The organism is Bordetella hinzii LMG 13501, assembly GCF_001548475.1.
GTDB classification, from domain to species: Bacteria; Pseudomonadota; Gammaproteobacteria; order Burkholderiales; family Burkholderiaceae_B; genus Bordetella; species Bordetella hinzii.
This window is the reverse complement of the sequence record NZ_LRUJ01000025.1, coordinates 1-56,122: the sequence shown is the minus strand read 5'-3', so window position 1 is coordinate 56,122 and position 56,122 is coordinate 1. Positions and strand designations below refer to the sequence as shown.

The window sequence follows — 56,122 nt, the reverse complement described above, 5'->3', positions numbered from 1 at the left end:
TGTGCTTGTGCTGCTGGAGTTGCGCATCTGCCTGGAGACCGAGGCCGCGGGCCTGGCGGCCCAGCGCCGCACGCCGGAGCAGCTGGCCGCCATGCGCCGCACGCTCGACGCTTTCCAGGCCCGCCTGCGCGCCGAGGGCGACACGGTCACGCCCGACTTCGAGTTCCACCTCCTGGTCGCCCAGGCGACCGGCAACCGGTATTTCGCCGAGCTGATGTCGCATCTGGGTTCGGCCGTCATTCCCCGCACCCGCATCAACGCGGCGCGCATGGCCGGCGATGACAACGAGCCCTATCTGGTGCGCGTCAATCTGGAGCACGAAACCATCTTCGAGGCCATCCGCCGCCAGGATGCCGAGGCCGCGCGCGCGGCCATGCGCACGCACCTGAGCAATAGCCGGGAGCGCCTGCGCCGCATGGAAGGGCCCCGCTGACCCTCTTCAAATCCGGCGGGCGCCGCCCGCCGACTTCATCCGGACCAGATTTCGGCCGGCTTGTCTACGGAGCGTGATTTTGCGCAGATTGACTTTACGATTCGTGATCGCGGTGTTGCTGTTGCTCACGGCAAGCCGGCTGGGCCTGGCCTGCTGGCAATGGGACCGGGTGCAGGCGGCCGGCGGCCTCTGGCCGGTCGTGTTCGGCGGCTGGCGCATCGATCTGGTGATGGTGGGCATGGTGATCGCCATCCCGGCGGTCTTGTCCTATTGGTTCGGCCATCGGCCGCTGGCCGCCCGGATCACCGCCTGGTGGTTCCGCCTCTGGTGGATGCTGCTGGTGCTGCTGGAGGTGTCCACGCCGCAGTTCATCGCCGAATACGATACCCGCCCGAACCGCCTGTATTTTGAATACCTGGTCCATCCGCGCGAGGTGGCCGGCATGCTCTGGGAGGGTTACAAGGGCGTGCTGCTGGCCGCCTTGCTCGTGCTGCTGCTGGCGGCCTGGGCGGCATGGCGCCTCTTCCCCACCGGTAAGACCGATCCGCGCATGCCCTGGTGGAAACGGCCCATTGCTTGTGTTGTCACGCTGGCCGTCGTCGTGCTGGCCATACGCGGCACGCTGGAACACCGGCCCATCAATCCCTCGGTCGTTGCCTTCAGCGGCGACGCCATGGTCAACACCCTGCCGCTGAACTCGCTCTACAACGTGCTGGACGCGGCCTACCGGCTGCAGGATGAGCGCTCATCGGCCGCGCTCTATCCCAAGATGCCGGTCGAGCGCATGAACGACGTGGTGCGCCGGGCCGCCGGCATCGAAGGCCCGCCCCTGGATGCCAAATACCCCAGCGTGCACGTCCAGAAGGCCTCGGTGCGGCGCGACAAGCCGCTGAACCTGGTCATCATCCTGCAGGAGAGCCTGGGCGCGCAGTATGTCGGCAGCCTCGGCGGCGCCAATCTGACGCCCGAGCTGGACAAGCTGGGCAAGGAAGGCTGGATGTTCCACCGCGCGTACGCCACCGGCACCCGCTCGGTGCGCGGCATCGAGGCGGTGACGGCGGGCTACCTGCCCACCGTGGCCGAAGCCGTGGTGAAGCTGCCGCGCTCGCAGACCAATTTCTTCACGCTGGCATCCCTGCTCCGCGCGCATGGCTATCAGTCGCGTTTCGTCTACGGCGGCGAGTCGCACTTCGACAATATGCGCGGTTTCTTCCTGGGCAATGGCTTCGACCAGATCGTCGATCGCAAGGACTTCGTCAACCCGGCGTTCGTCGGCTCCTGGGGCGCTTCGGACGAGGATATGTTCGCCCAGGTGGACCGCCTGCTGCGCCAGGACGGCGACAAGCCGGTGTTCACCCTGGCGTTCTCGGTGAGCAATCATTCTCCCTGGGAGTACCCGGCCGGACGCATCCAGCCGCAGGGCGAGCCGGCCTCGGTCGAGAATACCGTGCGCTATGCGGACTGGGCCATCGGGCAGTTCTTCGAAAAGGCGCGCAAGGCGCCCTACTGGGATAACACGGTGTTCCTGGTCATCGCCGACCATGATTCGCGCGTCTTCGGCGCCAACCTCGTGCCCGTTCGGCACTTCCAGATCCCGGCGCTGATCCTGGGCGGCAGCATCTTGCCGCGCCAGGACGAGCGCCTGGTCAGCCAGATCGACATGGCGCCGACCCTGCTCTCGCTCATGGGCGTGGACAACGTCAACCCCATGCTGGGCAGCGACCTGACGCAGCGCGATCCCAATCGCGCCATCATGCAGTATGGCGACAACTACGGTTATCTGCGCGGCGATTCGCTGGTGGTCATCGAGCCGCGCAAGGCGCCGGCGTCTTTCCGCTATGTGCGGCTGCCGCGCGACCAGCAGGACAGGTTCGAGCCCGTGGCCGACGACGCCGCGCTGACCGAAGAGGCGCTGGCCTATGCCTTGTGGCCGAGCTGGGCCTATCGGGAGGAGCGCTACAAGACCCCGCCGCAAGCGCCGGCGCGGTGAAAAAACAGGGCCTACGCAAGGCCCTGTTTTTTTGCGTCGCGCCTACAGGCGCGCCGGCGCCACGGTGCCCACGCACTGGCCGAAGCCGATGCGCGGATAGCCGGGCTTGATGCATTCGGCCCGGATGATGATCTGGTCGCCGTCCTCCAGGAAGGCGCGCGTCTCGCCCCAGGGCAGTTCGACGGGCGTCTTGCCGCCCTGGCTCAGTTCCAGCAGCGAACCGGCCTCGCTGGCGCTGGGACCGGACAGCGTGCCGGTGCCCAGCATGTCGCCGGCTTGCAGATTGCAGCCGTTGACGGTGTGGTGGGCGATGAGCTGGGCCACGTTCCAGTAGGCGTCGCGGAAGTTGCTGCGCGACAGGCGGGCGGGCTGCGCTTGCCGCGCGCGCGAGGCCTCGGTGGTGATCAGCACTTCCATCTGCACATCGAAAGCGCCCTCGGCCCGGTTGGTTTCCGACGTCAGGTAGGGCAGCGGCTGCGGATCGCCTTCGGGACGCTTCCATTGGGTGCGGAAGGGTTCCAGCGCTTCGAGCGTGACGATCCAGGGCGAGATGGTGGAGGCGAAGTTCTTGGCCAGGAAAGGCCCCAGGGGCTGGTATTCCCAGGCCTGGATGTCGCGCGCCGACCAGTCGTTCAAGATGCCCAGGCCGAAGACATGCTGTTCGGCCGACGCCAGGGCGATGCGGTCGCCCTGGGCGTTGCCCTGGCCGACGAAAATGCTCAATTCGAGTTCATAGTCCAGGCGCTTGCAGGGCCCGAACTGCGGCGCTTCGCCTTCCGCGGCGGGGCGTTGCTGGCCTACCGGGCGGGCAAAGCGCTGCTCGACGCCGATGGAGGAGGCGCGGCCGTGATAGCCGATGGGAACCCACTTGTAGTTGGGCAGCAGCGGGTTGTCCGGACGGAACTGCTTGCCCACGGCGGTCGCGTGGTGCAGGGAGATATAGAAATCGGTGTAGTCGCCGATGCGCGCCGGCGTGGTGAACTCCGCCTCGGCCTGGGGCAGCAGCAGGGGCTCGATCAGGGCGCGCTGCGCGGCGCCCTCGCGCAATGCGCGCGACAGGGCCAGGCGCAGGGCGCTCCAGGCCTTGGGGCCCAGGGCCATCAGCGCGTTCAGATGCGTGTCGGCGCAGGCCTCCAGGGCCAGCGCGGCATCGCCGTCGAAGGGGCGGGCGGCGCGCAGCGCGCCCAGGTCCACGATGGCCTGGCCGATGGCCACGCCGGGGCGGAAGGCCTCTTGCGAGCCGCGGCGGCGGAAAGACGCGAAGGGCAGGTTCTGGATCGGGAAGTCGGTCTGGCCGTCGTTGGCGCTGGCGACCCAGCTCTTCAAGGCCGGATCATGGGTTTCGTTCAGGGTCATTTCGCTTGGATCTCGGTTGCCGGCCACCGGCGGCGGCCGGGTATTGTTCTTCTGACGAGGCGCGTTAAGCGCGCTCGGGGTTGAAATGCTTCTTCAGCCCCTGCCAGCACTGATAGTAATCGCCCTGCAGCTGCGGGGATTTCAGGGCTTGTTCGGTGGGGCGGATGATGCGGCGCGTCTCGAACATGAAGGCCATGGTGTCGCGGATGTAATGCGGCTTGCTGGTGTCGGCCACGCTGGCTTTCTCGAAGGTGTCGGCATCCGGGCCGTGGCCGCTCATGCAATTGTGCAGGCTGGCGCCGCCCGGCGCGAAGCCTTCCGCCTTGGCGTCGTAGACGCCCTGGATCAGGCCCATGAACTCGCTGGCGATGTTGCGGTGGAACCAGGGCGGACGGAAGGTGTTTTCCATCGCCAGGATGCGCGGCGGGAAGATGGCGAAATCCATATTGGCCGTGCCCGGCGTGTCCGAAGGCGAGGTCAGCACCGTGAAGATGGACGGGTCCGGATGGTCATAGCTGATGGAGCCGACGGTATTGAAGCGGCGCAGATCGTATTTGTAGGGCGCGTGCGTGCCGTGCCAGGCCACGACGTCCAGCGGTGAATGGGCCAGCGGCGCGCGCCAGAAGCCGCCGCTGAATTTGCCGATCAGCTCGAAATCCCCCTCCACGTCTTCATACCAGGCCACGGGCGTGAGGAAGTCGCGCGCATTGGCCAGGCCGTTGGAGCCGATGGGGCCGAGTTCGGGCAGGCGCAGGGCCGTGCCGAAGTTCTCCAGCACATAGCCGCGCGCCTGGCCATCGGGTAGCTCGACGCGGAAGCGCACGCCGCGCGGCAGCACGGCGATTTCCAGCGGCTCCAGGTCGATCAGGCCCATTTCGGTGGCCAGGCGCAGCCGGCCTTGCTGCGGCACCAGCAGCATTTCGGCATCGGCGTTATAGAAGAAGCGCCCCTGCATGCTCTGGTTGGCGGCATACAGATGGATCCCGACGCCGCTGTGCTCGTCCGGGCTGCCATTGCCGCCCCAGGTCTGCATGCCATCGATGAAGTCGGTGGGTTCGGCGGGCAAGGGCAGCGGGCTCCAGCGCAGCTGGTTGGGCGTGACGGGGCCATGGCCGAAGTCGGACAGCCAGCGGCGCGCTCCGCCGTAGGGCTCGAACGGGCGGTGCACCACGCCCGGACGGATGCGGTAGAGCCAGGAACGGCGGTTCTCGCCGCGCGGGGCGGTGAAGGCCGTGCCCGATAGCTGCTCGGCGTAAAGGCCGTAGGGACATTGCTGGGGCGAGTTGCGGCCGGCGGGCAGGGCGCCGGGCAGCGCCTCCGTGGCGCAGGCGTTGCCAAAGCCGGACTGGTATTTCAGGGACATGGTTTGTCTCCGGTGGGCCGCGCATGGGCCCGATCGTTATGGATGCCGGGCAAGACGCCGGCAGCTGAGTCGATTTTGCGCAAAATTGCCTAGCGTGGAAATGGGAATGTATAAATACAAACTATAAATTTCATGAATAATGCGGCCGATATGCACGAATTGCGCAAACTGGATCTCAATCTGCTGGTGGTTTTTCAGCACCTGCTCGAGGAACGCAACATCTCGGCTGTCGCGCGCCGGCTGGATCTGTCGCAGCCGGCGGTGAGCAATGCGCTGCGCCGGCTGCGCGAGGCCTTCGGCGACGAGCTCTTTGTGCGCACGGCCCAGGGCATGCTGCCCACGCCGCTGGCCGAAGGCATGGGCGGGCCGGTGGGCGAGGCGCTGTCGCTGCTGTCCCACCTGACGGACGCGGCCCAGCCGTTCGAGCCGGCCACCACCCAGCGGCGGCTGCGCATCGCCATGTCGGATGTGGGCGAGATCCATTTCATGCCCAGCCTGATGGAGTTGTGCGCCCGGCATGCGCCCGGCGCGCGCATCGATTCGCTGCGCCTGGCCGGCGCCGATCTGCAGCGCGAGCTCGATGCCGGGCGCGTGGACCTGGCGCTGGGCGCATTCGAGGGTCTCGGCGGCGGCATCGTGCAGCGCATGCTGTTCCGCCAGGGCTACGCGACCCTGTTCCGCGCCGGCCATCCGCGCGCTCATGCGGGGATGACACTGCGCGCCTTCCGTGCCGAGCGGCATCTGGTCGTCTCGCGGGCGGCGCCCGACGGACAGGTCAACCAGGCGCTGGAGCGCGCCGGCATCGTGCTGGCCGACCAGTTCAGCGTGCCGCATTTCGCGGCCGTGCCTTATATCGTCAGCACCACCGATCTGCTGGCCACCGTGCCGCAGAAGCTGGCCGCCAGCGCCGCGCCCCACTTCGGCCTGCAGGTGCTCACCCCGCCGGTGAAGGTCCCATTCCTACAGACCAATCTGTATTGGCACCGCCGCTTCCAGCGCGACGGCGCCAACCAGTGGCTGCGCGCGCTCATCATCGAAACCTTCGCGGACCGCGCCTGAGCCGGCCGCGCCTGAGCTGGCCGCGCCTAGGCAGGCCGCGCCTAGGCAGGCCGCGCCACCGAAGCGCGGGCCACGGCCAGCGCCTCGGTGAGCACCGCCATGTCGCCGATATGGTTGGACAACACCAGGATAAGGGCCGCGTTCATCTCGCGGCTTTGCTCGTCGCTCAGGTCCTGGTGCGCGTCGATCAAGGCCTGGTAGAAGGCGTCCGGCGCGCCGAGATTGGGAGTCAGGTTCAAGGGCATGGCGTTTCCTTCAGGGCAGGCCGGCGGCGCGGGCGAGCGCGGCGCGCAGGGCGGTGGCATCGGTATCGCGGCGGCGCGCGGCGATGTGCTGGTCCGGGCGGATCAGATAGCAGCTGCCAGGCCGGGCGTCGTAGCGGGCGGCCAGCAGTCCAGCCGTATCGCTCACGCAGCGCGTGCCGGCGGGGGCGGACCAGGACGCGCCCGCCGGGCGCACCAGCACGATGCGCGGCGCCAACGGGCTGTCGGCCACGGCGCGCAGGTCGGCCAGCACCTGGGCATCGGGCGCCTGTTCGCCGCCGAACCAGGCCAGGGTGAAGGCCCCGTCGAGCACCTGCAGCCACCATTGGCGGCCTTCCTCGTCGGCCACGGGCGCATCGGCCGCCACACTGCCGGGCAGCATGGCGCCGGCGAAGGCATGCGCATCGGGCGTGTTCAGCGGCGAGTCCGCATAGCGCGCCGGCAGCGAGAGCCGGCCGCTATTGACCAGGCCGCGCGCGAACGCATGGTCGCGCGCCAGGTTGAGCACGGCATTGCGGAAGTTCCGGCTGATCTCGCTCTTGGGCGTGATGAAATCGGTCGAGCGCGAAGAGTTGAGGATGTTCTCGTCGGCGGCGTATTCGCGCTCGCTCGCATAACTGTCGATGAGACTGTCGGGCGCATGGCCGTCGAGCACCAACTGCAGCTTCCAGGCCAGGTTTTCGGCATCCTGCACGCCGCTGTTGGCGCCGCGCGCGCCGAAAGGCGAGACGCGGTGCGCGGCGTCGCCGGCGAACAGGACGCGGCCATGGCGGAATGTGTCCATGCGCTCGCAGGCAAAGGTGTAGACGCTGACCCATTCCAGCTCGAAAGGCGTGTCCGGCCCGAGCAGGGCGCGGATGCGCGGCAGCACGTTGGCGGGCTTGACCGCTTCGGCCGGGTCGGCGTTCCAGCCCAGCTGGAAATCGATGCGCCAGACATTGTCGGGCTGCATATGCAGCAGGACCGACTGGTTGGGATGGAAAGGCGGGTCGAACCAGAACCAGCGCTCGGCGGGGAAGGGCGCGCTCATCTTCACGTCGGCGATGAGAAAGCGGTCCTTGAAGATGCGGCCATGCGCTTCCTGGCCCAGCAGCTTGCGCACCGGCGAGCGGGCGCCGTCGCAGGCGATGAGCCATTCGGCCTGCAGCGAGTAGGGGCCGTCGGGCGTATCGATGTCCACCGTCACGCCCGCCTCGCGCGGCGCGACGCCCGTCACCTTGTTCTTCCAGCGCAGTTCGATATTGGGCTCGGCACGGGCGGCCTCGAGCAGATAACCTTCGGCGTAGTACTGCTGCAAATTGATGAAGGCGGGGCGCCGGTGGCCGCTTTCGGGCAGCAGGTCGAAGCGCCAGACCTCGCCCTCGCGGAAGAACACCTTGCCTACGTTCCAGGACACGCCTTTGTCCACCATGCGCTGGCCCACGCCCAGGCGGTCCCAGATCTCCAGGGTGCGCTTGGAAAAACAGATGGCGCGCGAACCGGTGGACAGCCGGCAATCATCGTCCAGCACGACCACGCGCGTGCCGCGCCGGGCCAGGTCCAGGGCCGTGGACAGGCCCACGGGCCCCGCGCCGACAATCACCGCGCGATGCGCGGCCGAGGCGCCGGGCTGCTGGTCGGCGCACGCTTGATAGGCGAACTCCAGCGCCTGGTAATCAATGTCTCCCACGACGGTCTCCTGCGTGGCTTTTTTATTTTGTATTGAGCATGGCGCGGCCCGGCCCGCGCTATCGGCGAGCCGGCGCCGGCGGATCCTGCGCGGCGGTCAGCCTTCGAGCTGCTGCCACATTTCGAGATCGCGCTTGTCAGTCCAGATGCGCGGATCGACGATGCCCTGGGCCTCGTCATAGGCGCGCGACACATCGAAGGGCATGCAGTGATCGAAGATCACCCAGTCGCTGTAGCGCGGCTTCATGAAGTCATAGACTTCGCGGTAGATGGTCTTGAGGTCCTTGCCCTCGGCCACGCCGCGGTTGACCGCGCCATACAGGTCGGTCAGGAAGGCGCGCGTGCCGGCCAGGCCACGGCGCACTTCCTCGGCATTCTTGAGCGCCGGGCCACGGCCGGGCACCATCTTCTCGGCGCCAAAGCCGGCCAGCGTGTCCAGCGTCGTGGGCCAGTCGCGGAAATAGGCATCGCCGCAATACGGCGTGGATTGATACTCCACCAGGTCGCCGGCAAACAGGATCTTCTGCCCGGGCAGCCAGGCGATGGTGTCACCCTTGGTGTGGCCGCGGCCGACCTGCAGCAGCTTGACCTCCAGATTGCCGAGGTCGACCGTCATCTCGCCCTTGAAGGTCATGGTCGGCCACACCAGGCCCGGCGGAATCGATTCGGCATTGCGGAACAGGCGCGGAAAGCGCCCGATTTCGCTGGCCTTGTCCTGCTCGCCGCGCTCGGCGATCAGGTCCCAGGTGTCGCGGCTGGCCAGGATCTCCTGTGCCTGGTAGGCCGAGGCGCCGAAGACCCGCACCGCGTGGTAGTGCGACAGCAGGATGTATTTGATCGGCTTGTCCGTGACCTCGCGGATACGGCGGATCACGTCCTGGGCCATGACCGGCGTGGCCTGCGTGTCGACCACCATCACCGCGTCTTCACCGATGATCACGCCCGTGTTCGGATCGCCTTCGGCCGTGTAGGCATAGGCGTTGTCGGACAGCTTCTCGAAGGACACCACCTTGTCCTGAAGATCGGCATGCGATGCGAATTGCTTGCTCATCTTGTCTCCTTACCTTGATAGGGGGCGCGCGCTCTGCGGGCGGGCGCGTCTGAGGGAGACTATAGCCAGGCGTTAGTTTTTGTGCAATACGTTTGTTATAGACAAATACCTGGGCTCAGCGTTTCTGGCAATGGGGACAGAAGTAAGTGGCCCGCTGCCCCTGGACGATGCGCCGGACCGGCGTGCCGCAGACCCGGCACGGCTGGCCGGCGCGTTCGTAGACGGCGGCATGAATGGTGAAATAAGCCCCCGGTTCGCCGGTGGCGCCGACGTAGTCGCGCAAGGTGCTGCCGCCCGAGGCCAGCGCGTCGGCCAGGGTGGCGCGCACGGCGTCGGCCAGCCGGTCGCAGCGCGGGCGCGAGACCTTGCCGGCCGGCAGGCGCGGGTCGATGCCGGCGCGGAACAGGCTTTCCGAGGCGTAGATATTGCCCACGCCGACCACGGCGTGGCCGGCCAGCAAGGCCTGCTTGACGGCCACGCGCTTGCCGCGGAAGTGGTCGTGCAGCCATTTGCCGTCAAAGCGCGGATCGAAGGGTTCGATGCCCAGGCCGACCAGCAGCGGATGCGCCTCGACCGGGCCGGTCGTGGCCGGATGCCAGAGCACGGCGCCGAAGCGGCGCGGATCGTGCAGCCGGAGGATGGCGTGGTCGAAGACCCAATCGACGTGGTCGTGCTTGCGCGGCGCCTCATCCATGGCGACGCGGCGCAAGGAGCCCGACATGCCCAGGTGGACGATCTGCACGCCGTGTTCGAAGCGCAGCAGCAGGTACTTGCCGCGGCGGTCCGTGGCCAGGACCGGGCGGTCGGCCAACAGGGCGGGAAGGTCGGCGGGAATGGGCCAGCGCATGCGGGGTTCCCGGACCACGAGGCGGCGCAGGGCCTGGCCCGTGATGACGGCGTCGATTCCTCGGCGCGTGGTTTCGACTTCAGGCAGTTCCGGCATGAGCCAGTGTAAGATGGACAATTACGTGTACAAAGATTGTGCCATCAACCGGACGGGCCGCGTGAAGTTGTCGCTCAAACACATTAATTTCGGATTGGCCTCGTTGGCATTGGCGCTGGCGAGTGTGCAGGCGGTCACCGCCCAGGCCGCCGAGCCGCGTCCTTCGAGGGACGCCACCGGCCCCCGGCTGATCGAGGCGCCGCGGCAACCGGAAACCCAGGTCATCCGCCTGCATCCGGGCCGCCTGCCTGATGTCACGCTGACCGGCGACATCTTCTACCGTATCGTTGCCGCCGAGATCGCCGCCCAGCGCGGGCTGTATGGTCCGGCGGCCACGACGCTGCTCAACCTGGCCCGCGAGACGGGCGATCCCCGCCTGGCCCGCCGCGCGCTGGAGTTCCAGCTGGCCGGCGGCAACCTGCCTGGCGCGCTGGACGCCTCGCGCGTCTGGGCCCGGCTGTCGCCGGGCGACATCGAAGCCAATTCCACCGAGCTGGCCCTGGCCGCGGCCAACGGACAGACCAAGGGCCTGGCCCAGGCGCTGCGCCAGCGCATCGACGCCACGCCCGACAAGGTGGCCGGCATCACCCAGGCCATGGGCGTGCTCAGCCGCCTGAACGACCGCCGCCTGGCCTTGCGCATCCTCGATGAAGCGCTTTCCGACAATGTGCGCAAGCTGCCCGCCGCCCACCTGGCCCTGGCCGACGTGGCGCAGGCCGCGGGCGACTTCCCGCGCGCCGACAGCGAGGCGCGCGCCGCGCTGGCCGCCGACCCTCGTTCCGAGGCAGCCGCCCAGCGCGTGCTCGAATATGGCTCCAAGGTCGATCCGGCGCGCGCCGAAGAGGCCGCGCGCGCCTTCATCGCGCGCAATCCCAATGCCCGCAAGCTGCGCCTGATGCTGGCCGGCCAGATGGCCGAGCGTGGCGACTACGACGGCGCCCAGGCCGAGTTGTCGGCCATGTCGCGCCGCTCGCCCGAGGACTTCGACCTGCTCTTCATGCAGGCGCAGCTGGCCTACAAGGCCAACCACCTGAACCAGGCCCGTTCGCTGCTGATGCAGTACCTCGACGTCCAGGACCAGCGCAAGCAGGCCACCGCGCCCGGCGCCTCGGATGCCGGCGCCGCGGCGGCCGACGCCCATGTGCTGCTCTCGCGCATCGCCGAGGACCAGGGGCGCTATGACGAAGCCATCGCCGAGCTGGGCCGGGTCGACGATCCGTCCATGCGCTATGCCGCCCATATGCGCCAGGCCACGCTGCGCGCCCGCCAGGGCCGCATCGACGACGCCCTGGCGCTGGTCGATGCGGCCGGTCCGCAGGATGACGAAGAGCGCACCCTGGGCGTGCTGACCAAGGCGCAGATCCTGCGCGATGCCGACCGCCTGGACCAGGCCATCGCCTTGCTGGCCAAGGCCGACCAGGCGCTGCCCGACACGGTCGAGATCAAGTACGAGCTGGCCATGCTGTATGAACGCAAGGGCCAGATCGACCTGCTGGAAAAACTGCTGCGCCAGGTGATCGCGCTCGACCCCGAGCACGCCCATGCCTATAACGCGCTGGGCTATACGCTGGCCGACCGCAACCAGCGGCTGCCCGAGGCCCTGGACCTGATCACCCAGGCCCTGGAGCTCTCCCCGGACGATCCCTTCATCCTGGACAGCATGGGCTGGGTCAAATTCCGCATGGGTGACCTGCCGGCCGCGGCCGAATATCTCAAGCGTTCCTATGCCAAGCGGCCGGAACCGGATATCGCCGCCCACCTGGCCGAGGTGCTGTATGCCCAGGGCCAGCGCCAGCAGGCCGAGGAGATGCTGCGCGGCGCCTATCGCAAGGATCCCAAGAACCGCACCGTGGCCGACACCATGAAGCGCCTGGGGGTGCAGCCGTGAGCACGCGCCGTGACTGGCTGGCGCGCGGCGCCCGCCTCGGGCTGGTCCTGTCGCTGAGCGTCATCGCCGCCTGTAGCAGCCTGCCCAAGTCGCAGGGCGTGGCCGGCGACACCTTTGCCCGCGCCGGCCGTTTCGCCATCACCGCCACCGAGGTCGACGGCCGCCAGCAGGCGGTGCAGGGCGGCTTCAGCTGGCAGGACAACGGCCGCGACTATGTGCTGGACCTGACCAGCCCCCTGGGGTCGACAGAAGCCCGGGTGCAGGGCGGGCCGGGCTCGGCCCTGCTGACGCGGGCCAACGGCACCCGCCTGCAGGCGGCGGACCCCGACACCCTGGCCGAAGACGCGCTGGGCAGTCCGGTGCCCGTCTCGGGCTTGCGCGACTGGCTGCGCGGCCGCCTGGCCAGCCAGCCCGAGGCGCGATCGGTGCAGCGCGACGACGCCGGCCGTCTCACGCGCTTCGAGCAGGGCGGTTGGTCCGCCCAGCTTTCGCGCTACGACAACGCCGGCCCCCAGCTGCTCATGCTCGAGCGCCAGGAGCCGGGCCGCCGCATCGTGGTGCGCCTGGTCGTCAATCCCGGCTGAGCCTGCGCACCGTGACGCTCTACGACGTACCGGCGCCCGCCAAGCTCAATCTCTTCCTGCATATCGTGGGCCGCCGCGCCGACGGCTACCACCTGCTGCAAAGCGTGTTCCGCTTCATCGACCTGTGCGACACGCTCTCCTTCGAGGCGCGCGCCGATGGTGTCATCGAGCGCGCCTACGAGCTGCCGGGCGTGGCGCCCGGGCAAGACCTCGTGGTCCGCGCCGCCCGCGCCTTGCAGGCGGCCACCGGCACGAAGCAAGGCGCGCGCATCGGCCTGGACAAGCGTATTCCGCAGGGCGGCGGGCTGGGAGGCGGGTCCAGCGACGCCGCCACCACGCTGATCGCCCTGAACCGCCTGTGGGGCTGCGGGCTGTCGCGCCGCGAGCTCATGGCCCTGGGCCTGCCGCTGGGCGCCGATGTGCCGGTGTTCATCTTCGGCCAATCGGCCTTCGCCGAGGGCGTGGGCGAGGATCTGCAGGCCGTGGCGCTGCCGCCGGCCGCCTACCTGGTGCTGCAGCCCGAGGCCAGCGTGCCGACCGCGGAGATTTTTTCCGCCCCCGATTTGACACGCGACTCAAAACACGTCAGAATTACGGACTTTCTTGCTTTGCCTAATTTCGGTTTCGGCCGGAATGACATGGAAGCGGTGGTTTTCCGGTTGTATCCTCAGATCGAGGCCTGCGTCCGGGAGCTTGCAGGGCTCGGTATCCGGGTTCGCATGTCGGGGTCTGGCGCATGTCTATTCGCCGAGTACCCTACACTGTCCGCCGCCAGTCAAGCTGAAGGCGTTTTGGCAAAGTTCGAAAATACCGCTACAATGCGCGGCGCTGACAAAACAGTCAGCGAAACGCAGCCCGAATTTCAGCTGGGTTTTCGCTTGATCAAGGCATGCGCCGGGTTGAACGAGCATCCGCTGCGAAGTTGGATTGCAAGCTAGTTGGGGAGTCGCCAAGCTGGTTAAGGCACCGGATTTTGATTCCGGCATGCGAAGGTTCGAATCCTTCCTCCCCAGCCAAACCAATATATAAAAAAGCTGTTGAACTCCGCCTTCAGACTGGCTCAGGTTCAGCAGCTTTTTTGTTTTGCGGGTATCCCGCGGCCTGCCGCGTCCCGCTCAGTGTTAAACGACCATCATCTGCATCATGGCAAACGACAGCTTCATGATTTTCACGGGCACGGCGAATACCCGCCTGGCCGTGGACGTAGTCAACCATCTGGACATGTCCCTCGGCAAAATGACCGTGGGCCGCTTCTCGGATGGCGAGGTGATGGTCGAGATCAATGAAAACGTCCGCGGCAAGGATGTCTTCGTGCTCCAGCCGACCTGCGCGCCGACCAACGACAACCTGATGGAAATCATGGTGATGGTCGATGCCCTGCGCCGCGCCTCGGCCGGCCGCATCACCGCCGCCATCCCGTATTTCGGCTACGCCCGCCAGGACCGCCGTCCGCGTTCGGCCCGCGTCGCCATCTCGGCCAAGGTCGTGGCCAACATGCTGCAAGTCGCCGGCGTCGACCGCGTCCTCACCATGGACCTGCACGCCGACCAGATCCAGGGCTTTTTCGACATCCCCGTGGACAACATCTACGCGGGTCCGATCCTGCTGGGCGACCTGTGGCGCCGCAATCTGTCCAACCTGGTCGTCGTGTCCCCGGACATCGGCGGCGTGGTCCGTGCCCGCGCGCTGGCCAAGCAGCTCGAAGCCGACCTGGCCATCATCGACAAGCGCCGCCCGCGCGCCAACGTCTCCGAGGTGATGAACATCATCGGCGAGGTGGATGGCCGCACCTGTATCATCATGGACGACATGGTCGATACCGCCGGCACGCTGTGCAAGGCCGCCCAGGCCCTGAAGGACCGCGGCGCCGGCGCCGTGTACGCCTATTGCACCCACCCCGTGCTGTCCGGCGGCGCCGTCGAGCGGATTTCCACGTCCTCGCTGGACGAACTGGTCGTCACGGACACGATTCCGCTGTCCGAAGAGGCCCAGGCCTGCGGCAAGATCCGCCAGCTGTCCTGCGCCGCGCTGCTGGGCGAGACCATCCTGCGTATTTCCAACGCCGAATCGGTCAGCTCGCTGTTCGCGGACTGAGCCGCACCCCAGAATTTGCCCGTCGCTGGTCGCGGCGATGGGCGGATGCCGCGCCAGGCATGTCGCCTGGCGTGTTTTAACAGGCGAGTCCGCTCGCCAGATTGTTTGGAGTTTTTCCATGAAATTCAATGCCACTGCGCGTAGCGTCCAGGGTTCGAGTGCGAGCCGCCGCCTGCGCCGCGCGGGCCGCGTTCCCGCCATTGTCTATGGCGGTACGGCTGCCCCGCTGAACATCGAGCTGGACCACAACGAAATCTTCCATGCCCTGCGCAAGGAACAATTCCACGCCTCCATCCTGACGATGGCCCTGGAAGGCGGCAAGAGCGAGCAGGTCCTGCTGCGCTCGGTCCAATGGCACGCCTACAAGCCGCAAGTCCTGCACGTCGACTTCCAGCGCGTGGACGCCAACCAGGCCCTGCACACCAAGGTGCCCCTGCACTTCGTCAACGCCGAGACCTCGCCGGCTGTCAAGCTGAGCGGCGCCATCATTTCCCACGTCGTCACCGAAGTGGAAGTGACCTGCCTGCCGCAAGCCCTGCCGCAATTCATCGAAGTCAACCTGGGTGATCTGCTGGGCGGCGCTTCGGTGCACCAGAAGGACATCGTCCTGCCCAAGGGCGTGACCTTCACCCACCCCAACGATGAGCTGGTGATCGCCACCGCCGTCGTCAAGGGCGGCGCCGCCGAAGCCGAAGAAGCTCCGGCCGCCTGATAGGCCGGGCGGGCCCGCGCCCGCCACAGCCCCGAACCCTGCGCCTGCGATTTGCATGCGCAGGGTTTTTTATGTTCTAAACACGCCATCATGTCCGAACCGATCCGCCTGATCGTCGGGCTGGGCAATCCCGGCCCCGACTACGAAACCACCCGGCACAACGCCGGCTTCTGGCTAGCCGACCACCTGGCCGATGACTTGCGCGCGTCCTTCACGCTCGAAAAGGCCTTCATGGGCCAGGTCGCCAAAGCGCGCTTCGAAGGCGACAACGTGCTGCTGCTCAAGCCCATCACCTATATGAACCGCTCCGGCCAGGCCGTGGGCGCGCTGGCGCGCTTCTACAAGCTGGCGCCCGAACAGGTGCTGGTCCTGCATGACGAACTCGACCTGCTGCCCGGCCAGGTCAAGATGAAGCAAGGCGGCGGCCATGCCGGCCACAACGGCCTGAAAGACATCCAGGCCGCGCTGGGCACGCCCAATTTCTGGCGCCTGCGCATCGGCATCGGCCATCCGCGCACGCTCAACCTGGCCCAGCAGGTGGCCGACTTCGTGCTGCACCCGCCGCGCCGCGACGAACAGGCGGAGATCGAGAAAGTCATCGACCGCTGCCGTGCCGTCGTGCCGGCCCTGCTGCGCGGCGACTTCGCGCTGGCCACCCGCCAGCTGCACGCTGCCTGATGACGCGCCCGACCTTGCGCCAGGAGGTCGCCGACTGGTGGCGCTTTCTGCGCCGTCCCACGCTGGCCGGCCGCCTGGGCCCGCGCCAGGGCGGCGCCATGGCGGATTGGCGGCTCAACATCCGCCCCGGCCGCCTGCTGGCCTGGGCCGGCCTGCTGTGGCTGATCAACCTCGTCGTACTGGGCCCCATCGCCGTGGGCGCGGCCACCCTGGGCGGCGCCCAGCACCGCATGGACCCGGACAACATCCCCTGGCTCACCGCCGTCATCTGGGCGCCCCTGGTCGAAGAACTGCTGTTTCGCTATGGCTTGCGCCGGCCCGTGCAGGCGCTGTGGGTCGTGCCGGCCATCCTGCCGGCCGTGCTGTGGGGACCCAAATTCTGGACCGGCTGCATCACGGCGGCCGTCATCCTGCTGGCCATCCATGGCACGCGGCGGATGGCCGGCTTCAAGCGCGCGCCCCGGCGGTTCTACCACCGCCACTTCGGGCTGGTTTTCCACCTGGCCGCGCTGACCTTCGCCGCCGTGCACCTGAGCAACTTCTCCTTCAACCGCATGCCCTGGTGGATGTTGCCGCTCCTGGTGCTGCCGCAATGGCTGACCGGGCTGGTGCTGGGCTGGATGCGCGTGCGGCGCGGCATCGCCGCCTCCATCGCCCTGCACGCCCTGTTCAACGCCGGCCCCATGGTGATGATCTGGCTCCTGCTCAAGCTGGTGCCGGACATGACGCTCTGAACGGCCGGCCCGGGCCGACTCCCGGCCAACCGGGTAAAATCACGGTTTTCGCGGATCGATCACGGGGTGCCCGCCAGGCAGGCGCGGCGTCCCGGATGAACCAACACAGGCGCAGGCGCAATCGGCCGCGCACCCGGCGGCGCCGGGACATCATCACTCAAGGATTTCCATGGCTCTGCAATGCGGCATCGTCGGCCTGCCCAACGTCGGCAAATCGACCCTCTTCAACGCGCTGACCCGCGCCGGTATCGCGGCCGAGAACTACCCCTTCTGCACCATCGAACCCAACGTGGGCGTGGTGGAAGTCCCCGACCCCCGCCTGGGCAAGCTGGCCGAGATCGTCAAGCCCGAGCGCGTGCTGCCGGCCACGGTCGAATTCGTCGACATCGCCGGCCTGGTGGCTGGCGCCAGCCAAGGCGAGGGCCTGGGCAACCAATTCCTCTCGCACATCCGCGAGACCGACGCCATCGTCAACGTCGTGCGCTGCTTCGAGGATCCCAACGTGATCCACGTCGCCGGCAAGGTCGACCCCATCGCCGACATCGAAGTCATCGAAACCGAACTGGCCCTGGCCGACCTGCAGACCGCCGAAAAGGCCCTGCACCGCCACTCCAAGACCGCGCGCTCCGGCGACAAAGAAGCCCAGCGCCTGGTCAGCGTGCTGGAAAAATGCATCGCCCACCTGAACCAGGCCAAGCCCGTGCGCGGCTTGGGCCTGTCCGATGAAGAATTCGCGCTCATCAAGCCGCTGTGCTTCATCACCGCCAAGCCCGCCATGTACGTCGGCAACGTCAGCGACGACGGCTTCACCGACAACCCCCTGCTGGACCGCCTCACCGAATTCGCCGCCCAGCGCAACGCGCCCGTCGTGGCCATCTGCGCGGCCATCGAATCCGAGATCGTCGACCTGGCCGACGACGACCGCCAGGCCTTCCTCGCCGACATGGGCATGGAAGAGCCCGGCCTGAACCGCCTCATTCGCGCCGCCTTCAAGCTGCTGGGCCTGCAGACCTATTTCACCGCCGGCGTGAAGGAAGTGCGCGCCTGGACCATCCCCATCGGCGCCACCGCCCCGCAGGCCGCCGGCGTCATCCACACCGACTTCGAACGCGGCTTCATCCGCGCCCAGACCATCTCCTACGACGACTACATCGCCTGCAAGGGCGAGCAGGGCGCCAAGGAAGCCGGCAAGATGCGCGCCGAAGGCAAGGAATATGTCGTGCAGGACGGCGACGTGATGAACTTCTTGTTCAACGTCTGACGGTTGTTGCTGGACCTCGGCGGCGTTCGCAGGCGCGGCGCGGGCGGTCAATCGGGCTGTACTGTCAGATTGGCCGCGGCATTCCCACATGGGTGTTTGCCGAGGCCAGGCTTCCGACGCCCGCGGCGGGCGCTTTGCGAAGAAACCTCAGTTCGCAAAGCACGGATTAGGCGGGGCGTGCCCCCGGGGCTTTCCTCAAGTAAGCCATGCCGAGGCGCGTGCAGCCCGCGAGAAAGCGCGTGCCTTGGTCAAGCAAGGTATCCCCTGCGCTGAGCGGCGACAGGTCAAGCAGCGCAACCTGGAAGTGCTAGAGGAACGCAAGCGCGCAAAGGAAAGCTCGTTCGCCAAAGTAGCGCAGACGTACCTGGCCAAGATGAAGCCAGTCTTCGCGCTCAGTTCCCACCGCACGAAAGAATCCCGCACCAGGAAGCATCTGTCGCCCAAGTTCGATGGGATGCCGATGGGCGACATTGGCGTCAAGCATATCTGCCCGTTGCTGGAGGAGTGCAAGGCCCACGGCGCGGGGGCGGCCATCCATGTCACGTGGCGATCTTTCGGCCATCTTCGAGTTCGCGGTGGTGCGTGGTCTGGTCGAGCCCAATCCGATTCCCAGCCTGCGTGGGCTACTGCGCGTACCGTTCAGCGAGAGCAAATCCAGAAGTTCTATCAGGAGTTGCGTGGCTACCGCGGCTATCCGGAAACCTCTTTGTGTCTGCGGCTGATTGCGCTGACCGCCTGCCGTCCAGGGGAAGCGGCGGATGCCGAGTGGGAGGAGTTCGACTTTGAGGATGCACTGTGGCGTCGGCCTGCGACGAAGATGAAAGCGCGGCGCGACCATGTCAGCCCGTTGTCGACGCAGGCCATTTGCGGCCTTTTCCTTTTCTGGATAGGGCCGTTGTCCGTGGAGTGCCCTTCCCTTGTCATTTGCCCTTGCCGCGTGCGGAGCGTTGGAAAATGGGGTAATCGCTTGAGAGTATTGGGGTAATTTTTGTTGAATTGCTCCATTTCCTCGCGGGGCGCGGCAGGTTTTCCTGGTTCGCCAAACAGTGCTTATCAGGGACCGATAGTGCTTATCAGGGACTGATATTATTGTAAGTTAACGTGTCTTTGGGCTTGTGATCATGAAACGCTGCATTGTCGGTGTTCGACAACCGGATAGTTCGCCTCCTCCGCAAGGAGGTGGGGTTCCCAGCATCTGGTTTCCATCCTTGGCATCACTGGCAGCGGTGCTGTCGGACGACAACCGCCACCTGCTGCGCCTGATCCATGACAAGCAACCCAAGTCCCTGACCGAACTTGCCGAACTCAGCGGCCGCAAGGTGCCGAACCTGTCACGCACTCTGAGAATGATGGCCAATTACGGCCTGGTATCGCTGCGACGCAATGTTCGGGATGTTCAGCCGACAGCGCTGGCGACGGAGTTTCTGGTGGTGCTGGATTGATGGCTACGAATAAGAGAGGGAATGCAATGGCACGGATGTGGATGGTGCGAGGCGAAGGCGGAAGCTTGTATGACGCCTTCCGAGAACGCGGCGTAGCCGCTGTGGGCTGGAATCAATTGGCAGCCCATGCCAAACCCGGCGTCGGACGCAAGCAGCTAATCGCCCTGTACCAGTCTGTCGAGCCACAGGCAAAGCAAGGCACAGTGGTATCGGGTGCATCGCAGGTCTGGCGTTTCGTTAACGACATCCAGGATGGCGACTGGGTCATCACCTATTCGCCAGCCAATCGCCTGTATTCGATCGGCAAGATCACAGGACCAGCCGAGCATCACCCAGAGTGGGCCGAGCGAGGCATGCCACTGACGCGCAAGGTGCAGTGGCAAACGCAGGAACTACTGCGCGACAGCTTGGGCACCAGCACAAAGAACAGCCTGGGTTCGACCCTGACTCTGTTCGAGGTGCCGTCCAGCGCGGCAGCTGAAGTGCTGGCGGCGCTGAAGGGTAAACCGGCACCGGCCGTGGAAGATGAAACAGAGGACGTCATCGCTGACCCACTGGCCGACATCGAGTCCCAGGCGCTGGAGCGCATCAAGGATCGGGTCAACGAACTCGACTGGGACGACATGCAGCAGTTGGTCGCCGGCATTCTGCGCGCCATGGGCTACAAGACCCAAGTATCGCCACCCGGCTCGGATCGGGGCAAAGACATCGTGGCTTCGCCGGACGGATTTGGCTTCGAACACCCGCGCATCGTCGTGGAGGTCAAGCACCGCAAGGGCCAAATGGGCAGTCAGGAAATCCGTAGCTTCCTCGGCGGTCGCCACAAGGATGATCGTGGGCTGTATGTCAGCACCGGCGGCTTCACCAAGGATGCCCAGTATGAAGCAGACCGCGCCTCCATCCCCCTGGCGATGTGGACGCTGGACCATGTGGTGCGCGCCCTGATCGAGCACTACGACACCACCGACGCCGAAACCAAACGCATCGTTCCCTTAAAACGTCTGTATTGGCCTGCCTGAGTTAAACAATCATTAAATAGACTCGTATGCATCTCATTGAGCAACAATTCTTCAACGCCCTGGAAAAAAAGCTCTGGACCGCCGCCGACAAGCTGCGCTCCAATCTCGACGCTGCCGTGTACAAGCACGTCGTGCTCGGGCTGATCTTCCTCAAGTACGTCTCCGATGCCTTCGAAGAACGGCAGCGCGAACTGCGCGAGCAGTTCACCAACCCGGATCATGACTACTACTTGGATCCGGACGAATACGGCGGCGCAGGCACCCAGGAGTACGAAGAAAACATTGCCGCCGAGCTGGAAGTCCGCGACTACTACACCGAGAAGAACGTGTTCTGGGTGCCGATGGAAGCGCGCTGGAAAACCCTGCGCGATTGTGCGCAACTGCCGCCCAAGGCCGCGCTGCCGTGGAACAAGCCGGGCAAGGACGAGCCGGAGGAAATGCGTTCGGTCGGCTGGCTGATCGACAACGCCATGGAAGCCGTCGAGCGCGAGAACGCCCGCCTGAAGAACGTACTGAACAAGGACTTTTCCCGCGTGCAACTCGACTCTAGCAAGCTGGCCGGGCTGATCAGCCACTTCTCGGATACCGACTTCAGCGCCAAGGAGTACAAGGGCCAGCCGCTGGACCTGAAATCCAAGGACATCCTTGGCCACGTCTACGAATACTTCCTCGGCCAGTTCGCCCTGGCAGAAGGCAAGAAGGGCGGCCAGTACTACACGCCCAAGAGCATCGTCACCCTGATCGTGGAAATGCTCCAGCCGTTCAAGGGGCGCGTCTACGACCCGGCCATGGGCTCCGGCGGCTTCTTCGTGCAAAGCGAGGAGTTCATCGAACAGCACGGCGGCAAGGCAGCCAACGGCAGGAGCGGGCAGATCAGCGTCTATGGGCAGGAGAGCAACCCTACCACCTGGCGGCTGGCCGCGATGAACATGGCCATTCGTGGCATCGACTTCAACTTCGGTACAGGCCCGGCGGACACGCTGCTCAACGATCTGCACCCGGACCTGCGTGCCGATTTTGTCATGGCCAACCCGCCCTTCAACATGAAGGAATGGTGGAACGAAAAGCTGGCCGCCGATCCGCGCTGGATTGCCGGCACGCCGCCGCAAGGCAACGCCAACTTCGCGTGGTTGCAGCACATGCTCTGGCACCTGACGCCCACCGGCAGCATGGCGCTACTGCTGGCCAACGGTTCGATGAGTTCCAACACCAACAGCGAGGGCGAAATTCGCAAACGGTTGATCGAGGACGACTACGTGGAGTGCATGGTGGCGCTGCCCGGCCAGTTGTTCACCAACACCCAGATTCCGGCCTGCATCTGGTTCCTGACCCGCGACAAGCAGAACGGCTTCGCGCTGGACAAGAAGAAGCGCGACCGGCGCGGTGAATTCCTGTTCATCGATGCCCGCCAGTTGGGCTATATGAAAGACCGTGTACTGCGCGACTTTACCCCGAAAGACATCCAGAAAATTGCCGATACCTTCCATGCTTGGCAGCAGGGCGAAGGGTACGAGGATGTGGCTGGCTTCTGCTATTCCGCCAAGTTGGAAGAGATCCGCAAGCATGAGCATGTGCTGGCGCCGGGGCGCTACGTGGGCGCCGTAGAGCAGGAAGATGACGACGAGCCCTTTGCCGACAAGATGCAGCGACTGACGTCGCAACTTGCGGAGCAGCTTGCGGAGAATGCGAAGCTGGAAGCGGAGATCAAGAAGAATTTGGCGGGGTTGGGTTATGGCTTTTAACGACCCTGTGGTACGTCTCGGGGATTACGTGGAAGCGTGTCTCGGGAAGATGCTAGACGCCCAGAAGAATCGGGGGGCTTTCCAGCCCTATCTTGGGAATAGCAACGTGCGATGGGGAGCGTTTGATCTTCAAGACCTCGCTGTAATGCGCTTTGAACAGCAAGAAGAAGAGCGGTACGGACTCCGTGACGGAGATTTGGTAGTTTGCGAGGGAGGAGAGCCAGGGCGGTGTGCGATCTGGCAGGGTGAAGTGCCCAACATGAAGATTCAAAAGGCGCTGCACAGAATCAGGGTGAAGAGCGGCCTCGACAACTACTTTCTTTACTACTGGTTCTTGCATGCTGGCAAGACCGGAGCGCTTGAACCGTATTTCACCGGGACGACCATCAAGCATTTGACCGGGAAGGCGTTAGCCGAATTGAAGATTCCGCTACCACCGATTGAGAGGCAACGTGGTTTGGCAAAGGTGTTGAGATCCCTCGACGATAAGATCGACCTCAACCGCCGTATCAACCAAACTCTCGAAGCCATGGCGCAAGCCATCTTCAAATCCTGGTTTGTCGATTTCGACCCGGTCAAGGCCAAGATCGCCGCCATCGAACAGGGCGAAGACCCGCTGCGCGCCGCCATGCGCGCCATCAGCGGCAAAACCGACGCCGAACTCGACCAGATGCCCCGCGAACACCACGACCAACTCGCCACCACCGCCGCGCTGTTTCCCGATGCCATGGAAGAGTCGGAGTTGGGGGAGATTCCGAAGGGGTGGAAGGTGGTTCCTGCCAGTGAATTAATTGAATTCAACCCCAAAGAGCCGCTGCGTAAAGGTACTGTTGCACCTTATCTGGATATGGCGTCATTGCCGACATCTGGTAGCTGGGCAGAGCCACCGACGCCCAGAGAATTTGGCAGCGGCATGCGCTTTCGCAACGGCGACGCCTTGTTGGCACGCATCACACCATGCCTGGAGAACGGTAAATCGGCTTTCGTACAGAATTTGCCCGATGAAACGGTGGGATGGGGTTCAACGGAGTTCATTGTCATGCGGTCGAAAAAACCAGTGCCGCAGGAGTACGCCTATTTGCTGGTGCGGCATGCGCCATTTCGTGAACACGCCATACGCAGCATGACGGGTACATCTGGTCGCCAGCGTGCGCAAGTCGAAGCCGTTGAGAAATTCAAAATTACCGCGCCGTCGGAAAATTCAACTTGGCCTGCGTTTTCGGGTTTTGTTGAGCCAATTTTCAGAGTGATTAACGCGCATGCTGAATCGTCGCAGACGCTCGCCGAACTCCGCGACACCCTCCTTCCCAAACTCCTCTCTGGTGAATTGCATGTATCGAATACTGAGAAGTTCCTTGCAGGGATGGAGATATGAGTAACGTTCCCAACAAGAGCTGCGGCGAAGGGCTCAAGACGGCGCGGCTACTGATGGTGATGAGCAGCATCTCTCCGCTGTTCATGCTTTGGGCCATTCGCGATGAAGAATATTGACAAGAGTTCGCTCAAGAAGCTTTGCAAGAATACCGGTGTTGATATTTCAGAATCAAAAGGGAAAGTTATCATTGCCGACGGCCATGAAATGGCATTTTTGCAAGTCCTTGATCGTCGTCGATATCAGTTAGAACTTGTGAAAGACAAGCCGGAAAAATTTGTAGCGGGTAGCAGAAAAGCGATCAAGTGATTTACTGCCTTGGGAAAATGGTATGAGCGTTACTGAACAACAACTCGAAGACGCCGCCATCGGCTGGTTTGGCGAGCTGGGCTGGCGCTACGCCAACGGGCCGGAGATTGCGCCCGATGGTGCGCAGCCTGCGCGCACGGATTACCGGCAAGTGGTGTTGCGCGAGCAGTTGCTGGCGGCGCTGGCCCGCATCAATCCGCATATTCCGGCTGCCGCGCTGGAGCAAGCCGCGCATGAACTGATGACAGTGAGCGAGCCACTGCTGATCGCCCGCAACCGCCGCGTGCATCGGTTGCTGCTGTCCGGCATTCAGGTCGAATTCTCCATCGGCGACGAAAAGCGCACCGACCTGGTCAGCCTGATCGACTTCGCCAATCCTCGCGACAACGACTTCCTTCTGGTCAGCCAGTTCACCGTGACCGGCACCAAGCAGCCGCGCCGTCCCGATCTGGTGGCCTTCGTCAACGGCCTGCCGCTGGCGGTGATCGAGCTGAAGAACCCGGCCAACGAGCAGACTGACATCTGGGATGCCTTCAACCAGATCCAGACCTACAAGGATGAGATTAGCGACCTGTTCAACAGCAATGTCGCAGTAGTGGTCAGCGACGGCTTCACGGCGCGGCTGGGTTCACTCACGGCCAACCAGGAACGCATGCAGCCCTGGCGGGCGATTGCCAACGAGGATGATCGGCCGCTGCTGGAATTCGAGCTGGAAACGCTGGTGCGCGGTTTCTTCGAGCCTGCGCTGTTTCTCGACTATGTGCGCCACTTCGTGCTGTTCGAGCAGGACGCCGACCATATCATCAAGAAGATCGCGGGCTACCATCAGTTCCATGCCGTGCGCGAGGCGGTGAAGGCCACGGTGATCGCCGCCAGCAGTTCGAACAAAGGTTTGCTGGAAGTGCAGGAGCCACGTGCCACGTATGGCAAGGAAGTCCAGCCCGGCAGCCGCAAGGCGGGCGTGGTTTGGCATACGCAAGGCTCGGGCAAGAGCATCACCATGGCCTGCTACGCGGGCAAGTTATTGCAGCAGCCGGAGATGAAGAACCCTACACTGGTGGTGGTGACTGACCGTAATGATCTGGATGGGCAGTTGTACGGCACCTTTTGCGCCGCCGAAGACCTGCTCCGGCAAACGCCAGTGCAGGCCGGTAGCCGCGAAGAATTGCGCGAGATGCTGGCCTCACGCGAGGCGGGCGGTATCATCTTCACCACGGTGCAGAAGTTCGCCCTGCTGGACGATGAGGAGCAGCACCCGCTGCTGTCGGATCGCAGCAATATCGTGGTGATTTCCGACGAGGCGCACCGCAGCCAATACGGCATGAAGGGGCGGCTGGATACCAAGACCGGCAAGTACGTGTTCGGCTATGCCAAGCACATGCGCGACGCACTGGCCAACGCCACCTTCATCGGCTTCACCGGAACGCCCATCGCCTTGGAAGACAAGGACACACGGGCGGTGTTTGGCGACTACGTCAGCATCTACGACATTCAGGACGCGGTGGACGATGGCGCCACGGTGCCGATCTTCTATGAAAGCCGTCTGGCCAAGCTGGATGTGAACCAGGCCGAGATCGACGCGCTCAATGCCCAGGTGGATGAAGTCATCGAGGACGAGGAAGACATCACCGCCCGGGAAAAGACCAAGAGTGATTGGGCGGCACTGACCAAGCTGGTGGGCGCACAGCCGCGCCTGGAGCAGGTGGCAGCAGATCTGGTGCAGCACTTCGAGACACGCAACGCCACGCTGGAAGGCAAGGCGATGATCGTGTGCATGAGCCGCGACATCTGCGCCGAGCTGTACAACGCCATCGTTGCCTTGCGCCCGGATTGGCACGACGCCGAAGCGGAAAAGGGTGCAATCAAGGTGATCATGACTGGCTCGGCAGCGGACAAGCCCTTGCTGCAGCCGCACCTGTACAGCCAGCAGGTGAAAAAGCGCCTGGAAAAGCGCTTCAAGGATCCGGCGGACCCATTGAGGCTGGTGATCGTGCGCGACATGTGGCTTACCGGCTTCGACGCGCCCTGCTGCCACACCATGTACGTGGACAAGCCCATGAAGGGCCACAACCTGATGCAGGCCATCGCCCGCGTCAATCGGGTGTTCCGCAACAAGCCTGGCGGATTGGTGGTGGATTACATCGGCATTGCCAACGAGTTGAAGGCGGCGCTCAAAACCTACACCGAATCCAAGGGCAAGGGCGACCCGGCGCACAACGCAGCCGAGGCCCTGGCCGTGCTGCTGGAGAAGCTCGACATCGTGCGTGGGCTTATGCACGGCTTCGATTACAGCGGGTTCGAGACCGATGCGATGAAGCTGCTGGTGCCGGTCGCCAACCATATCCTGGGGCTGAAGGACGGCAAGCAGCGCTTTCTGGATGCCATGCTGGCGGTGAGCAAGGCGTTTTCCCTGTGCAGCACGCTGGACGAGGCCGCCGCCCTGCGCACGGAGATTGCCTTCTTCGCTGCCGTCAAGGCCGCCATCGTCAAGTTCACCACGGTGGATCGCAAGCGTTCCGACGCGGACAAGAACAGTGCGCTCAAGCAGATTCTGGACAACGCCATCGTGGCGGACGGGGTGGCGGACATCTTCGCCCTGGCGGGCTTGGACAAGCCCAACATCGGCCTGCTATCGGACGAGTTCCTGGAAGACGTGCGACAGATGCGGAGCCGCAATCTGGCGGTGGAACTGCTGGAAAAGCTGTTGCGCGACGAGATCAGGGCCCGCGTCCGCAACAACGTAGTGCAGGAGAAGAAGTACGGCGACCGCCTGCTAGAAACCCTGCGCAGGTACCACAATCGGGCGGTGGAGACGGCTCAGGTCATCGAGGAACTGATCCAGATGGCCAAGGACTTCCAGGCAGCGCTGGAGCGTGAAGCAGCGCTGGGGCTGAATCCGGACGAGATCGCCTTCTACGATGCGCTGGCCAACAACGAAAGCGCCGTGCGGGAGCTGGGTGACGACATTCTCAAGAAAATTGCCGTCGAAATCACCGAGAAGCTGCGCAACAGCACCACGGTAGATTGGCAAGTACGCGAGAGCGTACGCGCCAAGCTGCGGATTCTGGTACGGCGTACGCTAAAGAAGTGGAAGTACCCACCGGTGGGTGAGGATGCCGCCATCGAACTGGTGCTGAAGCAAGCGGAATCACTGTCGAACGCTTGGTCGAAGTGATAAGGCGGACAGAGGCGAAACGATGACCCAACCAGACTTGAGTCAACGGCTGGACAGCCTGGTCGCTACTTGGGAAAACGAGGTGGTGGAATTCAAGCAGGCTGGCGATAACTACAACACCGACGATATCGGCAAGTACTTCTCTGCGCTAGCAAACTAAGCCAACCTGCACGGACGCGATGGCGACTGGCTGGTGCTCGGCCCAGCGCCTGGTGGTGGCTGAATAATGGATGCAACGAGATCGCCGATAGCGGCGATTTTTTGCGTCTGTCGATGGTGAACAAAAAAACCCGTCGCGTGGTCGGCACGGACTACCGCCTGCAATCCGAACGCTTGCATTCGCTGAAGATGCAGGTTGCGGAAAATGCAGAACCTCGCATCACCTTCCGTGAAATCCATGAACTGGAACACACCGATGGCCGCGTGTTGATGTTTGAGATCTCTGCTGCGCCACAGGGTATCCCGATTGCCTGAAAGGGAGACTACTATGCTCGCGCGGGCGAAAGCCTGGTTTCGCTGGGGCTGGATAGCAGCCTGCTGACCAGGCTGCGCCGTCGTGGGGTGATCGTGAACACCGGTTCCGATACTGCCCTTGCTCGCGGCTGACAGAGAAAATTGCGGAGAGAAATTAGAGGGCTGCAGAGAGGTTTTTATTTAATATCATATAGATCAATGGGTCATCTCTATTTAAAAGTCCGGGAGCCGAATCTTTGCAGAGAGGCATGAGAGGCCCGGGAATGTTTCCCCGCGAAACCTAGGCTCACGGGCCTTTGCCGACCGATCAACGTTTAAACGTGTGATCAACGTCTGACGATTTTTGCTGGATCTCGGCGGCGTTCGCAGGCGCGGCTCGGACGGTCAATCGGGCTGTACTGTCAGATTGGCCGCGGCATTCCCACATGGGTGTTTGCCGAGGCCAGGCCGGATGATTCATGGCGGCGGATGAAGCCGCCGCTGTCTTGCCGCGTGCCCTGGCTGGCAAAGGCCGGTTATATATGACAGTAAAATGACGGTCGATGGGCGAGCTTGGAAGCATTTCCTGGGGAGGCAGCCCGAGGCTCGCATTGGGAAATCGCGGTATTGACCGGAAATTTTGGCGGTATGAAAAGGAAGGTAAGGTGGGCCTCAGCGGTGCTGGGCTGTGTCACCGTCGCGGGACTGGGCGGTGCCGCGGCTTCTCATGTCAATCAGCCCGCGGATGCGCGATCGAGCGATCATTTGCTTTGCCTGAGCCCGGATAAGCTGGCGGGTGTCCGGGCGGACCCCAGGAAAGCGATCCCGGCACTCTACGAGAGCTGTGCCTCGGAAGTAGACCAGAAGCTGGGCCCTCTGGACTTGACCGCGGAAGAAGAAAGGATAGCGTTCCTTTCCGTCCTTGCGCATTCTCTGGCGCCGTATGGCGCGAGCCGTTCACTGAAGCTCGAGGATCTGCTGGCGGACACTTCGATGGATTGCGACAACTACGCAATCTTGACGGGCTACTTCAATGATCTGTTCGCCGGCAGGACGAGCAAGCTGAAGTTCGCGGGCTTTGATGGCGGCGCGGTGGGCAATCATGCGCAGCTATTCGTCAACACGGAAAAAGGGCTTTTGCTCGACCCGACGATCGGCCTGGTCGCGCGCATCGGCTTCGATGACTTGCTGCAAGGCAAACCTTTGGATCGTAGCCAGATCGTCATCTTCCGGCAGCATGAGCAGCCGGACTTGGATTTCTTTGTCAAAAAAGTATATGACGCGATTCTGCTTGGGAAATACAAGCCGCGCGACATTCTCTACTACTTTGACTCTATCCAGGAGTATATGAAGTTCAGCGAGCGTATCGGCCCGCTATGGGGCAAGGAAGTGGACGAGTTGTTGCTCCACTTCCCGACGCCCGCGGCGGGCGCTTTGCGAAGAAACCTGAGTTCGCAAAGCACGGATTAGGCGGGGCGTGCCCGCGGGTCTTCGCGCCGCGCCACGAGGGTCCGCCAGCACGGATCGTGCATAGCTGGATTTCGCAAATCGGTATTGTTGCCGGGCAAGGCCTGTCGTCCAATGGTTCGTCCACGCTTCGTGGGCAGTCCATATAACGGAGACAGAGCGGTGCACGCCGAGCATTCACCCTGGAAGTACCTGATCCTATGGTTGCGCTTTTACTATGCCATCCACTTCCTGAAGTCGGGGATCAATTACGCGGTCTTTGATGTGATCCCGGACTTCAGCAAGGCGGGGGCGGTGGGGCCCTACCTGAATGCGATGAATGATGTCGGGTTCTATCCCTTCATCAAGTACCTGGAGATCGTGCTGGGCACGATGCTGCTGTTCAATATCCTGACGCCCCTGGTGTTGGCGGTCATGGCCGGGATTGCTTTCCAGATCGCCTATCTGAATCTCTTCGTGTCCCCCCATCCCAGGCAGTTGTTCACGGGCACGCAGGAGGTGTTGCTCTGTGGTTTGCTGATCCTGGCCTATGGCAAGAGCTATGCCGGGATGTTGAGGCTGAAGGCCATGCCGGCGTTTTTGTGGCAGAAGCCGGTTTCGTCGGAGTCACGCATATGAAGACCCCGCTCGGCGTCAAGCCGTTTGTCATTGTCATCGCGGTGGCGTTGGCCTGGACCCTTATCGTGATTGGATTTTCGACTTCGATGGGCGAGCGGCCCTTGCGCTTGTACGACTGGGGGCCGCCGGCCGGCGCTTGTCTGCTGACCTTGGCATTCATGATCCGGGACGCGCTGCGCCAGCGTTGATGCGCGGGTCAGGAGCCGTTTTCGGGCGCCGCCGGGTCCATGGCGGGCAGCCATAGCAGCAGGGCGACGGAGAGGAGATGGATGGCGCTGGCCACCACGGCCAGCGCGCCCAGCCCCAGGGTGATGAAGGGGGCGGCGATGACGGTGCCCAGGGTGCTCATCAAGAAGATGAAGAAGATGATCAGGGCCGAGCCCCGGGCGTTGTTGTCGCCGGCGGCGACGATGCCGCGGTAAAAGCCGATGGGCCCGCGCAGGCCCAGGCCGATGGCCATGGGGGTGAAGAGCCAGGGCAGCATGCCGGCGTCCCGGCCGCCGGCCAGGCCATAGGCGGCGAGCGCCAGGCCGCTGGCGGCCGACAGCAGGGTGCCGGCCAGGATGATGGCTTCGGCGCCATGGCGTTCGGCCGCGCGGGCGCTGAGGTTGGCGGCGATGATGAAGCCGGCGACGTTGATGACCTGCATGACGATGAAGTCGGCGAGGCGGCCGCCCATGCTTTCGATGATGACGATGGGCGCGCCGAACACAAAGGTGATGAGGCCGCCCAGGGTCATGGCGTGGCTGAGGGCATAGCGCATGAAGACGGGGCTGGCCAGCAAGGCGCGGTAGTTGCCCCGGGCGCGGACGGCGCGCGGCTGGGGCGGCAGGCCGATCAGGGCCAGGAGCGCGAGCGCGGCCAGGGCGAGCGCGGCCAGTAATTCAAATGAGGATTGCCAGCCGTAGCGGGCCAGGAGGGCCGCGCCCGCGATGGGGGCCAGCGCGGGCACCAGGGATTCGGTGCTGCCCAGAAAGCCGATGGCCCGCACCGCGCCCCGGTCGCTGAAGAGCTGGCGGATGATGCCCGGACCCAGCACGGGGGCGGCGGCCGCCGCCGCGCCTTGGACCAGGCGCAGGGCGATCAGCGTGCCAATGCCGGGCGCATGGGCGCAAGCGAGGGAGGCCAGCGCGAAGGCGGCCAGCGAGATGAGCAGCAGCGGCTTGCGATCGATATGGTCGGCCAGGCGGCCGAAGAGCAGCAGGCCCAGGCCGCAGCCGCCCACATAGGCGGCCAGCACGAGCTGGGCAGCCGCTTCGCTGCTGCCGAACAGGCGCGGCAGTTCCGGCACGGCGGGCAGGACGAGGTCGGTGCCGGCCAGGGACAGCATCGCGCAGACGATGAGCAGGAAGAAGGTCGCGGTGCGTCGGCTCATGAGGGATCGGGGCGGCAGGAGGAGGGGCAAGCCTAGCCGCTACGGCGCGAGGAATCAAATCGCCGGAGGGAGGCGCGATTTTGATTGGCCTTCTATCAATGTACGTACATAATAAATATTCATTGTGTTTTTTATGTACGGATGTAGGCGGAGACCTGCGCCGTGACCGTCAAAGGAGAGCAAGGATGCGCAATTGGATTGCAGGTCTGCTGCTGGGCGCGGCGTGTGGGGTGACGGCGGCGCAGGCCGCCTATCCGGAGCGCGGGGTGAAGATCATCGTGCCTTATCCGGCCGGGCAGACCACGGACGTGATTGCCCGGGCCATCGGGCAGGAGCTGGGCGAGGCCATGGGCCAGGCTTTCTTCGTGGATAACCGGGGCGGCGCCGGCGGCATCATTGGCATGGAGGCGGCCAAGCGCTCGGAGCCGGATGGCTATACCCTGCTGATGACGGCCAGCGGTCCGGTGGCGATCAATCCCGGGCTCTATCGCAAGCTGCCCTATAACGTGGAGAAGGACTACGAGCCCGTGGCCCTGGTGGCCATGGTGCCGCTGTTCCTCGTGGTGCGGGCGGATTTCCCGGCCAATAATGTGCGCGAGTTGCTGGACTATGTGAAGCGTCACCCCGGCGAGCTGAACTATGGTTCGGGCGGCAGCGGGTTGACCAATCATCTGGCGATGGAGATGTTCAAAAGCCAGGCGGGCCTGAACATCACGCACGTGCCCTACCGGGGCGCGTCGGCGGCGCTCACGGGCCTGATGAGCGGCGATGTGGCCATGATGTTCGAGGCCGGGCCGGCCATCATGCCCCATGTGCAGTCGGGCGCCCTGAAGGTGCTGGCCGTGGGCGGCAAGGAGCCCGCCCGCGCTTTTCCCAAGGCGCGGCCGGTGTCGACCGAGGGCGTGCCCGGTTATGAGGCCCAGGCCTGGATTGCGCTGCTGGCGCCGGCGGGCACGCCCAAGCCCGTCATCGACCAGCTCAATGCCGCCACGCGCAAGGCGCTGGGCCGCGCCGATCTGCAGGACAAGCTGGCGGGCCTGGGCGCCGAGACGGTGTCGGTCAGCCCGGCCGACACGCGCCAGTTCATCCAACGCGAAATCACGGTCTGGGGCCAGGCGGTCAAGGCCTCGAACGCGCGCGTGGATTGACTCAGCGCGCCCGCAGGGCGGGATACGGGCCGTCGACCAGGGCATAGGCCGACAGCACCTGCTCGCGCACGGCGCGGCGGCTGATCTTGCCCTGCGGATTGCGCGGCAAGGCCTCGACGGCGATGTGGGCGCGCGGATGTTTGTAGCGCGCCAGTCCCTGGACGCGCTGGCGGGCCTGGTCTATCCAGCCCGCGCCGGCGTGCTCGGCCACGGCGATGATGACCTCGCCCCAGTAATCGGAGGGCAGGGCGACCACGCAGATCTCGCCGCAATCGGGCGTGCCGGCCAACGCGGCTTCGATTTCGTCGGGATAGATTTTGTAGCCGCCGCTCTTGATGACATCGGCCATGCGGCCCAGGAGCCAGAGCCGGCCGCGGTCGTCGAGGCGGCCCAGGTCGCCGGTGCGATGCCAGCCGTCGGCGTCCGGAGCGTGAAAGCCATCCTGGTCGACATGGCCGATATACATATGGCGCGAGCGCAGTTCGATTTCGCCGTCGGCGTTGATGCGCAGCTGCACGCCGGGCGCCGGCCAGCCCAGGCAGGCGCCTTCGCCGCCGCCTTCGGCGAAGCAGGCTTCGGTGGCGGCCGGGTCGAGCACGGTGATGGGATTGACGTTTTCGCTCTTGCCGTAGGTGATGCGCACGTTCGGGCCGAACAGGGCGCGGGCCTTGGCGTAGAGGCCGGGCATGAGGGTCTGCGTGCCGGTGAAGACGCAGCGCACGCCGGGAAAATGCTCGCCCTCGAAGGCGGCGGCCAGCTTGGCCAGCACGGTCGGAGGCGCGAACACGGCGGCGCCGGCGCGCAGTTCGCGCCCGGCCGCTTCCAGGTCCACGCCCTTGAGCAGCACTGCCGTGCCGCCGTGGTCTATCCAGGCGCGCGCCTGCATGGACGCGCCGTGGACATAGGGCGTCATCAAGAGCACGCGCGAGCCCGGCCCGGGGGTGAAGGGCAGCACGGCGCGCAGCATGACGGCGGCCAGCCAGCGCCGGCCCTGGTCATAGACCAGGGCCTTGGGCTTGCCGGTGGTCCCGGAGGAAAAAATGACGCGGCCCCAGTCCTCGGCGTTGACGGCGGGCAACAGGGGCGGCGCGGCCAGCGGGGCGATGTCTTCACAGAGGATGAGCGCCGCGCCCAGGCCCTGGATGGCCTGGGCATGGGCCCGGTCGGTGATGATGTGGCTCATGGGCGTGAGCTGCTGGCTCCAGCGGATCTCATCGCGGGTATAGGCCGCGTTCAGGTGCACGAGGCAGGCGCCGCTGATCGTGGCGCCGTAGTCGGCCCAGACCGCCGCGCAGCCGTTGGGCAGGTAGATGCCGACACAGCCGCCCGCGCCCACGCCGGCGGCGTGCAGCGCGCAGGCCAGCGCATGGGCGCGGGCATTGAGTTCGGCAAAGCTCAGCCGGTCTTGGCCGTCATCGACGGCCACGCCCTGCGCAAAGCGCTGGGCCAGGGTATGCAGCTCCAGCGACCAGGGGATGGTGTCGGCCATGCTCAGCTCCGGAACAGGGTGCGCACGTCATCGATCCGCGCCAGGCTGGCCAGCCGGTCGTACAGGGCGCCGCCGGAAGGCAGGTCGGCGTCCGGCGACTGGCGGCGCCAGATGGCCAGGCAATCCTCGAATTTGGCGCGCAGCTCCGTTTCGGGCAGGGGCAGGTGCGCGTGGCCGCGCGGATAGCGGATCTCGCCCGAGCGCAGCACGCGCCCGTCGCGCGTGGTGATGGCTACGGTGTCGTAGCGCGAAAAAGCGGCATCCTCGGGATCGGGCGCTTCGACGATGCCGATATCCACTTTGCCGTAGAGCGCCCGCAGGGCCGGTTCATTGACCAGGTCATCGTCCAGCTCGGCCAGGCCCACTTTGCCGCGCGCCAGCGCCGCGGCGACGGCGAACTGGGCGCTGAACTTGGCTTCCAGCGCCGTGACGGGGGCGGCGTTGCGCAGCATGGAGGCCTGCGGCCGGCCGATGCCGATGGCCACGCGCTCGACCTGCGAGGCATCCAGGGCATGCTCGCGCGCCAGGTCGAGCACGGCGTCGATCACCCGGTGGCCTGAGTAGCAGACGGGGTATTTTTTTATCGACAGGCCGGTGGCCAGGATGCGCGGTTCGCCCGGCGTGTAGGGGCGCTCGCGGTCGGCGCGGCCCTGGGGCGAGAGCGCCGCCAGGAAACCGGCGTGATGTTCCAGTGCATCGGCCGCGGCGGTCAGGCCCAGGCCGGTCAGGGCCAGGGCCTCGAAGGCCAGCGAGGCCGCGCGGCCGGCGTGCAGGGGCTTGGTCATGGTGCCGAAGTTGGCGACCAGTCCGCTGGCCAGGCTGGCGCCGATGGCCAGTGCGCGGGCGGCGTCGGCCGGGGACAGGCCGCGCAGATGGGCCAGGGCGGCCGTGGCGGCCACGGTGCCGAATACCGCGGTCGGATGCCAGCCCTTGATGTGATAGGGATCGGGTTCGCGCGAAGTCAGCTCGGCCCAGACTTCGTAGCCCACGATATAGGCGCGCAGGCAATCCTGGCCCGAGGCGCCCTGGACGTGGGCCTGGGCCAGGATGGCCGGCGTCAGCACGGTGCTGGGGTGGCCCGACAGCGCCACGTCGTCGTAGTCCAGCGCGTGGCCGGCCACGCCATTGACGAAGGCGGCCTGGGCGGGCGGCAGCGAGTCGGAGGCGAACCACAGGGGCGCCTGGCCGGCGCCGCCCAGGCCGCGGGCATGTTCGAGCGCGATGCGGGTGACGGTCTCGCCGCGCGCGGCCAGCGCCACTGCGATGGTGTCGGTCATGCCTTGGCGGGCGATGGCTTCGGCCTGCGCCTGGCGCGGGCCGAAATCGGGGTGGGCGATATAGGCGCCCAGCGCCTGGGTCAGTCCTGTCATGAGGATCTCCGTCCGCGCGCTCAGAAAGAGCGCGGCATGCCCAGCATGTGCTGGCCGATGTAAGAAAGGATGAGGTTGGTGGAGATGGGCGCGATCTGCAGCAACCGCGTCTCGCGCCACTTGCGCTCGACGTCATACTCGCGCGCGAAGCCGAAGCCGCCGTGGGTCTGCAGGCAGGCTTCGGCGGCGTGCCAGGCCGCCTCGGAAGCCAGCATCTTGCCCATATTGGCCTCGTCGCCGCAGGGCAGGCCGGCCTGAAACAGCGTGGCGGCCTTGCGCAGCATCAGGTCCGCGGCCTGGGTTTCGGCATGGGCGCGCGCGATGGGAAACTGGATGCCCTGGTTCTGGCCGATGGGACGGTCGAAGACGCGGCGCTCGCTGGCATAGGCCACCGATCGGCGGGTGAACCAACGCGCATCGCCGATGGCCTCGGAGGCCACCAGGATACGTTCGGCGTTCATGCCGTCCAGGATGTAGCGGAAGCCCTTGCCGGCTTCGCCGATCAGGCTGTCGGCGGGGATGCGCAGGTTGTCGAAGAAGACTTCCGTGGTGTTGTGGTTGATCATGGCCTTCAGCGGCCGGATTTCCATGCCGTGGCCGAGCGCGGCGCGGATATCGACCAGGAAGACCGACAGGCCGTCGCTTTTTTTCTGCACGTCGTCATAGGGCGTGGTCCGCGCCAGGAGCAGCATGAGGTCGGATTGCAGCGCCCGCGAGGTCCAGACTTTCTGGCCATTGACGACATAGCTGTCGCCCTCGCGCACGGCGCGCGTCTTCAGGCGCGTGGTGTCGGTGCCGCTGGTGGGTTCGGTCACGCCAAAGGCCTGCAGCCGCAGTTCGCCGCGCGCGATGGCCGGCAGATAGCGGGCTTTCTGCGCGGGGCTGCCATGGCGCAGCAAGGTGCCCATGGTGTACATCTGGGCGTGGCAGGCGCCGGCGTTGCAGCCGGCGGCATGGATTTCTTCCAGGATGACGGCGGCCGCGCGCAGCGGCATGCCGCTGCCTTCGTATTCTTCGGGGATGAGGGCGGCCAGGAAGCCCGATTCGGTGAGCGCGGCGACGAATTCGTCGGGGTAGCGCTCGTCCTGCTCGAGGCGGCGCCAGTACTCGCCGGGAAACTGCTCGCAGATGCGGCGCACGCTGTCGCGCACATCGGGGAAGTCTTCGCCCAGGGGCATGGCTAGCGGGGGGGAACAAGTGTCCATGGTGTCTCGGATGAAGGGGTCAGGCGGCCAGGGCCTCGCGGGCCGGGGTGAAGCCGCGCGGCAGGCCGGCCCGCGCCAGGCCGCCGTAGAGGGGGGTCTCGGGCAGCGCGGCCTGCAGCAGCTGGCGCACGTCCAACAGGGCGTTCAGATCGATGCCGGTGTCCACGCCCATGGATTCCAGCATGTAGGCGGCGTCTTCCATGACGATGTTGCCGGTGGCGCCGGGCGCGAAGGGGCAGCCGCCCAACCCGCCCAGCGAGGCGTCAAAGGCGCGCACGCCGCAATCCAGCGCGGCCAGCAGATTGGCCAGGCCGGTGCCGCGCGTGTCATGGAAGTGGGCCGCGACCGGCAGCGAGCCGACCTCGGCCAGCACGGCCTTGAAGACACGGCGCACCAGCGCGGGGTTGGCATAGCCCACCGTGTCGGGGATGATGAGCTCATCGGCGCCGGCCTCGGCCAGCGCCACGGCGTAGCGCACCACGTCGTCCACGGGCACCTCCCCTTCATAGGAGCAGCCCAGCGCGGTCGCCAGGCCGCCGCAGAGGATGGGACGGCGGGCCTGGGCGCGGGCCAGCCCGGCCATGTCGCGGAAGTCTGCCAGCGACGCTTCGCGGCTGCGGCGCACATTCTTCATGTTGTGCGTCTCGCTCACCGACATGACGAAATTGATCTTGTGCACGCCCAGTTCCAGCCCGCGCTGCGCGCCGCGCGTGTTGGGCACCAGCGCGGCCACCGTCAGCCCGCCCACGCGCAGGGCGCCGGCGGTGACTTCGGCGGCATCGACGAACTGCGGCAGCAGCTTGGGCGGCACGTAGGAGGTGACCTCGATCTCGGCCACGCCGGCGGCCGCCTCGCGGCGTATCCATTCGAGCTTGGTGTCGGTCGCCACGAAGGTGGCGACGCTTTGCAGGCCGTCGCGCAGCCCCACCTCGCGCAGGATGACGTCTCTTGCCATGATGTTCTCCTCAGCGGCCCGTGAAGACGGGCTTGCGTTTTTCGTTGAAGGCCAGCACGCCCTCGCGGCGGTCGTCGGTATCGACCAGGTGGTTGTAGGCCTCGATTTCGAAGCGGAAGGCGGTGCGCAGCTCCATCTGGCCGCCGTAGCGCACGGATTTCTTGATCTGGCGTACCGACAAGGGGGCGTTGCCAGCGATGATCCCGGCCGTGGCCAACGCCGCCGGCAGGACGTCGGCCGGCGCGTGCAGCGCATTGGCCAGCCCCCAGTTCAAGGCTTGCGCGGCGTCGAAGGGACGGCCGGTCATCAGGATCTCCTTGGCGCGGCGCTCGCCCACCGCGCGCGGCAGGTTCTGCGTGCCGCCAGCGCCGGGCATGATGCCCAGCGTGACTTCGGTCAGCGCGAAGCGCGCCTCGCGGCTGGCGTACAGAAAGTCGCAGGACAGCGCCATTTCCAGGCCGCCGGCATAGGCGTGGCCATTGACGGCCGCGATCACCGGCAGGGGCAGGTCCACCAGGGTCCAGTACATGCGCTCGAAGAGTTCATGCTGGCGCTGCCAGGTCTCACGGCTCATGCCGTTGCGCTCCTTGAGGTCGCCGCCGGCGCAGAAAATGCGCTCGCCCGCGCCGGTAAGCACCACGCAGCGCACCGGACCGGCATCCTCGGTCAGGCGGTTCCAGAGGTCGAGCAGGTCGCGGCCCATCTGCGTGTTGATGGCGTTGCCCGCCTGCGGGCGGTTCAGTGTCACCACGAGGACGTGCTCGCCATGCGACCGCGCGGTCACGGTCTCGTAGTCGGGCAGGGGCGGTGGGGTCGGGCTCATGTGCGGGTCTCCAGGGTGGCCGGGGTCTGTCCCAGCAGCGTCGCGGTGTGTTCGCCCAGCATCGGCGGGCGTGATCGGGGCCGGGGCCGCTGGCCGTCGAAGCTCAGGGGCAGGCCGATGAAATCCATGCCGGTGCCGGGCACGCGCTGCACCAGGCCCAGGGCCTGGGTCTGCGGGTGCGCCAGCATCTGGTTCATGTCGTTGACCGGCGAGCAGGGCAGGCCGGCCGCCTCCAACCGCTCCAGCCAGTAGGCGGTAGGCTGGCGCGCGAAGATGGCGTCCAGCGCCCCGTAGAGTTCGGCCTGGTTGGCCACGCGGCTGGGGTTGTCCGCGTAGCGGGGGTCTTGGGCCCACTCGGGGTGGCCGACCACCTTGGCCAGGCTGCGGAACAGCCCATCATTGCCGGCGGCCACGACGATCTCGCCGTCGGCCGTGGCATAGCCTTTGTAAGGCACGATACTGGCCGTGCCCGAGCCGTAGCGCGGCGGCGCCTCGCCCGAGACCAGCACTTGCGCGGCGATGAGCGACACCCAGGTGGTCGCGGTCTCGAACAGCGAGACATCGACGATGCGGCCACGTCCGCTGGCCTGGCGTTGCAGCAGCGCGGCCAGCACGCCGATCACCGCCCACATGCCGGTGCCCATGTCGACGATGGACGCGCCCACGCGCACCGAGGGCCGGCCGGCCTCGCCGGTGGTGCTCATGATGCCGCCGAAGGCTTGCATCAAGGGGTCGTAGCCCGGGTGCTGGCGCAGCGGGCCCACGCCGCCGAAGGCGCCCATGTTGCAGTAGACCAGGGAGGGCTTGAGCGCCAGCAGCGCCGCGCCGCCCAGCCCCAGCGCGTCGACCTGGCCGGGTCGAAGGTTCTGCAGCACCACATCGGCGCGCTCGGCGATCAGCTGCCTGAGGGCTTCGGTCTGCGCCGCATCGCGCAGGTCGCAGACGACGGACTGCTTGTTGCGGTTAAGCGCCTGGAAGAGGGTGGCGGCGCCCTCCTGGAAGGGAGGGCCCCAGGCGCGGGCGGCATCGCCATCCTGTTTTTCCACCTTGATGACCGTGGCGCCCAGTTCGCCGAAAATCTGTCCGGCGAATGGCGCGGCCACGCTGTGTCCCAGCTCGACCACCACCATGCCCTCGAAGGGGCGGGCGGGCGAGTCCGGGGCGGTGTCGCTCGTGTGTTGCATGGATTTGTCTCCGTCCAATGCCCCCGCGGGCGGGCGCTCAAACGCTTTGTTCAATGTACGTACATTTATCACTTTACATTGAGTTTTAATGTACGTACATTGCTTTCTAAACTTTTTTTGGATCTAAGGTGGACGCATGTCCAAGAACGACGGCAAGCCCCTGGGCAAGCCCACGCGGGCCACGCCCAGGAGCAAAACCCAGCCGCGCTATGCCTGGCTGCACCAAAGCCTGCTGGACGGCATCACGTCAGGGAAGTACCCCGTGGGCTCCCTGTTGCCGACCGAGGCGCAGCTGAGCGCCACTTTCGGCGTGAGCCGCCATACGGTCCGGGAGGCCACCCGGCGCCTGGTCGACACCGGCATGATCGTGCGCTATCCCAGTATCGGCACGGTGGTGATGTCGGCCCAGCCGGGCGCCACCCAGCCCAGCTATGTGGCGGGCCTGGGGTCCATGAAGGACCTCCTGGCCTACACGGACCAGACCCGCCTGGAAGTCTTCGGCGAAACCGTGGCGGTGGCCGACGAGGCCATGGCCGAGTCGCTGCGCTGCGAGGCCGGCTCGAAATGGCTGGTGCTGCATACCAACCGCTGCCTGGTCGAGAACGGCCGCGTGATTTCGTACACGCGCGTCTACCTGCGTCCCGAGTTCGAGAGGATCAAAGAAAAGCTGCATGGCAATCATCCCAGCATCTACAAGATGCTGCAGGACGACTACGGTCAGGAGATCCACCGGATCCGCCAGCAGATTGAGGCCACGCTGATGCCTGAGAACGCCTTGTTCCAGCTCGGCCTGGACAGCGGCAGCCCCGCCCTGCGGATGCTGCGCGCTTATTTCGACCCGCAAGACCGTCTGCTGACGGTATCTGAAAACTTCTATGTGGCCGACCGCTTCAAGTTGCAGACCGAATGGGAACGTGGAGAGGAGCCATGAGCTGAGTTTCCCTTCGGCGCATTTGCAGCGTGCTCGGACAAAAAAGGATGGAGGAGACAATCCATGAAACGAGCACTCGCAGCACTGTTATGCCTGGGCGCCCTGTTCGGCGCGGGCGCCAAGGCCGATTACCCCGACCGGGGCGTGAAGATCATCGTGCCTTTCCCGGCTGGACAGACGACCGACGTGCTGGCCCGCACCATCGGCCAGCAATTGACGGAGTCACTGGGCCAGGCATTTTTCGTCGACAACCGCGGCGGCGCCGGCGGCATCATCGGCATGGAGGGCGCCAAGCGCTCCGATGCCGATGGGTATACGCTGCTGATGGCCTCCAGCGGGCCGCTGGCGATCAACCCCGGGCTCTACAGAAAGCTGCCCTACGATACGCTGAAGGACTTCACCGCGGTGTCCATGGTGGTGGTGGTGCCGCAGTTTCTCGTGACGCGCGCCGATTTTCCGGCCAATAATCTCAAGGAACTGATCGACTACGTAAAAAAACACCCCGGGCAGCTGAACTATGGTTCGGGCGGCACGGGCCTGACCAATCACCTCACGATGGAAATGTTCAAGCGCCAGGCAGGGCTCAACATCATGCACGTTCCTTATCGCGGCGCGGCCGCCGCCCTGACCGGGCTGATGAGCGGCGATGTGGCGATGATGTTCGAGTCGGGCCCGGCCATCATGCCGCATGTGCAGAAGGGCGCCTTGAAGGTCTTTGCCGTGGGCAGCCGCAACGGGTCCAAGGCCTTGCCGGATATCCCGACCATGGATCGCGCCGGCGTGCCCGGCTTTGACGCCCAGACCTGGGCCGCGCTGCTGGTGCCCAAGGGCACTTCCGCGTCCATCGTCGAGAAACTCAACAAGGCCATGCAGATCGCCTTGCAGAAACCGGCCGTGCAGCAGCAGCTGGCCGCGCTGGGCGCGGAGGTGATGCTGAGCACGCCCGACCAGACCAACACCTACATCAAGGCTGAAATCGCCCGCTGGGGCGACACGATCAAGACCGCCAACGTCCAGCTGGAATAGGGCGGCGAGCAAGTCGCGGCGCGGTCCCCGCGCCTTTCATCATCAAGGAAACAATGAGGAAGCAAGCATGAAACTGGTGAGATTCGGCCCGGCGGGCCAGGAAAAGCCCGGCCTGATCGACGCGCAAGGCGTGTTGCGGGATCTGTCGGGCGTGGTGCCCGATATCGGCGCCGCGCAACTCGGCCGCCAGGCGCTGGCCGCGCTGGCCGCCCGTGACCCGGCCAGCCTGCCGGCCGTGGCGGGCGAGCCGCGCATGGGATGTCCCGTGGCCAATGTGGGTAAATTCATCGCCATCGGCCTGAACTATTTCGACCACGCGGCCGAGGTCGGCGCGCCGGTGCCCAAAGAGCCCGTGATCTTCATGAAGGCCACCTCCTGCATCCAGGGCCCGGACGATCCCGTCATGCTGCCCGAAGGGTCGCAGAAGGGAGATTGGGAAGTGGAGCTGGGGATCGTCATCGGCGAGCGCGCGCGCTATGTCGAGGAGGAGGCGGCGCTGGATTACGTGGCCGGCTATTGCGTGGTCAATGACGTGAGCGAGCGCGAATTCCAGATGGACCGCGGCGGCACCTGGGACAAGGGCAAAGGCTGCGATACCTTCGGGCCCATCGGCCCCTGGCTGGTGACACGCGACGAGGTGCCCGATCCGCAATCGCTGGATCTGTGGCTGGACCTCAACGGCCAGCGCATGCAGACCGGCAATACGCGCACGATGATCTTCGGGGTGAAGACCATCGTGAGCTACGTCAGCCGCTTCATGACGCTGCTGCCGGGCGACATCATCATCACCGGCACCCCGCCCGGCGTGGGCCTGGGCATGAAGCCGCCGGTCTTCCTGCGTGAAGGCGACGTCATGACCCTCGGCGTGCAGGGCCTGGGCAGCCAGCGCCAGCGCGTGGTGGCCTTCGCGCGCTAGCCAGGATCGGCCGGCTCAGCTGGCGCGGGCCCTCGCCAGCCGCAGGGCCAGCCGGTCGAACAGCCACATCAGGATGAGCGACAGCCCCACCAAGGGAAAGATCAGGCCGCCGATCGCCATGATGGCCAGCACGCCGCGCAGGGCGCGCGCCTCGCGCGGCGCGGGCGGTATGCCCAGCCGGCCGGCGGGCCGCCGCTTCCACCACATGGCGGCGGCCGACACCGACAGCAGCACGATGGCCAGGCAGGCCAGGGCCAGGATGATCTGGTTGGCCAGGCCGAACTCCTGGCCCATGTGCACATTGATGCCCCATTCCAGCGTCCTGCCGAGGGGGCCATAGTCGGCATAGCGCATGTCCAGCAGCGGCTTGCCGCTGTATTGGTCCAGGTGCACGACGCGCTGCTGGTGCAGATCATTGGGATAGACCGAGGCCGTGTAGACGCCGCGCGGCCCGTCGGGCAGGTTGATGGCATAGCCCGGCGCCAGGCCGAGATGCTCGAAAACCGCTACCGCGCGGTCCAGGCCGATGGCAGCCGGCGCGCCCATCGGCATGGCCGGATGCGTGTGCGCCGGGCCGCCGGCGTCATGGCCGGCGTGGCCTTCATGCCCGCCGCCGGACCGCGGCAGCCGCGCCTGCTCCAGCGACCATGTGGTCGGCCCCTGGTCGGCCAGCTTGAGGTCGGACATGGGAAGCTGCACGCGCACCCCGGCCGGATAGCCGAAGTTGCTGCCATTGGCCCATTGGTTGACCTTGGCGCCCCAGATCTGCGACCAGGGCAGCCCCGTCAGGGCGAGGAAGACGATGAACAAGGCCGTGAACAGGCCGGTCACCGCGTGCAAGTCACGCCAGAAGACCCGCCGGCCGGGGCCGCCGCGCACCGTGATGACGCCCTGGCGGCGGCCTCGCGGCCACCAGAGATAGAGGCCGCTGGCCACCAGCAGCAGCGACCATCCGGCGGCAATCTCGATCAGGGCGTTGGCCACGGGGCCGAAGTAGTCCAGGCTATGCAGCCGCCGGATGGTCCACATCAGGGTGCCGCGCTCCGGCAGGCTGCCCAGTATGCGTCCGGTATAGGGATCGGCATAGATCGACAGCCGCTCGCCCGCCGGCGTGCGCACCACGGCCTGCGCCGAGGCGCGCGGCGAGGCGGGCGGCAGGTACTTGACCAGGACGCCGCCAGGCTGGGAGGCCAGCGCGATGGCGGCGAGGGCTTCGGGCGCGCGCGGCGCGCCGTTGGCCACGGGCACCTGCCGCAGATCGCGGTACCAGGCGTCCTCGATCTCGTTGTGGAACAAATAGAGGGCGCCGGTGATGGCCAGCACGATCATGAAGGGCAGGACCAGCAGGCCGGCATAGAAGTGCCAGCGCCACACCGCGCGGTAGAGGTCGCCCGTGGCCGCGCGTTCGGCGGCGCCTTCGTTCAGGGGGTGGGGCAGGGACATGGGGATCTCCTCAGAAGCGGTAGTTGGCGCTCAGTTCCACGCGCCGTCCTTCGCCGACCAGCCATTGGGTCTGGTTGTAATAAGCGGTCTCGGCGTACTGGCGGTCGAAGACGTTGTAGCCACGCAGGGCCAGGGTGAGGTCGCGGCGCGCCTCCCAGATGAGCGCCAGGTCGGTGGTCGTGTAGCCCGCCATCTCCAGTTTGTTGGCCGCGTCGGCATAGCGGCGGCCCACATAGCGCAGGCCGGCCGCCGCCGTCCACTGGGGAGCGAAACGCCAGCTCAGCCAGGCATTGGCGATTCTCTCGGGCACGTCGGCGGGGACATTGCCATCGCGCGAGACCGCCTGGCCGCCCGCGGATTCGCTGAAGTCGTCATAGCGCGCGCGCAGCAGCGCGGCATTGAGGTCCAGGCGCAGATCGGCGCTGATCTGCAGGCCCAGCGTGGCTTCCAGGCCCCGGCTGGATTGCTCGCCGACCTGCACCCGCAGCGAAGGATCGTTGGGGTCGCGGCTGAGCAGGTGGTTCTTGCGGATGTGGTAGGCGGCCAGCGTCCATTGGCCGCGCTGGTCCCAGAAGGCATGCTTGATGCCGACCTCGACCTGGCGGCCCGTGGAAAGATCAAAGTCCTTGTTGGCCGGCGAGAGCAGCAGCAGGCTGCCGACCGGGTCGGCGGCCTCGGCGTATTGCGCATAGACCGAGAGATCGGGGGTGAAGGCGTAGACCGAGCCCACGCGCCAGCCCACATTGTCGAACTGGGTGCGGTAGGCGGTCTGCCCGGCCACCAGGTCGCGGCGCTTGAGGTCGATGTGGTCGTAGCGCAGCCCGGCCAGCACGGACCAGCGGTCGGTGAGCATCAGCCGGTCTTCGGCAAACAGTGCGTACTGCCCGGCCGTGTTGCGATAGCGCGGCGAGGTACCGGCCAGGTTGATGAAGCGCCCGTGGTCCACCTCGTAGGGGTCGACGACCGACGTGCCGCCATAGGGTGAGTTGTTGCTGTGCTTGAGCGACGCGCGGTTGAGTTCGAAACCGACGGCCACTTTGTTGCGCAGGCCCAGCAACCGGCCGTCGAAGCTGGCGTCGGCGATGGCGCCGGCCTGGGACTGGTCGTGCCGGATATCCGTATAGGCGCTGCGCTGGATCATGCCCGTGGGCAGCCAGGTGTAGTTCTCGGCGTCGCGATAATCGCGGTCGCTGCCGATGTAGTACACGCGCGCGCGCAGCTGGGTCGTTGCATTGGGCGTCCATTCGGCCTTCAGTTCGCTGCGGCTATCGCGGTAGATGATCTTGCTGTCGGCGACGTTGTAGTTCTGCCGCCGCAAGCCGTAGTCCAGGCTGCCATCGACCAGCGGCGTGCCGAAATAGCGCGTGGGCTCCTGCCAGGAAAAGGCCTGGGTGAGCGTGAAATTGAGCTGCGGCGAGACGTCCAGGCGCAACGCGGCCGTCGCGGCGGTATTGCGGCTGTCGCCCAGGCTCAGGCCCGAGTCCGTGTGGTTGCCGCTGAGGTCCAGCCGGTACGACCAGCGGTCATCCAGCGCGCCGCCGCTGCCAAAGCCCAGGCGCTGGGTGTCATGCGTGCCCGCCGTGAGCTGGATTTCGTTCTCGACGGGGCCGCGCGTGGGTTTCTTGGGGATGACGTTGACCACGCCGCCGATGGCGCCCTCGCCATACAGCACCGAGGCCGGGCCGCGCAGGACCTCGATGCGGTCCACGGCCCAGGGGTCGTAGACGAAGGTCTGGCCCACGCCGCCGAACTGCCGCACGCCGTCATAGAGCATGGCTACCGAATTGCTGTCGGTGAATCCGCGCGAAGACAGCGAGGAGCCGCCGTTGCCGGGGTGGCGCATGGCGCTGATGCCGGTGGCCTGGGTAATGGCGTCGATGGCATTGACCGCGCCGCGCTCGCGCAGCTGCGCGTTGTCGATGATCTCGATGCTGGCCGGCGTCTGCAAGGGCGTCAGGCCCAGCAGGGTGCCAGTGGCGGCGGGTTGCTGCAGGACGGTGTCATCGCCGCGCACGGCGATGCTGGGCAGGGTGGCCACGGGCGCGGCCCAGGCCGCGCCGGGCACGCAGCAAAGCGCGGCCAGGCGCATCCTGACGGAGGGGGTTCGCATGGAATCTCTCGTTCAAATCGTTGAGGACCGTCCGCGATGGACGGCAAGAATCAGGCCGGCAGCACGCTGCCGGCGGCGATCAGGCGAGAGACAGGGGAGGGGCGCGCGCGCCGAGCGGCGCGCTGAGGACGGGATGGACGCGCGGCGTGGGCGGGGCGCGCGCGGCGATGGGGAAAACTTGTTCGGCGACCGGCACCGGCGCGGGCGGCGCGCCCAGCAGGGCCGCGGCGGCCACGGCCGCGCCCACCGAACAGGCGGCGGCCTGCGCGGCATGGCGCTCGTCGGGCGCGTGGTCGGCCTTGGACGGGCCCTGCACCCAGATGGGGCCGGAGGCCGAGCAGAGCTGGATCAGCGTGCCGCCATGCGGCGAACCGGGCATGAAACCCTGGGGCACCAGGGCCTTGAGCGCGAACAGCAGCAGCGCCAGCCAGAAAACGGCGGCGCGGCATCGCGGCAAGGGGGTGGCCCGGATCTGCATGATGGCTAAGGATTCTAGACCACTTGGCCACTTGGGGCCGGCGGCGGGCCGCGCACAGGGGCCGCGGCAGGTTGCAAAACTCGCCATTGCGCAACAAAACCTGCCGCGCTCCGCTGGGAAAGCGCGGATCTGGGGCGGGTTTTCCGGCTTGTGGCGCCTGCCAGGCCTGGGATTTTCCCTTATGCTTGCGCAAACCCAGGGGTTTTGTCTTCCAGGATGCGTGGCATTTCCATTGAGGCGCCCCTGATTTGTTACGATAGCGTTATCCGGCGCGGCTGCGCGCGGATCAAGCCGTTGACGCTCCCTTTTCCCTGAAACCTCTGCCTTGTCCCCTCGGCCAGGCCGATGTGGCTTGCCTCGAATGCTGGCGGTCCTGGTTGGCGGAGGGTAGCCACGGTGAACGCGCCGGTCCCGACGGGGCCGGCCCTTTTGGGATTATTCCAAGTCGAGTTATCGACGGGGCGGCAATGAAGACGTGGTTCAAGCGCATTTTGATAGGCTTGGTGGTGTTGGTGCTGGTGGCGGTCGTGGGATTGGCCATCTTCCTGCTGACCTTCGATCCCAATGCCTACAAGTACAAGCTTGAGGAACTGGTCCAGGAGCGCTATCAGCGCACGCTGACGATCGAAGGCGAGATCGAGCTTTCGCTGTTCCCGCGCATCGGCCTGTCGGTGCAGGGTGTGTCCCTGTCCGAGCCCAAGAGCCCCGAGACCTTCGCGTCGATCGACAGCATGCGCCTGGCCGTGGCCGTCTGGCCCCTGCTGTCCAACAACCTGGTCGTCGACCACGTCACCATCAATGGCTTCAAGGCGCGCATCATGCGCGACAAGAACGGCCATTTCAATTTCGAGAATCTGGTCGGCGGATCGGTGCAGAACACCGGCGTGCCGGCCAATGCGGCCGAGGCCACGGTGGGCGCCATCTCGGGCGCCGCGCAGGCCCTGGCCAGCGGCACGGTCAGCGCGCCGCGCAGCATGCAGATCGACATCGCCGGCCTGGACCTCAAGGACGGCGAGCTGCAGATGCAGGATGCCATGACCGGCATGGCGGTCTCGGTCACGCAGCTCAATGCCAATACCGGGCGGGTGACCTTCAACCAGCCTTTCGACGTGAGCCTGACCGCGCGCGTCGAGGGCGGGGATCCGCGCTTTGACGCCGGCCTGACCGGCCAGGCGCTGCTGCGGCTGGATCCGGCGGCCAAGCGCTATGCCGCCCAGCGCCTGGATCTGCGCATGGAGGGCAAGATTCCCAGCGCCCAGGCCAAGAGCCTGGTGGTGCGCGGCAACCTGGCCTTCAATGGCGCGACGTCCTCGCTGGACGTGGCCGGGCTGGAGATGCTCTTCCAGGGCGATATCGCCCACCCCTCGGCCAAGCTGACGGGCGTGGACGCCAGCGTGGCGGTGCCCAAGCTCTCCCTGGACCCGCACAAGACCCAGCTGCAGGTCGAGAAACTCGCCGTGCGCGCCAAGGGCACGGCCGCCGAGGGGCCTTTCGAATTCGCGCTCGATACGCCGAGCCTCCATGTCTCGCCCGCCTCCGCCGGCGGCGATGCGCTCACCGGGCGCATCCGCAATCAATCGCTGGACGCCAGCTTCGGCCTGACCGGCATCAGCGGCAATGCTTCCGAACTGGACATCAAGGAAGCCAAGGTCGACGGCAGCTTCAAGCAGGGCGAGCGCCTGGTCAAGACCGTGTTCGCCTCGCCGGTGTCGCTGAACCTCGCGCAGCGCGTGGTCGGCCTGGCCGCGCTCAAGGGCGATGTCAACATCACCGACCCGGCCCTGCCCAAGGGCAGCCTGCAGATCCCGGTGATCGGCAGCGTGTCGGCCGACCTGCTCAAGGACCAGGCCAGCGCCAAGATCAACGCCGTGCTCGAGGGCGGCAAGTTCGACCTCACCGCGGACCTGGCCCAGCTCTCGGCCCAGCCCCAGCTGAAGTTCGCGCTGGCCGTGGACACGCTGGACCTCGACAAGCTGGCGCCGCCCGTGGCGGCCGCGCCGGCCAAGCCGGCCGGCGACGGCAAGCAGGATGAATCCAAGCCGCCGGCCAAGCCTGCCGCGCCCGCCAAGCCCGCTGACGACAGCATCAATCTTTCCGGGCTGGTGGGCCCCAGCGCCAATGGCACGATCAAGGTCGGCCAGCTGGTCGTGCGCGGCCTGAAGGCGTCGCAGGTGGGCGCCAACATCAAGCTGGAGAAAGGCAAGCTGGACATCACCGGCCTGGCCGCCGATCTCTACAACGGCAAGCTGGCCGGCGCGTTCTCGGTCAACGCGGCCGACGGCAACCAGATGGCCGCCAAGCTCAATCTCACGGGGATCGCCATCGAGCCCTTGCTGGTCGACGTCGCCAAGCGCGACACGCTGTCCGGCAATGGCAGCCTGGCGCTGGATCTGAGCACGGCGGGCGCCAACAGCTATGCGCTGACCACCAATCTGGGCGGCTCGGTGCAGCTGCGCCTGCGCGACGGCGCGGTCAAGGGCATCAACCTGTCGCAGACCCTGCGCGACCTCAAGGCCGTGGTCAGCGGCCAGCCGGAAGACATGACGTTCGGGGCCGACAACGCGCGCCAGACCGCCTTCACCGCCATGGAAGGCGACATGACGCTGGCCAAGGGCGTGGGCACGGTCAAGCGCCTGGACATCGCCACGGACTACCTGCGCGTGTCCCAGGGCCAGCCGGCGGCCATCGATTTCGTCAACAGCACGATCAACTTCGTGGCGATCGCGCGCGTGGTCAATGCCAGCAACGAAGGCAAGGACCTCGCCGAGCTGCGCAACCTGCCGGTGCCGGTCCTTATCAGCGGCACGTTCGACAAGCCGGTCTACACCGTGCAATGGCGCGAGATCGCCGGCACGCTGCTCAAGCGCGGCGTGGAGAGCAAGATCAAGGAAGCCCTGGGCGGCAAGGCCGGCAAGGGCGATGTGGGCAAGGCACTCAAGGGCGTCCTGGGCAAATGAGCACGACCTATCAGCCAGTGGCCGGCTGCGGCCACACCGGGCAGGCCCAGGCGGCCGATTACCAGCGCCGCTGGCTGGTCAGCAATGACGCCGGCCAATGGCTGACGCCCGAGCTCTGCCCCGGACTGGCGCAGGTGAGCGTGGAGCTGCGCCTGGGCTATCTGGTGCTGCGCGCGCCGGGCATGCTGCGCCTGGATATCCCGCTGGATGTCATCGAGGACGATGACAGCGTGCGCTATCAGATCCTCATCGGCGGGCAGGCGGTGGACGTCGTCGACGAAGGCGAGCTGGCCGCGGCCTGGATGTCCAACCACCTGGGCATCCCGGCGCGCTTGCTCAAGGTGCATCCCGACATGGACGCCGTGCGCTGGCCGCTCTAGGCCCGGGCGCGAAGGCTGAACACCACGTGGGCCAGCAGGCCCGCGGCCAGGCCCCAGAAGGCCGATCCTATCCCCCAGAAACTCACGCCCGAGGCGGTGGCCAAGAGGGTGATCAGCGCCGCTTCGCGGCGCTGCGGGCTGCCCATGGCATTGGCCATGCCGCCCATGATGGCGCCCAATAGCGCAAGCCCGGCCAGCGCGGCGATGAGCGCCGCCGGCAAGGCCTGGAAAAACACCGCGACCGTGCCGGCCGCCACGCTCAACAGCACATAGCTCAGGCCGTAGGTGGCCGCGGCCACATAGCGGCGGGCGGGGTCGGGATGGGCTTCGGGGCCGGTGCACAGCGCGGCGATGATGGCGCCCAGCGTGACGCTGTGCGCCCCGAAGGGCGCAGCGACCAGGCCGGCCAGGCCGGTCAGGGCCACCAGGCGCGAGGCCGGGGGGCGGTAGCCGGCAGCCTGCAGGATGGCCAGGCCGGGAAGATTTTGCGAAGCCATGGCCACGACGAACAGCGGCACGCCCAGGCTGATGGCGGCCTGCAGTGTGAAGGTCGGCGTGGTCCAGACGAACTCGGTCCACTCCCATCGCACGGTGTCCAGGTGCAGCAGGCCCTGGCCGGCGGCCACGGCCAGGCCCAGCGCCAGCACGGCCATGATGGCAAAGCGCGGCAGCCAGCGTTTGAAGACCAGATAAGCCAGGCACATCGTGAGCACCAGCGCCGGCGCGCCGGCCATGCTGCGGAACACGCCCATGCCGAAATTCAGCAGCACGCCCGCCAGCATGGCGCCGGCGATCTCGCCCGGGATACGGCGCACGATGGGATCGATCCAGCCGAAGACGCCGCAAATGATGGTGAGCAGGGCGGCCAGCATGAAGGCGCCGACCGCCTGGTCGAAAGGCACGCCGGCCAGGCCGGTGACCAGCAGCGCCGCGCCCGGCGTGGACCAGGCGAAGACCACGGGCAGGCCGGTGCGCAGGCTGACCAGGGCGCCGCCCAGGCCCAGGGCCAGGCAGATGGAGCCCAGCCAGGAGCCGATCCGCGCGGTGTCCAGGCCGCCGGCATGGCCGGCCTGCACCATCAGCACGGCGGTGCCGCTGAAGCTGACGATGACCGCGACCAGCCCGGCGATGACGGCCGAGGCCGACAGATCCTGGGCGGCGGGGCGGCGGGGAGCGCAGAGCGCGGAAGACTGTTCGGGCCCGCTCATGCGGGGGCACCGGTGAGGCGGCGGTACTTGGCCATCAGGGCCTCCTGGCCTTCTTTCCACTGAGGGTGCAGTTCGATGCACTCGACCGGGCAGACCACCTTGCATTGCGGCTCGTCGTAGTGGCCGACACATTCGGTGCAGCGGTCAGGATCGATGACGTAATAGTCCTCGCCCATCGAAATGGCTTCGTTGGGGCACTGCGGTTCGCAGACGTCGCAGTTGATGCATTCGTCGGTAATGAGTAGGGCCATGGCAGGGCGGCGCGAGGGACGGAGGTCCCTTGCATTGTAGCGCCGCCAGGCGGCCGGCCCCGGCGCCGGATCAGCCGGCGTTATTGGGCCAGGACTGCTCGCGGCGCTCCTTGGCCTTGGCCTGCAGCCAGCGCTCGACCGAAGGGAAGACGAATTTGCTGACGTCGCCGCCCAGCTGCGCGATCTCGCGCACGATGGTGCCCGAAATGAACTGGTATTGATCCGAGGGCGTCATGAATAGCGTCTCGACGTCGGGCAGCAGGTGGCGGTTCATGCCGGCCATCTGGAATTCGTATTCGAAATCGGACACGGCGCGAAGGCCGCGGACGATGACGCGCCCATTCTGCTCGCGGACGAAATCCTTGAGCAGTCCGCCGAAGCTCTGCACTTCGACATTGGGGTAATGGCCCAGCACCTCGCGCGCGATCTCCACGCGCTCGTCGATGCTGAAAAAGGGCTTTTTATTGCGGCTGTAGGCCACCCCCACAACCACTTTGTCGAACAGGGCTGCGGCGCGGCGAACCAAGTCTTCGTGACCGCGCGTGAGCGGGTCGAACGTGCCGGGGTATACGGCGGTGATCATGCGGGCTCCCAAACCTTATATGTTTATGGCGTTACACCATCCTCCGAATCCGGATTATTGTCCGTTTTCCGCAATGCAGCAAATTGGAGCAGGCGGTAATGGACGGCGCCGGCCTTGCCATCGCGCAAAAGTGTGAATTCCGGCGGAGCCTGGACGGGAGATTCCGCTTCCACATAGACCAGGGCGCCGTCTTCCAGCACGGGGGGCAGAAGCGGCCAGATCCGCTCCAGCCAACCCTGTCCGAAGGGCGGGTCCAGCAAAACGAGGTCAAAGCGCGAAGCGTCCATGCGCGACAGGGCCTGCAGGGCGTCGCCGGCGTGGATGCGGATCTGATCGGCCTTTAATTTATCGCGCAGTGTCCGTAGCGCGGACACCGCGGCCCGGTCGCGCTCGACCATCTGGACCTGCGCCACGCCGCGGGAGGCCGCTTCCAGCCCGAGCGCGCCGCTGCCGGCGAACAGGTCCAGCACGCGCTTGTCATGGAAATCGCCATGCCAGAGATGGGCCAGCCAGTTGAACAGGGTTTCACGCACCCGGTCGGGGGTGGGGCGCAGGCCGGGGACGTCCGGCACGGTGATCGGGGTGCGGCGGAATTGGCCGCCGACGATGCGGATGGCGCGCGCGCCGCTTGCGGATTGCTTCAAGAACGGAACCTCCTGGCGCGAATAGTAGCCGTTCGCGGCGTGGCAAGGGCGATCCCGAATATACTTTTGAATATGTTCAGCTTCTTCAAGAAAAAGACCCCTCCGCCCGCCGCGCCGGCCACGCCCGCGCCGCCGCCGGAGCCCGTCGTCCAGCCGGCCGAGCCCGTCCCGCCGCCCGCTGACCCGTCCCCCGTTGATACGGCCCCCGTTGAGCCGATTCCGGCTCAAGCGGCTCCCCTTGAACCGGCGGCCGTCGAACCGGCGCCTGTCGCCCCGCCGCCCGTGCCCCCGCAGGCCGCGCCCGAGCCGGTATCCGAGCCGGTATCCGAGCCGGTATCCGAGCCGGTATCCGAGCCGGTATCCGAGCCGGTATCCGAGCCGGCCGCCGCCGCGCCCAAGAAGGCGTCCTGGCTCAGCCGGCTCAAGCAGGGGCTGGCGCGCACCGGCCAGAGCCTCGGCGGCATTTTCGTCGGCGTCAAAGTCGACGAAAACCTGTTCGAGGAGCTGGAGTCGGCCCTCATCATGGCCGATGCGGGCATGGAGGCCACCGAAAAACTGCTCACGGCCCTGCGCGCCCGCGTCAAGAAAGAACGCATCGAGGATCCCGCCCAGGTCAAGGCGGCGCTGCGCCAATTGCTGGCCGAGCACCTCAAGCCGCTGGAGCGCGGCTTCGACCTGCGGCGCAGCCAGCCCCTGGTGGTGATGATTGCCGGCGTCAACGGCGCGGGCAAGACCACCTCCATCGGCAAACTGGCCCACACCTTCCAGCGCCAGGGCGCCAGCGTGCTGCTGGCCGCGGGCGACACCTTCCGCGCCGCGGCGCGCGAGCAACTGATCGAATGGGGCAGCCGCAACAACGTCACCGTCATCGCCCAGGAGGGCGGCGACCCGGCGGCGGTGGCGTTTGACGCCGTCAACGCGGGCCGCGCGCGCGGCGCCGGCGTGGTCATGATCGACACCGCGGGGCGCCTGCCGACACAGCTGCACCTGATGGAAGAGCTCAAGAAAATCCGCCGCGTCATCGGCAAGGCCGATGCGGCCGCGCCCCATGAAGTGCTGTTGGTGGTCGACGGCAATACGGGCCAGAACGCGCTGGCCCAGATCCGCGCCTTTGACGCCGCCATCCAGCTCACCGGCCTGGTGGTGACCAAGCTGGACGGCACCGCCAAGGGCGGCACGCTGGCCGCGGTCGCGGCCGGCAGCCAGGGCGTGCGCCCCGTGCCGGTCTATTGGATCGGCGTGGGCGAGGGGCTCGAAGACCTGCAGCCCTTCGTGGCCGAGGAGTTCGCCACCGCGCTGTTGGCCGACTGACGGCCGGCCGCTACGCCTTCCAGAAGCCCTTGCCCTTGGCCAGCCTGGCGAAGGCGGGCTGGGCCTGGGTGGCCAGCGTCTGCAGGCGGGCGGCGATCCAGCCCAGCGCGAACCAGGCCTGCGGATGGTTCAGGGTCTGGGCGCGATAGTGGTCGGCGGCCACCGCGAGATCATTGATTTCGCCCAACAGGTCCTGCACCTCCGCCAGTTGCTTGCGGTAGCCGCGCAGGCGGGCCCCGGGCAGGAGCGATTCGGCGAATGACAGCCCGTAGCGCAGCCGCTTGGCGCGCTTGCGCAACTCGTGGCGGGCGGCCAGCTCCAGGTCGCCGAAGTGCATGCCTTGCGACACCACCTGTTTATGCCATTTGCGCAGGCGCCGCGTCAGAAAGGGCAGCAGGGTGGGCTTGGGCGGCGCGGCGTCCAGCGGGATGATGGCCGGCTCGAAGGGCTGGCCATCGGCCAAAGCGGGCGCGGTCCGGTCCGCGCTTGCCGGGCGCACATTCAGGCTCCATTCGTACAGATCCAGCAGCCAGCCCTGGAAGGCCGCGCCGCTGCACAGCGCATGCGCGTCGGCGCCGCGCACCACCGGCTCGACCGGGATGTCGGGCATGCCGGCCTGGATGAGGGCGGGCACGATGGTGTCGGCCAGTACGTCCTGGTCGCGGCTGGCGCCCAGGGCGCCGAAGTATTCGCGGATGCCGGATTGCAGCGGGGCGGGCGGCGCTTCGATGGCGCCCTCGAACAGCCGCCAGGCCGAGCGCAGCCGGCGCATGCCCACGCGCAGCTGGTGCACATGCTCGGGGCCGCCGGCGGCATAGACGCCGGCCGTGTCGACCTCGGCCAGCATGGCCGCGTTGCGGATGATCTGTTCCAGGCATTCCCCGGCCACGCGGCTCATGGCCTGTTCGGGCGTCATCCCAGCGTCCAGGCTGATGCCGACCGAGCCGCGGGGCGCCCAGAAGCGCGCCACGATCTGCCGGGCCGCGGCCTCATCGCCGGCCAGGCCCAGTTCGGCGGCCAATTGCGCCAGCGCATCGCCGCGCTCGGATTTGCTGCGCGAGTCCAGCACCAGGCCATGGCGCTTCTGCCAGCCCCGGGCGATGCTGAAGATGGCCTGCGGGCGGCCGGAGAGCAGCTCGAACTCGATTTCGCAGATGGGCAGCTCCAGGCCGCCGGCCCGCAGCACGCCCAGGTCCAGGGCGGCCTCGACCGTGCCCTCGCGGGCGCGCAGTTTGCAGAGCAGGCGCTGCACATCGGTTTCGTAGCGCACGCCCAGCTGACCCTGGAGGCGCGACAGGGCCTCGCCCACCTCGGTGCCGGCGTAGACCGAGAGATCCAGCACGGGACCGGGCCGCAGGTGATTCAGCTCGATGCGGCTGATGGCATTGGCACCCGGCATCTTGACCGTCTGCACCCAGGTATCGCCTTCCTGGCGCAGCCGCAAGGCAATACGGGCCTTGACCAGTTCGCGCTCCGGGGTATCGAAATACATGGCGCGCAAAGGCAGGCGCGTGGCCTGCCGCCCGGCGATTTCCTGCCTGACGCCGCCGACCGCGGCGGCGGGGACGTGCAGTTTCAACTCTTGTTCTGACATGTCGGCCTTGCCCACGCAAAAGTCGGGATAGTAATCATGGCACAACCGTTTCTTGATGACCGGTCATAATCCGGAAATAAATCAAGAAATCTTCAGGAAAATACGTCCAACGCCGGCGAACGGGCCATCAAAGCGCCCGGCCATGAAAAAGGCCGCCCCGGAGGGCGGCCCGACGGGTTTCCGGGGATCAGAGGATGCGCTTGCGCGCCTGGGTGATGATGACCTCGGCCACGACCACGATGGCGAAGATCGAGGCCAGCACCAGGGAGACGCGGTCCCACTGGAAGAGATTGAGCGCGGTGTCCAGGGCCATGCCTATGCCGCCGGCGCCCACCAGGCCCAGCACGGCCGACTCGCGCACATTGATGTCCCAGCGCAGGAGCACGATGGACCAGAAGGCCGGGCGGATCTGCGGCCAATAGCCATACCACAGCACCGCGCCCCGGCTGGCGCCTGTGGCCGTCAGCGCTTCGATGGGGCCGCGGTGCGCCTGTTCGATGGCCTCGCCCACCAGTTTGCCGACAAAGCCTATCGAGCGAAAGGCGATGGCCAGCGTGCCGGCCAGGGCGCCCGGCCCGAAGATGGCGATGAACAACAGGGCCCACACCAGCGAGTTGACCGAGCGGCTGGAGACGAGGATGAGGCGCGCCAGCTGGTTCAGGAGGCGGCTGGGCGTCAGGTTGTTGGCCGCCAGCAGGCCCACCGGCACGGCCAGCACCACCGACAGCAAGGTGCCCAGCGTGGCGATGTGCAGGGTCTCGACCAGCGGGCCGTGCACGCCTTCGGCATAGAAGGACCAGTCCACGGGCCACATGCGGCTGAGCAGGTCGGCCATCTGTTCCGGCGCATCGTAGAGAAACTCCGGAATCACCTCGACGCTGCGCACCGCCTGCACGACGGCGGCCACCACCAGCAGGTAGAGCATGAATCGCAGCAGGCGCTGGCCGGCGCTGTAGCGCTGCCATCCGCGGTGGCCGGCCTGGACCTGGGAAGCCAATGTCGTCGTCATGGACGGGCCTCCGGTTTGCCCAGGCCGCGCGCGCCGTTCAAGCGCCTGGCCAGGATGC

Annotated in this window: 52 protein-coding genes and 1 tRNA gene (1 of these 53 cut by a window edge); 31 read left to right on the top strand and 22 right to left on the bottom strand. The window is 66.3% G+C overall.

Annotated elements, in window-relative coordinates; translation table 11 throughout:
• Both AXA74_RS16110 and AXA74_RS16105 read left to right on the top strand, forming a co-directional pair.
• Positions 1-433, top strand: partial view of a FadR/GntR family transcriptional regulator gene (locus tag AXA74_RS16110; RefSeq protein WP_032955510.1) — the 3' portion only. 302 nt of this gene lie to the left of the window's left edge; the window shows 433 of its 735 coding nt (coding positions 303-735); its start codon lies beyond the left edge, outside the window; the stop codon is at positions 431-433.
• 79 nt (positions 434-512) lie between these two features.
• Positions 513-2,423 carry an LTA synthase family protein gene (locus tag AXA74_RS16105; RefSeq protein WP_032978030.1) on the top strand — a complete coding sequence of 637 codons (1,911 nt, stop codon included), beginning with the start codon at positions 513-515 and terminating at the stop codon, positions 2,421-2,423.
• A 42-nt stretch (positions 2,424-2,465) separates the two neighbouring features.
• Here AXA74_RS16105 and fahA read toward each other — a convergent pair whose 3' ends face one another.
• Both fahA and hmgA read right to left on the bottom strand, forming a co-directional pair.
• Positions 2,466-3,779 (bottom strand): fumarylacetoacetase, encoded by a 1,314-nt coding sequence (fahA, locus tag AXA74_RS16100; RefSeq protein ID WP_032961104.1) that lies wholly within the window; start codon positions 3,777-3,779, stop codon positions 2,466-2,468.
• A gap of 64 nt (positions 3,780-3,843) precedes the next feature.
• On the bottom strand, positions 3,844-5,142 hold the full coding sequence (hmgA, locus tag AXA74_RS16095; protein ID WP_029578313.1) for a homogentisate 1,2-dioxygenase: 1,299 nt from the start codon (positions 5,140-5,142) through the stop codon (positions 3,844-3,846).
• Positions 5,143-5,292: 150 nt separating this feature from the next.
• On the opposite strand from hmgA, the gene AXA74_RS16090 reads away from it, so the two are divergent.
• Positions 5,293-6,201: a LysR family transcriptional regulator gene (locus AXA74_RS16090; protein WP_032955540.1), complete on the top strand. Its 909-nt coding sequence runs from the start codon at positions 5,293-5,295 to the stop codon at positions 6,199-6,201.
• A gap of 41 nt (positions 6,202-6,242) precedes the next feature.
• Here the strand turns inward: AXA74_RS16090 and AXA74_RS16085 are convergent, their stop codons facing one another.
• From AXA74_RS16085 to mutM, 4 genes are all read right to left on the bottom strand, one after another.
• Positions 6,243-6,446, bottom strand: a complete 204-nt coding sequence (locus AXA74_RS16085) for a DUF2783 domain-containing protein (RefSeq protein ID WP_029578315.1) — start codon at positions 6,444-6,446, stop codon at positions 6,243-6,245.
• Positions 6,447-6,456: 10 nt separating this feature from the next.
• On the bottom strand, positions 6,457-8,133 hold the full coding sequence (locus AXA74_RS16080; RefSeq protein ID WP_032978027.1) for an FAD-dependent oxidoreductase: 1,677 nt from the start codon (positions 8,131-8,133) through the stop codon (positions 6,457-6,459).
• Positions 8,134-8,229: 96 nt separating this feature from the next.
• A complete protein-coding gene (locus AXA74_RS16075) occupies positions 8,230-9,183 on the bottom strand; it encodes an MBL fold metallo-hydrolase (protein ID WP_029578317.1) in 954 nt (317 codons plus the stop codon).
• Between the two features lie 115 nt (positions 9,184-9,298).
• The gene (gene mutM / locus AXA74_RS16070) at positions 9,299-10,126 is read right to left on the bottom strand and encodes a bifunctional DNA-formamidopyrimidine glycosylase/DNA-(apurinic or apyrimidinic site) lyase (protein WP_029578318.1); all 828 of its coding nucleotides are present in this window, start codon (positions 10,124-10,126) and stop codon (positions 9,299-9,301) included.
• On the opposite strand from mutM, the gene AXA74_RS16065 reads away from it, so the two are divergent.
• From AXA74_RS16065 to AXA74_RS15975, 21 genes are all read left to right on the top strand, one after another.
• Positions 10,125-12,014, top strand: a complete 1,890-nt coding sequence (locus AXA74_RS16065) for a tetratricopeptide repeat protein (RefSeq protein ID WP_029578319.1) — start codon at positions 10,125-10,127, stop codon at positions 12,012-12,014. The two genes, mutM and AXA74_RS16065, sit on opposite strands and share 2 nt — an antisense overlap.
• Positions 12,011-12,598 (top strand): lipoprotein insertase outer membrane protein LolB, encoded by a 588-nt coding sequence (gene lolB, locus AXA74_RS16060; protein ID WP_032978014.1) that lies wholly within the window; start codon positions 12,011-12,013, stop codon positions 12,596-12,598. Before AXA74_RS16065 ends, lolB begins: the two co-directional genes overlap by 4 nt.
• Before the next feature lie 11 nt (positions 12,599-12,609).
• On the top strand, positions 12,610-13,536 hold the full coding sequence (gene ispE / locus AXA74_RS16055) for a 4-(cytidine 5'-diphospho)-2-C-methyl-D-erythritol kinase (RefSeq protein WP_029578321.1): 927 nt from the start codon (positions 12,610-12,612) through the stop codon (positions 13,534-13,536).
• Between the two features lies 1 nt (position 13,537).
• Positions 13,538-13,614 (top strand) — tRNA-Gln (locus tag AXA74_RS16050).
• A 127-nt stretch (positions 13,615-13,741) separates the two neighbouring features.
• Positions 13,742-14,692 (top strand): ribose-phosphate pyrophosphokinase, encoded by a 951-nt coding sequence (locus AXA74_RS16045; RefSeq protein WP_029578322.1) that lies wholly within the window; start codon positions 13,742-13,744, stop codon positions 14,690-14,692.
• Positions 14,693-14,810: 118 nt separating this feature from the next.
• On the top strand, positions 14,811-15,404 hold the full coding sequence (locus AXA74_RS16040; protein ID WP_029578323.1) for a 50S ribosomal protein L25/general stress protein Ctc: 594 nt from the start codon (positions 14,811-14,813) through the stop codon (positions 15,402-15,404).
• 90 nt (positions 15,405-15,494) lie between these two features.
• Positions 15,495-16,082 carry an aminoacyl-tRNA hydrolase gene (gene pth, locus AXA74_RS16035; protein ID WP_029578324.1) on the top strand — a complete coding sequence of 196 codons (588 nt, stop codon included), beginning with the start codon at positions 15,495-15,497 and terminating at the stop codon, positions 16,080-16,082.
• Entirely contained in the window at positions 16,082-16,816 is a 735-nt protein-coding gene (locus AXA74_RS16030; protein WP_029578325.1) for a CPBP family glutamic-type intramembrane protease, read from the top strand. The genes pth and AXA74_RS16030 overlap by 1 nt, the downstream gene beginning before the upstream one ends.
• Before the next feature lie 169 nt (positions 16,817-16,985).
• The gene (gene ychF / locus AXA74_RS16025; RefSeq protein ID WP_029578326.1) at positions 16,986-18,077 is read left to right on the top strand and encodes a redox-regulated ATPase YchF; all 1,092 of its coding nucleotides are present in this window, start codon (positions 16,986-16,988) and stop codon (positions 18,075-18,077) included.
• 244 nt (positions 18,078-18,321) lie between these two features.
• A complete protein-coding gene (locus AXA74_RS16020) occupies positions 18,322-19,062 on the top strand; it encodes a tyrosine-type recombinase/integrase (RefSeq protein ID WP_230588810.1) in 741 nt (246 codons plus the stop codon).
• A gap of 136 nt (positions 19,063-19,198) precedes the next feature.
• Entirely contained in the window at positions 19,199-19,519 is a 321-nt protein-coding gene (locus AXA74_RS16015) for an HVO_A0114 family putative DNA-binding protein (RefSeq protein ID WP_032978072.1), read from the top strand.
• Between the two features lie 26 nt (positions 19,520-19,545).
• Positions 19,546-20,538, top strand: coding sequence for a restriction endonuclease (locus AXA74_RS16010; RefSeq protein ID WP_032977969.1), 993 nt, complete (start codon positions 19,546-19,548; stop codon positions 20,536-20,538).
• Between the two features lie 26 nt (positions 20,539-20,564).
• A complete protein-coding gene (locus tag AXA74_RS16005) occupies positions 20,565-22,280 on the top strand; it encodes a class I SAM-dependent DNA methyltransferase (protein ID WP_032977967.1) in 1,716 nt (571 codons plus the stop codon).
• The gene (locus AXA74_RS16000) at positions 22,222-23,655 is read left to right on the top strand and encodes a restriction endonuclease subunit S (RefSeq protein WP_312026062.1); all 1,434 of its coding nucleotides are present in this window, start codon (positions 22,222-22,224) and stop codon (positions 23,653-23,655) included. The genes AXA74_RS16005 and AXA74_RS16000 overlap by 59 nt, the downstream gene beginning before the upstream one ends.
• Before the next feature lie 102 nt (positions 23,656-23,757).
• On the top strand, positions 23,758-23,961 hold the full coding sequence (locus AXA74_RS23960) for a hypothetical protein (RefSeq protein ID WP_185844203.1): 204 nt from the start codon (positions 23,758-23,760) through the stop codon (positions 23,959-23,961).
• Positions 23,962-23,983: 22 nt separating this feature from the next.
• Positions 23,984-27,136 carry a type I restriction endonuclease subunit R gene (locus AXA74_RS15995; RefSeq protein ID WP_032977961.1) on the top strand — a complete coding sequence of 1,051 codons (3,153 nt, stop codon included), beginning with the start codon at positions 23,984-23,986 and terminating at the stop codon, positions 27,134-27,136.
• A 22-nt stretch (positions 27,137-27,158) separates the two neighbouring features.
• Positions 27,159-27,296 carry a hypothetical protein gene (locus AXA74_RS24235; protein ID WP_155271744.1) on the top strand — a complete coding sequence of 46 codons (138 nt, stop codon included), beginning with the start codon at positions 27,159-27,161 and terminating at the stop codon, positions 27,294-27,296.
• A 101-nt stretch (positions 27,297-27,397) separates the two neighbouring features.
• Positions 27,398-27,610, top strand: coding sequence for a hypothetical protein (locus AXA74_RS24230; RefSeq protein ID WP_185844202.1), 213 nt, complete (start codon positions 27,398-27,400; stop codon positions 27,608-27,610).
• Between the two features lie 627 nt (positions 27,611-28,237).
• Complete coding sequence (locus AXA74_RS15985) at positions 28,238-29,059, top strand: hypothetical protein (RefSeq protein ID WP_032977955.1); 822 nt, start codon at positions 28,238-28,240, stop codon at positions 29,057-29,059.
• Positions 29,060-29,218: 159 nt separating this feature from the next.
• Positions 29,219-29,674 carry a hypothetical protein gene (locus AXA74_RS15980; protein WP_032977952.1) on the top strand — a complete coding sequence of 152 codons (456 nt, stop codon included), beginning with the start codon at positions 29,219-29,221 and terminating at the stop codon, positions 29,672-29,674.
• On the top strand, positions 29,671-29,862 hold the full coding sequence (locus AXA74_RS15975) for a hypothetical protein (protein WP_029578329.1): 192 nt from the start codon (positions 29,671-29,673) through the stop codon (positions 29,860-29,862). Before AXA74_RS15980 ends, AXA74_RS15975 begins: the two co-directional genes overlap by 4 nt.
• An 8-nt stretch (positions 29,863-29,870) precedes the next feature.
• On the opposite strand, the gene AXA74_RS15970 is transcribed toward AXA74_RS15975, so the two are convergent.
• Positions 29,871-31,049 (bottom strand): MFS transporter, encoded by a 1,179-nt coding sequence (locus tag AXA74_RS15970; RefSeq protein WP_032977949.1) that lies wholly within the window; start codon positions 31,047-31,049, stop codon positions 29,871-29,873.
• A gap of 185 nt (positions 31,050-31,234) precedes the next feature.
• On the opposite strand from AXA74_RS15970, the gene AXA74_RS15965 reads away from it, so the two are divergent.
• Complete coding sequence (locus AXA74_RS15965) at positions 31,235-32,197, top strand: Bug family tripartite tricarboxylate transporter substrate binding protein (protein WP_032955498.1); 963 nt, start codon at positions 31,235-31,237, stop codon at positions 32,195-32,197.
• A gap of 1 nt (position 32,198) precedes the next feature.
• On the opposite strand, the gene AXA74_RS15960 is transcribed toward AXA74_RS15965, so the two are convergent.
• Genes AXA74_RS15960 through AXA74_RS15935 form a run of 6 tightly spaced genes read right to left on the bottom strand, consistent with a single transcriptional unit; the run spans position 32,199 to position 39,223 of the window.
• Positions 32,199-33,686 (bottom strand): class I adenylate-forming enzyme family protein, encoded by a 1,488-nt coding sequence (locus tag AXA74_RS15960; protein ID WP_032977946.1) that lies wholly within the window; start codon positions 33,684-33,686, stop codon positions 32,199-32,201.
• A 2-nt stretch (positions 33,687-33,688) separates the two neighbouring features.
• Positions 33,689-35,056 carry an MmgE/PrpD family protein gene (locus AXA74_RS15955; RefSeq protein ID WP_032955496.1) on the bottom strand — a complete coding sequence of 456 codons (1,368 nt, stop codon included), beginning with the start codon at positions 35,054-35,056 and terminating at the stop codon, positions 33,689-33,691.
• Between the two features lie 20 nt (positions 35,057-35,076).
• Positions 35,077-36,261 carry an acyl-CoA dehydrogenase family protein gene (locus AXA74_RS15950; protein WP_029578334.1) on the bottom strand — a complete coding sequence of 395 codons (1,185 nt, stop codon included), beginning with the start codon at positions 36,259-36,261 and terminating at the stop codon, positions 35,077-35,079.
• A 19-nt stretch (positions 36,262-36,280) separates the two neighbouring features.
• Positions 36,281-37,216 carry a hydroxymethylglutaryl-CoA lyase gene (locus AXA74_RS15945; protein ID WP_032961130.1) on the bottom strand — a complete coding sequence of 312 codons (936 nt, stop codon included), beginning with the start codon at positions 37,214-37,216 and terminating at the stop codon, positions 36,281-36,283.
• 10 nt (positions 37,217-37,226) lie between these two features.
• Positions 37,227-38,039 (bottom strand): enoyl-CoA hydratase/isomerase family protein, encoded by an 813-nt coding sequence (locus tag AXA74_RS15940; protein ID WP_032977943.1) that lies wholly within the window; start codon positions 38,037-38,039, stop codon positions 37,227-37,229.
• On the bottom strand, positions 38,036-39,223 hold the full coding sequence (locus tag AXA74_RS15935; RefSeq protein WP_029578337.1) for a CaiB/BaiF CoA transferase family protein: 1,188 nt from the start codon (positions 39,221-39,223) through the stop codon (positions 38,036-38,038). Before AXA74_RS15935 ends, AXA74_RS15940 begins: the two co-directional genes overlap by 4 nt.
• 136 nt (positions 39,224-39,359) lie before the next feature.
• Between AXA74_RS15935 and AXA74_RS15930 the strand changes: the two genes are divergently transcribed.
• The 3 genes from AXA74_RS15930 (at position 39,360) to AXA74_RS15920 (ending at position 42,096) form a co-directional block, all read left to right on the top strand.
• The gene (locus AXA74_RS15930) at positions 39,360-40,154 is read left to right on the top strand and encodes a GntR family transcriptional regulator (protein WP_051593810.1); all 795 of its coding nucleotides are present in this window, start codon (positions 39,360-39,362) and stop codon (positions 40,152-40,154) included.
• A gap of 63 nt (positions 40,155-40,217) precedes the next feature.
• The gene (locus tag AXA74_RS15925) at positions 40,218-41,180 is read left to right on the top strand and encodes a Bug family tripartite tricarboxylate transporter substrate binding protein (RefSeq protein WP_029578339.1); all 963 of its coding nucleotides are present in this window, start codon (positions 40,218-40,220) and stop codon (positions 41,178-41,180) included.
• 67 nt (positions 41,181-41,247) lie between these two features.
• Positions 41,248-42,096, top strand: coding sequence for a fumarylacetoacetate hydrolase family protein (locus tag AXA74_RS15920; protein ID WP_029578340.1), 849 nt, complete (start codon positions 41,248-41,250; stop codon positions 42,094-42,096).
• Between the two features lie 15 nt (positions 42,097-42,111).
• On the opposite strand, the gene AXA74_RS15915 is transcribed toward AXA74_RS15920, so the two are convergent.
• From AXA74_RS15915 to AXA74_RS15905, 3 genes are all read right to left on the bottom strand, one after another.
• On the bottom strand, positions 42,112-43,539 hold the full coding sequence (locus tag AXA74_RS15915; protein ID WP_051593909.1) for a PepSY-associated TM helix domain-containing protein: 1,428 nt from the start codon (positions 43,537-43,539) through the stop codon (positions 42,112-42,114).
• Positions 43,540-43,549: 10 nt separating this feature from the next.
• Positions 43,550-45,649 (bottom strand): TonB-dependent receptor, encoded by a 2,100-nt coding sequence (locus AXA74_RS15910; protein WP_080700913.1) that lies wholly within the window; start codon positions 45,647-45,649, stop codon positions 43,550-43,552.
• A 79-nt stretch (positions 45,650-45,728) separates the two neighbouring features.
• Positions 45,729-46,127 (bottom strand): DUF2946 family protein, encoded by a 399-nt coding sequence (locus AXA74_RS15905; RefSeq protein ID WP_029578343.1) that lies wholly within the window; start codon positions 46,125-46,127, stop codon positions 45,729-45,731.
• A gap of 467 nt (positions 46,128-46,594) precedes the next feature.
• Between AXA74_RS15905 and AXA74_RS15900 the strand changes: the two genes are divergently transcribed.
• Together AXA74_RS15900 and AXA74_RS15895 are read left to right on the top strand one after the other, a co-directional pair.
• A complete protein-coding gene (locus tag AXA74_RS15900) occupies positions 46,595-49,084 on the top strand; it encodes an AsmA family protein (protein ID WP_029578344.1) in 2,490 nt (829 codons plus the stop codon).
• The gene (locus tag AXA74_RS15895; RefSeq protein WP_029578345.1) at positions 49,081-49,464 is read left to right on the top strand and encodes an MOSC N-terminal beta barrel domain-containing protein; all 384 of its coding nucleotides are present in this window, start codon (positions 49,081-49,083) and stop codon (positions 49,462-49,464) included. The genes AXA74_RS15900 and AXA74_RS15895 overlap by 4 nt, the downstream gene beginning before the upstream one ends.
• On the opposite strand, the gene AXA74_RS15890 is transcribed toward AXA74_RS15895, so the two are convergent.
• From AXA74_RS15890 to rsmD, 4 genes are all read right to left on the bottom strand, one after another.
• Positions 49,461-50,672: a benzoate/H(+) symporter BenE family transporter gene (locus tag AXA74_RS15890; RefSeq protein WP_032955491.1), complete on the bottom strand. Its 1,212-nt coding sequence runs from the start codon at positions 50,670-50,672 to the stop codon at positions 49,461-49,463. The genes AXA74_RS15895 and AXA74_RS15890 overlap by 4 nt on opposite strands.
• Complete coding sequence (locus AXA74_RS15885; protein WP_029578347.1) at positions 50,669-50,923, bottom strand: YfhL family 4Fe-4S dicluster ferredoxin; 255 nt, start codon at positions 50,921-50,923, stop codon at positions 50,669-50,671. The genes AXA74_RS15890 and AXA74_RS15885 overlap by 4 nt, the downstream gene beginning before the upstream one ends.
• Before the next feature lie 70 nt (positions 50,924-50,993).
• Positions 50,994-51,506, bottom strand: coding sequence for a pantetheine-phosphate adenylyltransferase (gene coaD / locus AXA74_RS15880; protein ID WP_029578348.1), 513 nt, complete (start codon positions 51,504-51,506; stop codon positions 50,994-50,996).
• Between the two features lie 23 nt (positions 51,507-51,529).
• Positions 51,530-52,150 (bottom strand): 16S rRNA (guanine(966)-N(2))-methyltransferase RsmD, encoded by a 621-nt coding sequence (gene rsmD, locus AXA74_RS15875; RefSeq protein WP_185843352.1) that lies wholly within the window; start codon positions 52,148-52,150, stop codon positions 51,530-51,532.
• Between the two features lie 72 nt (positions 52,151-52,222).
• Between rsmD and ftsY the strand changes: the two genes are divergently transcribed.
• A complete protein-coding gene (gene ftsY, locus AXA74_RS15870; RefSeq protein ID WP_060833219.1) occupies positions 52,223-53,461 on the top strand; it encodes a signal recognition particle-docking protein FtsY in 1,239 nt (412 codons plus the stop codon).
• Positions 53,462-53,471: 10 nt separating this feature from the next.
• On the opposite strand, the gene AXA74_RS15865 is transcribed toward ftsY, so the two are convergent.
• Both AXA74_RS15865 and phnE read right to left on the bottom strand, forming a co-directional pair.
• Positions 53,472-55,055 carry a CYTH and CHAD domain-containing protein gene (locus AXA74_RS15865; protein WP_032955535.1) on the bottom strand — a complete coding sequence of 528 codons (1,584 nt, stop codon included), beginning with the start codon at positions 55,053-55,055 and terminating at the stop codon, positions 53,472-53,474.
• A 187-nt stretch (positions 55,056-55,242) separates the two neighbouring features.
• On the bottom strand, positions 55,243-56,064 hold the full coding sequence (gene phnE, locus AXA74_RS15860; protein WP_029578352.1) for a phosphonate ABC transporter, permease protein PhnE: 822 nt from the start codon (positions 56,062-56,064) through the stop codon (positions 55,243-55,245).
• Positions 56,065-56,122 lie beyond the last annotated feature (58 nt).

What these genes read in the sequence shown, in the direction of transcription:
- fahA (WP_032961104.1), bottom strand. Translation starts at nt 3,779, where the DNA reads ATGACCCTGAACGAAACCCATGATCCGGCCTTGAAGAGCTGGGTCGCC.
- hmgA (WP_029578313.1), bottom strand. Translation starts at nt 5,142, where the DNA reads ATGTCCCTGAAATACCAGTCCGGCTTTGGCAACGCCTGCGCCACGGAG.
- AXA74_RS16090 (WP_032955540.1), top strand. Translation starts at nt 5,293, where the DNA reads ATGCACGAATTGCGCAAACTGGATCTCAATCTGCTGGTGGTTTTTCAG.
- AXA74_RS16085 (WP_029578315.1), bottom strand. Translation starts at nt 6,446, where the DNA reads ATGCCCTTGAACCTGACTCCCAATCTCGGCGCGCCGGACGCCTTCTAC.
- AXA74_RS16075 (WP_029578317.1), bottom strand. Translation starts at nt 9,183, where the DNA reads ATGAGCAAGCAATTCGCATCGCATGCCGATCTTCAGGACAAGGTGGTG.
- AXA74_RS16065 (WP_029578319.1), top strand. Translation starts at nt 10,125, where the DNA reads ATGAGCCAGTGTAAGATGGACAATTACGTGTACAAAGATTGTGCCATC.
- mutM (WP_029578318.1), bottom strand. Translation starts at nt 10,126, where the DNA reads ATGCCGGAACTGCCTGAAGTCGAAACCACGCGCCGAGGAATCGACGCC.
- AXA74_RS16045 (WP_029578322.1), top strand. Translation starts at nt 13,742, where the DNA reads ATGGCAAACGACAGCTTCATGATTTTCACGGGCACGGCGAATACCCGC.
- AXA74_RS16040 (WP_029578323.1), top strand. Translation starts at nt 14,811, where the DNA reads ATGAAATTCAATGCCACTGCGCGTAGCGTCCAGGGTTCGAGTGCGAGC.
- pth (WP_029578324.1), top strand. Translation starts at nt 15,495, where the DNA reads ATGTCCGAACCGATCCGCCTGATCGTCGGGCTGGGCAATCCCGGCCCC.
- AXA74_RS16030 (WP_029578325.1), top strand. Translation starts at nt 16,082, where the DNA reads ATGACGCGCCCGACCTTGCGCCAGGAGGTCGCCGACTGGTGGCGCTTT.
- ychF (WP_029578326.1), top strand. Translation starts at nt 16,986, where the DNA reads ATGGCTCTGCAATGCGGCATCGTCGGCCTGCCCAACGTCGGCAAATCG.
- AXA74_RS16015 (WP_032978072.1), top strand. Translation starts at nt 19,199, where the DNA reads ATGAAACGCTGCATTGTCGGTGTTCGACAACCGGATAGTTCGCCTCCT.
- AXA74_RS16010 (WP_032977969.1), top strand. Translation starts at nt 19,546, where the DNA reads ATGGCACGGATGTGGATGGTGCGAGGCGAAGGCGGAAGCTTGTATGAC.
- AXA74_RS16005 (WP_032977967.1), top strand. Translation starts at nt 20,565, where the DNA reads ATGCATCTCATTGAGCAACAATTCTTCAACGCCCTGGAAAAAAAGCTC.
- AXA74_RS16000 (WP_312026062.1), top strand. Translation starts at nt 22,222, where the DNA reads ATGCGAAGCTGGAAGCGGAGATCAAGAAGAATTTGGCGGGGTTGGGTT.
- AXA74_RS23960 (WP_185844203.1), top strand. Translation starts at nt 23,758, where the DNA reads ATGAAGAATATTGACAAGAGTTCGCTCAAGAAGCTTTGCAAGAATACC.
- AXA74_RS15995 (WP_032977961.1), top strand. Translation starts at nt 23,984, where the DNA reads ATGAGCGTTACTGAACAACAACTCGAAGACGCCGCCATCGGCTGGTTT.
- AXA74_RS24235 (WP_155271744.1), top strand. Translation starts at nt 27,159, where the DNA reads ATGACCCAACCAGACTTGAGTCAACGGCTGGACAGCCTGGTCGCTACT.
- AXA74_RS15985 (WP_032977955.1), top strand. Translation starts at nt 28,238, where the DNA reads ATGAAAAGGAAGGTAAGGTGGGCCTCAGCGGTGCTGGGCTGTGTCACC.
- AXA74_RS15975 (WP_029578329.1), top strand. Translation starts at nt 29,671, where the DNA reads ATGAAGACCCCGCTCGGCGTCAAGCCGTTTGTCATTGTCATCGCGGTG.
- AXA74_RS15970 (WP_032977949.1), bottom strand. Translation starts at nt 31,049, where the DNA reads ATGAGCCGACGCACCGCGACCTTCTTCCTGCTCATCGTCTGCGCGATG.
- AXA74_RS15965 (WP_032955498.1), top strand. Translation starts at nt 31,235, where the DNA reads ATGCGCAATTGGATTGCAGGTCTGCTGCTGGGCGCGGCGTGTGGGGTG.
- AXA74_RS15960 (WP_032977946.1), bottom strand. Translation starts at nt 33,686, where the DNA reads ATGGCCGACACCATCCCCTGGTCGCTGGAGCTGCATACCCTGGCCCAG.
- AXA74_RS15955 (WP_032955496.1), bottom strand. Translation starts at nt 35,056, where the DNA reads ATGACAGGACTGACCCAGGCGCTGGGCGCCTATATCGCCCACCCCGAT.
- AXA74_RS15950 (WP_029578334.1), bottom strand. Translation starts at nt 36,261, where the DNA reads ATGGACACTTGTTCCCCCCCGCTAGCCATGCCCCTGGGCGAAGACTTC.
- AXA74_RS15945 (WP_032961130.1), bottom strand. Translation starts at nt 37,216, where the DNA reads ATGGCAAGAGACGTCATCCTGCGCGAGGTGGGGCTGCGCGACGGCCTG.
- AXA74_RS15940 (WP_032977943.1), bottom strand. Translation starts at nt 38,039, where the DNA reads ATGAGCCCGACCCCACCGCCCCTGCCCGACTACGAGACCGTGACCGCG.
- AXA74_RS15935 (WP_029578337.1), bottom strand. Translation starts at nt 39,223, where the DNA reads ATGCAACACACGAGCGACACCGCCCCGGACTCGCCCGCCCGCCCCTTC.
- AXA74_RS15930 (WP_051593810.1), top strand. Translation starts at nt 39,360, where the DNA reads ATGTCCAAGAACGACGGCAAGCCCCTGGGCAAGCCCACGCGGGCCACG.
- AXA74_RS15925 (WP_029578339.1), top strand. Translation starts at nt 40,218, where the DNA reads ATGAAACGAGCACTCGCAGCACTGTTATGCCTGGGCGCCCTGTTCGGC.
- AXA74_RS15920 (WP_029578340.1), top strand. Translation starts at nt 41,248, where the DNA reads ATGAAACTGGTGAGATTCGGCCCGGCGGGCCAGGAAAAGCCCGGCCTG.
- AXA74_RS15915 (WP_051593909.1), bottom strand. Translation starts at nt 43,539, where the DNA reads ATGTCCCTGCCCCACCCCCTGAACGAAGGCGCCGCCGAACGCGCGGCC.
- AXA74_RS15910 (WP_080700913.1), bottom strand. Translation starts at nt 45,649, where the DNA reads ATGCGAACCCCCTCCGTCAGGATGCGCCTGGCCGCGCTTTGCTGCGTG.
- AXA74_RS15905 (WP_029578343.1), bottom strand. Translation starts at nt 46,127, where the DNA reads ATGCAGATCCGGGCCACCCCCTTGCCGCGATGCCGCGCCGCCGTTTTC.
- AXA74_RS15900 (WP_029578344.1), top strand. Translation starts at nt 46,595, where the DNA reads ATGAAGACGTGGTTCAAGCGCATTTTGATAGGCTTGGTGGTGTTGGTG.
- AXA74_RS15895 (WP_029578345.1), top strand. Translation starts at nt 49,081, where the DNA reads ATGAGCACGACCTATCAGCCAGTGGCCGGCTGCGGCCACACCGGGCAG.
- AXA74_RS15890 (WP_032955491.1), bottom strand. Translation starts at nt 50,672, where the DNA reads ATGAGCGGGCCCGAACAGTCTTCCGCGCTCTGCGCTCCCCGCCGCCCC.
- AXA74_RS15885 (WP_029578347.1), bottom strand. Translation starts at nt 50,923, where the DNA reads ATGGCCCTACTCATTACCGACGAATGCATCAACTGCGACGTCTGCGAA.
- coaD (WP_029578348.1), bottom strand. Translation starts at nt 51,506, where the DNA reads ATGATCACCGCCGTATACCCCGGCACGTTCGACCCGCTCACGCGCGGT.
- ftsY (WP_060833219.1), top strand. Translation starts at nt 52,223, where the DNA reads ATGTTCAGCTTCTTCAAGAAAAAGACCCCTCCGCCCGCCGCGCCGGCC.
- AXA74_RS15865 (WP_032955535.1), bottom strand. Translation starts at nt 55,055, where the DNA reads ATGTCAGAACAAGAGTTGAAACTGCACGTCCCCGCCGCCGCGGTCGGC.
- phnE (WP_029578352.1), bottom strand. Translation starts at nt 56,064, where the DNA reads ATGACGACGACATTGGCTTCCCAGGTCCAGGCCGGCCACCGCGGATGG.